The sequence below is a fragment of the Stenotrophomonas sp. STEN020 genome (assembly GCF_056760195.1).
Genome location: NZ_JBRREI010000037.1, coordinates 1 through 48,436, shown reverse-complemented (window position 1 = coordinate 48,436; position 48,436 = coordinate 1). Strand labels below are relative to the sequence as shown.

The 48,436-nt window shown below is 63.2% G+C and carries 37 protein-coding genes; 13 read left to right on the top strand and 24 right to left on the bottom strand.

The annotated features are described in order from the left end of the window. Positions 1–120 precede the first annotated feature (120 nt). Genes trpA through trpB form a run of 3 tightly spaced genes read right to left on the bottom strand, consistent with a single transcriptional unit; the run spans position 121 to position 2,790 of the window. Complete coding sequence (gene trpA / locus ACVOLZ_RS15300; protein WP_481516877.1) at positions 121–921, bottom strand: tryptophan synthase subunit alpha; 801 nt, start codon at positions 919–921, stop codon at positions 121–123. A 1-nt stretch (position 922) separates the two neighbouring features. Next, complete coding sequence (locus ACVOLZ_RS15295) at positions 923–1,570, bottom strand: hypothetical protein (protein WP_481516876.1); 648 nt, start codon at positions 1,568–1,570, stop codon at positions 923–925. A gap of 2 nt (positions 1,571–1,572) precedes the next feature. Then, the gene (gene trpB / locus ACVOLZ_RS15290; RefSeq protein WP_282266633.1) at positions 1,573–2,790 is read right to left on the bottom strand and encodes a tryptophan synthase subunit beta; all 1,218 of its coding nucleotides are present in this window, start codon (positions 2,788–2,790) and stop codon (positions 1,573–1,575) included. A 94-nt stretch (positions 2,791–2,884) separates the two neighbouring features. On the opposite strand from trpB, the gene ACVOLZ_RS15285 reads away from it, so the two are divergent. Continuing rightward, the gene (locus tag ACVOLZ_RS15285; protein ID WP_481516875.1) at positions 2,885–3,775 is read left to right on the top strand and encodes a LysR family transcriptional regulator; all 891 of its coding nucleotides are present in this window, start codon (positions 2,885–2,887) and stop codon (positions 3,773–3,775) included. A 172-nt stretch (positions 3,776–3,947) separates the two neighbouring features. Here the strand turns inward: ACVOLZ_RS15285 and ACVOLZ_RS15280 are convergent, their stop codons facing one another. From ACVOLZ_RS15280 to prmB, 14 genes are all read right to left on the bottom strand, one after another. After that, positions 3,948–5,045 (bottom strand): toxic anion resistance protein, encoded by a 1,098-nt coding sequence (locus ACVOLZ_RS15280; protein WP_481516874.1) that lies wholly within the window; start codon positions 5,043–5,045, stop codon positions 3,948–3,950. A gap of 63 nt (positions 5,046–5,108) precedes the next feature. Further along, complete coding sequence (locus ACVOLZ_RS15275; RefSeq protein ID WP_481516873.1) at positions 5,109–5,831, bottom strand: hypothetical protein; 723 nt, start codon at positions 5,829–5,831, stop codon at positions 5,109–5,111. Next, positions 5,824–11,184, bottom strand: a complete 5,361-nt coding sequence (locus ACVOLZ_RS15270) for a DNA repair ATPase (protein WP_481516872.1) — start codon at positions 11,182–11,184, stop codon at positions 5,824–5,826. The genes ACVOLZ_RS15275 and ACVOLZ_RS15270 overlap by 8 nt, the downstream gene beginning before the upstream one ends. Before the next feature lie 141 nt (positions 11,185–11,325). Continuing rightward, a complete protein-coding gene (locus tag ACVOLZ_RS15265) occupies positions 11,326–13,326 on the bottom strand; it encodes a flotillin family protein (protein WP_481516871.1) in 2,001 nt (666 codons plus the stop codon). Further along, positions 13,323–14,015, bottom strand: a complete 693-nt coding sequence (locus ACVOLZ_RS15260; RefSeq protein WP_481516870.1) for a hypothetical protein — start codon at positions 14,013–14,015, stop codon at positions 13,323–13,325. The genes ACVOLZ_RS15265 and ACVOLZ_RS15260 overlap by 4 nt, the downstream gene beginning before the upstream one ends. A 214-nt stretch (positions 14,016–14,229) precedes the next feature. Then, positions 14,230–14,889, bottom strand: a complete 660-nt coding sequence (locus tag ACVOLZ_RS15255; RefSeq protein ID WP_481516869.1) for a phosphoribosylanthranilate isomerase — start codon at positions 14,887–14,889, stop codon at positions 14,230–14,232. After that, positions 14,886–15,659 (bottom strand): tRNA pseudouridine(38-40) synthase TruA, encoded by a 774-nt coding sequence (gene truA, locus ACVOLZ_RS15250; RefSeq protein ID WP_481516868.1) that lies wholly within the window; start codon positions 15,657–15,659, stop codon positions 14,886–14,888. The genes ACVOLZ_RS15255 and truA overlap by 4 nt, the downstream gene beginning before the upstream one ends. Positions 15,660–15,704: 45 nt before the next feature. After that, positions 15,705–16,064: a VOC family protein gene (locus ACVOLZ_RS15245; RefSeq protein WP_481516867.1), complete on the bottom strand. Its 360-nt coding sequence runs from the start codon at positions 16,062–16,064 to the stop codon at positions 15,705–15,707. 12 nt (positions 16,065–16,076) lie between these two features. After that, positions 16,077–17,942 carry a type IV pilus assembly protein FimV gene (locus ACVOLZ_RS15240; RefSeq protein WP_481516866.1) on the bottom strand — a complete coding sequence of 622 codons (1,866 nt, stop codon included), beginning with the start codon at positions 17,940–17,942 and terminating at the stop codon, positions 16,077–16,079. A 117-nt stretch (positions 17,943–18,059) separates the two neighbouring features. Further along, positions 18,060–19,085: an aspartate-semialdehyde dehydrogenase gene (locus tag ACVOLZ_RS15235; RefSeq protein ID WP_481516865.1), complete on the bottom strand. Its 1,026-nt coding sequence runs from the start codon at positions 19,083–19,085 to the stop codon at positions 18,060–18,062. Between the two features lie 82 nt (positions 19,086–19,167). Further along, positions 19,168–20,220, bottom strand: a complete 1,053-nt coding sequence (locus ACVOLZ_RS15230; RefSeq protein WP_481516864.1) for a 2-hydroxyacid dehydrogenase — start codon at positions 20,218–20,220, stop codon at positions 19,168–19,170. After that, a complete protein-coding gene (gene aroC / locus ACVOLZ_RS15225; RefSeq protein WP_481516863.1) occupies positions 20,213–21,310 on the bottom strand; it encodes a chorismate synthase in 1,098 nt (365 codons plus the stop codon). Before aroC ends, ACVOLZ_RS15230 begins: the two co-directional genes overlap by 8 nt. Positions 21,311–21,585: 275 nt before the next feature. After that, positions 21,586–21,876 carry a GIY-YIG nuclease family protein gene (locus ACVOLZ_RS15220; protein ID WP_481516862.1) on the bottom strand — a complete coding sequence of 97 codons (291 nt, stop codon included), beginning with the start codon at positions 21,874–21,876 and terminating at the stop codon, positions 21,586–21,588. Positions 21,877–21,948: 72 nt separating this feature from the next. Next, entirely contained in the window at positions 21,949–22,878 is a 930-nt protein-coding gene (gene prmB, locus ACVOLZ_RS15215) for a 50S ribosomal protein L3 N(5)-glutamine methyltransferase (RefSeq protein ID WP_296246048.1), read from the bottom strand. Between the two features lie 215 nt (positions 22,879–23,093). Between prmB and ACVOLZ_RS15210 the strand changes: the two genes are divergently transcribed. Together ACVOLZ_RS15210 and asd are read left to right on the top strand one after the other, a co-directional pair. Continuing rightward, complete coding sequence (locus ACVOLZ_RS15210) at positions 23,094–23,741, top strand: SCO family protein (RefSeq protein ID WP_481516861.1); 648 nt, start codon at positions 23,094–23,096, stop codon at positions 23,739–23,741. Beyond that, complete coding sequence (asd, locus tag ACVOLZ_RS15205) at positions 23,738–24,580, top strand: archaetidylserine decarboxylase (RefSeq protein WP_481516860.1); 843 nt, start codon at positions 23,738–23,740, stop codon at positions 24,578–24,580. The genes ACVOLZ_RS15210 and asd overlap by 4 nt, the downstream gene beginning before the upstream one ends. A 166-nt stretch (positions 24,581–24,746) precedes the next feature. On the opposite strand, the gene ACVOLZ_RS15200 is transcribed toward asd, so the two are convergent. Then, complete coding sequence (locus ACVOLZ_RS15200; protein WP_481516859.1) at positions 24,747–26,321, bottom strand: transglycosylase SLT domain-containing protein; 1,575 nt, start codon at positions 26,319–26,321, stop codon at positions 24,747–24,749. A 123-nt stretch (positions 26,322–26,444) separates the two neighbouring features. Here ACVOLZ_RS15200 and ACVOLZ_RS15195 point away from each other — a divergent pair, with 123 nt between their 5' ends. Both ACVOLZ_RS15195 and ACVOLZ_RS15190 read left to right on the top strand, forming a co-directional pair. After that, on the top strand, positions 26,445–27,950 hold the full coding sequence (locus tag ACVOLZ_RS15195; RefSeq protein WP_481516858.1) for a helicase HerA-like domain-containing protein: 1,506 nt from the start codon (positions 26,445–26,447) through the stop codon (positions 27,948–27,950). 77 nt (positions 27,951–28,027) lie between these two features. Further along, complete coding sequence (locus ACVOLZ_RS15190; protein ID WP_481516857.1) at positions 28,028–29,293, top strand: tetratricopeptide repeat protein; 1,266 nt, start codon at positions 28,028–28,030, stop codon at positions 29,291–29,293. Between the two features lie 20 nt (positions 29,294–29,313). Here ACVOLZ_RS15190 and ACVOLZ_RS15185 read toward each other — a convergent pair whose 3' ends face one another. Beyond that, positions 29,314–30,762, bottom strand: coding sequence for a rhomboid family intramembrane serine protease (locus tag ACVOLZ_RS15185; RefSeq protein WP_481516856.1), 1,449 nt, complete (start codon positions 30,760–30,762; stop codon positions 29,314–29,316). 103 nt (positions 30,763–30,865) lie between these two features. Between ACVOLZ_RS15185 and greB the strand changes: the two genes are divergently transcribed. Beyond that, on the top strand, positions 30,866–31,366 hold the full coding sequence (gene greB, locus ACVOLZ_RS15180; protein WP_481516855.1) for a transcription elongation factor GreB: 501 nt from the start codon (positions 30,866–30,868) through the stop codon (positions 31,364–31,366). On the opposite strand, the gene ACVOLZ_RS15175 is transcribed toward greB, so the two are convergent. Both ACVOLZ_RS15175 and rimO read right to left on the bottom strand, forming a co-directional pair. Then, positions 31,353–32,192: a DUF3025 domain-containing protein gene (locus ACVOLZ_RS15175; protein ID WP_481516854.1), complete on the bottom strand. Its 840-nt coding sequence runs from the start codon at positions 32,190–32,192 to the stop codon at positions 31,353–31,355. The two genes, greB and ACVOLZ_RS15175, sit on opposite strands and share 14 nt — an antisense overlap. After that, on the bottom strand, positions 32,189–33,550 hold the full coding sequence (gene rimO / locus ACVOLZ_RS15170) for a 30S ribosomal protein S12 methylthiotransferase RimO (protein WP_481516853.1): 1,362 nt from the start codon (positions 33,548–33,550) through the stop codon (positions 32,189–32,191). Before rimO ends, ACVOLZ_RS15175 begins: the two co-directional genes overlap by 4 nt. 302 nt (positions 33,551–33,852) lie before the next feature. Here rimO and ACVOLZ_RS15165 point away from each other — a divergent pair, with 302 nt between their 5' ends. Genes ACVOLZ_RS15165 through ACVOLZ_RS15155 form a run of 3 tightly spaced genes read left to right on the top strand, consistent with a single transcriptional unit; the run spans position 33,853 to position 35,131 of the window. Then, the gene (locus ACVOLZ_RS15165) at positions 33,853–34,512 is read left to right on the top strand and encodes a dienelactone hydrolase family protein (protein ID WP_481516852.1); all 660 of its coding nucleotides are present in this window, start codon (positions 33,853–33,855) and stop codon (positions 34,510–34,512) included. Next, complete coding sequence (locus ACVOLZ_RS15160) at positions 34,509–34,931, top strand: HIT family protein (protein ID WP_481516851.1); 423 nt, start codon at positions 34,509–34,511, stop codon at positions 34,929–34,931. Before ACVOLZ_RS15165 ends, ACVOLZ_RS15160 begins: the two co-directional genes overlap by 4 nt. A 32-nt stretch (positions 34,932–34,963) precedes the next feature. After that, positions 34,964–35,131, top strand: a complete 168-nt coding sequence (locus ACVOLZ_RS15155) for a LiaI-LiaF-like domain-containing protein (protein ID WP_170183049.1) — start codon at positions 34,964–34,966, stop codon at positions 35,129–35,131. Between the two features lie 72 nt (positions 35,132–35,203). Here ACVOLZ_RS15155 and dcd read toward each other — a convergent pair whose 3' ends face one another. Both dcd and apbC read right to left on the bottom strand, forming a co-directional pair. After that, positions 35,204–35,776 carry a dCTP deaminase gene (gene dcd / locus ACVOLZ_RS15150; RefSeq protein WP_282266583.1) on the bottom strand — a complete coding sequence of 191 codons (573 nt, stop codon included), beginning with the start codon at positions 35,774–35,776 and terminating at the stop codon, positions 35,204–35,206. Between the two features lie 175 nt (positions 35,777–35,951). Next, positions 35,952–36,809, bottom strand: a complete 858-nt coding sequence (gene apbC, locus ACVOLZ_RS15145) for an iron-sulfur cluster carrier protein ApbC (RefSeq protein WP_481516850.1) — start codon at positions 36,807–36,809, stop codon at positions 35,952–35,954. A gap of 178 nt (positions 36,810–36,987) precedes the next feature. On the opposite strand from apbC, the gene ACVOLZ_RS15140 reads away from it, so the two are divergent. Next, the gene (locus ACVOLZ_RS15140; RefSeq protein ID WP_481516849.1) at positions 36,988–39,021 is read left to right on the top strand and encodes an alpha/beta hydrolase family protein; all 2,034 of its coding nucleotides are present in this window, start codon (positions 36,988–36,990) and stop codon (positions 39,019–39,021) included. 145 nt (positions 39,022–39,166) lie between these two features. Further along, positions 39,167–42,034, top strand: coding sequence for a TonB-dependent receptor plug domain-containing protein (locus ACVOLZ_RS15135; RefSeq protein WP_481516848.1), 2,868 nt, complete (start codon positions 39,167–39,169; stop codon positions 42,032–42,034). 80 nt (positions 42,035–42,114) lie between these two features. Here the strand turns inward: ACVOLZ_RS15135 and ACVOLZ_RS15130 are convergent, their stop codons facing one another. Continuing rightward, positions 42,115–43,716, bottom strand: coding sequence for a phytoene desaturase family protein (locus ACVOLZ_RS15130; RefSeq protein WP_481516847.1), 1,602 nt, complete (start codon positions 43,714–43,716; stop codon positions 42,115–42,117). Positions 43,717–43,885: 169 nt separating this feature from the next. On the opposite strand from ACVOLZ_RS15130, the gene ACVOLZ_RS15125 reads away from it, so the two are divergent. Together ACVOLZ_RS15125 and ACVOLZ_RS15120 are read left to right on the top strand one after the other, a co-directional pair. Then, entirely contained in the window at positions 43,886–45,985 is a 2,100-nt protein-coding gene (locus ACVOLZ_RS15125) for a M13 family metallopeptidase (protein ID WP_481516878.1), read from the top strand. 283 nt (positions 45,986–46,268) lie between these two features. Then, positions 46,269–48,278: a M13 family metallopeptidase gene (locus tag ACVOLZ_RS15120; protein WP_481516846.1), complete on the top strand. Its 2,010-nt coding sequence runs from the start codon at positions 46,269–46,271 to the stop codon at positions 48,276–48,278. Positions 48,279–48,436 lie beyond the last annotated feature (158 nt).

The following is a 48,436-nucleotide window of genomic DNA, read 5'->3' as shown; positions in this document are numbered from 1 at the left end:
GCCATGCTCGGCAAAGGGCCTTGCCGGGAAAGCCCCTTGCCGAGCAAGGCTCGGCACTACGCTGCATCTTTACCGGGAAAGCCCCTGCCGAGCATGGCTCGGCACTACAGGTGATGCCGTTCAGCGATCCAGGGCTTCGCGCAGCGGCTTGAGGAACGCTGCAGCCGCAGCCACCGGATCCGCCGTCTCAGTCATTGCTGAGACCAACGCACTACCGACCACCACGCCATCGGCATCCACCGCCATCGCCGCCGCGCTGGCCGCGTCCTTGATGCCGAAGCCCGCAACTACCGGCGCGCTGGAACGGCTGCGCAGCAGGCGCAGGCGCTCACCGGCCGCGGAACTGTCCAGGCGCTCGGAGGCACCGGTCACGCCGGCAAAGCTGACGTAATACAGATAGCCCTGCGCGGCCTGGCACAGGCTGTCCAGGCGCGCATCGCTGCTGGTCGGCGATGCCAGCAGAATCAAGGCCAGTCCAGCTTCGGCAAACGCGGCGCGCGGCTCATCGGCCTCTTCCGGCGGCAGATCGACCAGCAGAATGCCGTCCACACCAGCTGCCACAGCCTCTTCGGCATAGCGCGCATAACCGCGGATCTCAACCGGATTGAGATAACCCATCAACACCACCGGCGTGGTCGTGTCGGTCTGACGGAAGCGCGCCACGGTATCCAGCACGTATTGCCGCCCTGCCCCGCGGGCCAAGGCGCGCTCGGAGCTGCGCTGGATGGTCGGGCCATCGGCCATCGGGTCGGAGAACGGCACACCCAACTCGATCACATCGGCACCGGCCTGAACCAGTGCATGCATCACCGGCACGGTTGCCTCCAACGAGGGATCGCCAGCGGTGATGAAGGGAATCAGCGCCTTGCGGCCAGAGGCGCGCAGGCGGGCGAAACATTCGTCAATTCGGGCAACAGCCATCTCAGGCACATCCTTCAATCAGTTCGACTGCGTCGGGCTGGCCCCAATAGATAGAGGTAACCAGGCCATTCAGTGTTTCCAGGCGCAAGGCCAGCTTGGCGGCCTTGTCGGTCCAGGTGAGGTAGTCCCCGTCCGGTGAGGAATAGGCATGCGGACTGGTGACCACACCTGCTGGCAAATGTTGCTTGGCCTCGGCGACGGTCATGCCCGCCCACAGGCCGAACGGCAATGCCGCCGCACCGGCTGGCGCTGCGCTGACGCGCTGCCCAGGATCACCGGCTGCATCCACCTCGAAGCGGGCGATACGGTCAGCAATCACCATCATCGACATGCCTTCAGGCAGGCTGCCCTTGTCGTAATACTCGCAATCGCCTTCCATCACCTCGCGCATGCCAGCCGAGACGAAAGCCTTGTCGCCCGGCGCCTTGCCAAACGGCGCGCCGATGCGCAGCTCGCCCACCTGGCCAAGCTCGGCCGATGCGCTGAGGGCTGGCTTCGCAGCGGCTGCCGGTGTTACGGCGGCGGGCGTAGCGGGAACGGCCGGCGCAGCTACAGGCGCAGCGGTCGGCTCCGGCACAGGGGCGGACGGCGTACATGCAGCCACCCCCGCCGCCAGACCCAGCAACAACGGGGTACGCAGCAAGCTCACCATCACAGCACCAAGCCTTCGCGCGCGGCGATGGTGTGCACGTCCTTGTCGCCACGACCGGACAGATTGCACAGCACCAGCGCGTCCTTGGGCAGCTCGCGCGCAAGCTTGATCGCATGGGCGACCGCATGGCTGGATTCCAGCGCCGGCAGGATGCCTTCGATGCGGGTCAGACGATGGAAGGCAGCCAGCGCTTCTTCATCGGTGATGCCGACGTACTGGGCGCGGCCGGTATCGGACAGGAAGGAGTGCTCGGGGCCGACGCCGGGGTAATCCAGGCCGGCGGAGATCGAATGGGTTTCGGTGATCTGGCCGTCGTCATCGCACAGCACATAGGTGCGGTTGCCGTGCAGCACGCCGGGGCGGCCGGCCGAGATCGAGGCGGCGTGGCGGCCGGTGTGGATGCCATCGCCTGCAGCTTCCGCGCCGTAGATCTTGACCTCGCGGTCATTGAGGAAGGCATGGAACAGGCCAATCGCATTGGAGCCGCCACCGACACAGGCGGTGATCGCATCGGGCAGACGGCCGTAGTCCTCCAGCATCTGCGCACGTGCTTCGCGACCGACAATGGCGTTGAAGTCACGCACCATGCGCGGATACGGGTCCGGGCCGGCGACGGTGCCGATGATGTAGAAGGTGTCGCGCACATTGGTGACCCAGTCGCGCATCGCTTCGTTGAGCGCATCCTTGAGCGTGGCCGAGCCGCTGCTGACCGGCACCACGGTGGCACCAAGCAGCTTCATACGATAGACGTTGATCTTCTGCCGCTCGATATCGGTGGCGCCCATGTACACCACGCATTCCAGGCCCAGGCGCGCGGCGACTGTGGCCGAAGCCACGCCGTGCTGACCGGCACCGGTCTCGGCGATGATGCGGGTCTTGCCCATGCGCGCGGCCAGCAAGGCCTGGCCGATGGTGTTGTTCACCTTGTGCGCGCCGGTGTGATTCAGGTCCTCGCGCTTGAGCAGGATCTGCGCGCCGCCGACATCCTTGCTCAGGCGCTCGGCGTGGTAGATCGGGCTGGGACGGCCTACGTAGTGCTTCAGGTCCTTGTCATAGGCGGCAATAAAGGACGGATCGACCCGCGCCTGATCGTAGGCGGCCGCCAATTCCTGCAACGGCCCGACCAGCGTTTCGGCGACGAAGCTGCCACCAAAGCGGCCAAAGTGCCCACGCGCATCAGGGAAGGCGTGGAAATCGGAGATCGACGGATCAGTCATGACGTCACGGCTACACGGAACAGGCAAGCACTCTAACGCAGGGCTGATGACATAAAAATGGATAATTCGGCGATCACATGTTAGAAAAACTCACATGAAAAACAGCCAGTCCCTACCCTCGCTCAATGCCCTGCGTGCCTTCGAGGCCGCCGCACGCCTGCGCAGCGTCAGCCAGGCCGCAGCCGAGCTGCATGTCACCCATGGCGCGGTGAGCCGGCAGCTGCGGGCGCTGGAGGAAGAACTGGGATTGGTCCTGTTTGAACGCGACGGCCGCGGCATCCGCCCCAACGCCGCTGGCCATCGGCTACTGGAGGCGACTTCCGGCGCGTTCTCGCAACTGCGCGACTGCATTTCCTCGCTGCGCCGACCGCAGCGCAATGACGCCTTCGTACTCGGCTGCCCCGGCAGCCTGCTGGCGCGCTGGATGATCCCGCGCCTGCAGGACCTGCAACGCGACCTGCCTGGCCTGACCCTGCATCTGGCAGCACAGGATGGCGATTTCGCCCCGCGCCTGGACGGGCTGGATGCGGCGCTGATGCTGGGCCAGGCACCTTGGCCAAACGGCTGGCAGGTACATGCGCTGGCGCCCGAGCGGATCGGCCCGGTGTTCAGCCCCTCGATGCATGGCGCACATGTATTGGCCCGGCAGCCTGTCGATGCCGTGCGTGGTCATGCCCTGCTGCATACGCGCTCGCGCCCGCAGGCCTGGCCAACCTGGGCGGCCCGCAATGGCATCGATGCGGATGAACTGCGTTATGGCACCGGCTTGGAGCATCTGTATTACATGCTGGAAGCTGCGGTCGCCGGATTGGGCATTGCGATTGCGCCGGAGCCCTTGGTCGCCGACGACCTGGTCAATGGCCGCCTGATCGCGCCGTGGGGCTTTGTTGATACCGAAGGCTGCTGGGCGTTGTGTACAGCAGGCGACCAGCAGGACCCGCGTGTAGCTGCATTGGCGGAATGGCTACGCAAGCAGCTTTTGTAGGAGCGGCGTAAGCCGCGAAGCTGGCAATGCTTGAAAGGCCTGAGAGCTTACCCCTCCCCAACCCTCCCCTTTGCTACGCAAAAGGGAGGGGACAACGGCGCTGGCATCTGATGCACCTGTGGCTTCGCGGCTTACGCCGCTCCCACAACTGCCAACTGTGCCGCTCCTACATTCAACTTCCTTGCGTTGGCTGTGCCAACCGCTGCTGCACATCCTCGCGCAGGCGCGCCAATTCGACTTCCGCCTGCTGGCGCTGCTGCATGCCTTCGCGATGGATGCTGCGCACCTCTTCCACGGTGGCGATCAACTGCTCGTGCACATGGCGCAGGGTCGCCACATCGATCACTGCACGCTGGTTGGCCTTCGCTGTTTCCACCGAGGTCTGCCGCATCAAATCGGCATTACGGCGCATCAGCTCATTGGTGGCGTCGTCGATGGCATTGGACAGATCGACCGCGTTCTTCTGCTCGCCCAGCGACAGCTGGATGGCGAACTGGCGCTTCCACGACGGGATGGTGATATCGCGCACGGCGTTGAATTTCTCGATCAGCTGGATCGCATTGGCCTGGATCAAGCGGATCATCGGCAGCGACTGGTCGGCCGCATGCTGCATGACGGTCAAATCACCCACACGTTTGTCGAGCAGACGGATCGCGTTGTCGATCTCGCCACGACGGATACGTGATTGCGGATCTTCCAGACCAACAAGCGCATGCAACTCGTTGTTGAGCTCAGCCAGACGCTGCTTGCCGGCGGCGATGTGCAGGCCAAGACTCTGCCGCTCGTCGCGGACGATGGCGTGCATGCGATCGAACTCACCGACGCGCTGGCCCATCTGCGCCTGCTGCGTGCCGACATCGCGCAGCAGCTGTTCGATCTGCTGGTTGGTATCGCTGAACTTCTGCACCAGCTCGCCCTTGGAGGCGCGCATGCGGTCGATCAGACCGCCGATTACCGGCACCTTGGAACGCTCGTTCAAACCGTCGAGCTTCAGCGAGCGGGCAATGCGCACCACTTCACCAAGCTTTTCGCCTGATGCGTCCAGGTCGCGATTGCGCACGTGGTCCAGCAGCTGACTGGAGAACGCGGCACTCTTGCCCGCCGCCTCGCGGCCGAACACGTGCAGATTGCCCGGGCTGATGTCATCCAGCGTGCGCACGATCTGCGCGATTTGTGGACGGTCCGCTTCGCTCAAGCCCAAGGCGACCAGCATGGTGCCGTCCACATCAGCAGAGGGGCCGGCCGGCAGCGGCAACGAATCCTGGGTCATCAGCAGTTCTCCTTGAGCAAGTGGCGCGCCGCGGCGCGCGAGCAATCATGTGCAGGGTGGTTCTCAGCGCAGTCTAGCCTGCATGGCCCTCACCTCGTCCAGAATCCGTGCCTGCGCCTCGGCAGCCTGCGCCAGCTGGGCCTGCTTGTCGGCGGCATGTGCGGCCAGACTTTGCTGCCGCCAAAGCGGCAGTAGCACGTCGCGGATGCGCTGGTAGCGTTCGATCAGCTCCACACCCTGGGCATGCAGCAAACGCAGCTGTCCGCCCTCGGTACAACGCAGCTGGGCAAGCCCGCGCAGGTGCTGCAGACGACGCTGCAGCGAGGCCTGTGCCAGAGGGTCATTCGGCGCCGGAATCGCCTCACCGGCAGCCGCCCAATCCTCGATAGCCTCCACCGCCACCTGCATCCGGGCCATCTGCTGCAGATTTTGCTCCAACTCCTGCAGCAACGCCTGTACGCAGGCATCGGCACGCAGCAGGCAGACATCCAGTTGCCCCGCCAGTTGCTCAGCCCGCGCCTGCGCCTCGATATCGCGGCCCAACAAGCGGCCCAGCAATCCCACCGAACGACGGATCTGGCGTCCATCGGCCGCCGACATCGCCTGACGGATGTTGTCCATCTCCGCGACCAGCCGCTCCGCTGCCATTCCGGTCTGCGGCGTACCCAGCAACCGCTCGATCGCGACCAGCAGTTCCGCGCCGTAGCTGGCCACGGCCAGCGCATCATCGGCTTGCAGCGGCGGCTGCGGTGGCAGCGGCAACACTGGCGGCGTCACATCAGGCATCGTCCCGCGCTTCATTGCCACGACTGCCCTGCTGCCCCGGCACCACCACATTGCCGCCGTAGAAATGCCGCATCAGCGCTTCGTCCAATGCCTTCTCTTCCGGCGTGCGCGCGCGCCGCACGCGTGGTGCTGGCTTGCTGCCCGCGCCGCCGTCCTTGGACAGCCACTCCTGCAGCTGCGTGGCCAGGCCGGCCAGGGCATCGCCAATCTCGCCCTGGCGCTGCTGGGCTGCAGCCAATACCTGCAACAACGGGGTCAGATCCTGCACTGGTGCAACCGGCGCCACTGCAGCAGGCGGCGCTGCGACCACGGCCGCAGGACGCTCGGCAACCGCCTGCAACAGCGTCACGATCTGCTCCCACGGCGCTTCAACCTGTGCTGCGACCGGCGCGACCGATGCGGGCTCCTCAGCACGCAAACCCTGCAAGCCGCTCGCGATATCGGCCAGCTGCGCCACCATGCGCGCGCCGGTATCGGCATCGTCGCCACCCATCGCCTTGTCACGCATGAAGTCGCGCTTGATCTGCTCCCAGCGCGCCAACTGCGTCGCATCCAATACCTCGCGCAGCTCACCCAACTTGAGCAGGTTTTCCTCGGAACCGCTGGTAAGCAGCTGTGACTCACCCAGGTAATGATCAGTCACCAGCTGCTGCAGCTCCGCGGCATTCATCACCGGCGAAATCTTCTCCGACAACTTGTTCATGTTGCGGTAGCTGCCCTGCAGGCGGAACGGCGGCTCGACACGGTACTTGTCGGCCTGCGCGGCACTGGCGATGTATTGCTGGTTGACCCGGTACACCACCTCGCGCACCTGCATCAGCCGCTGCAGGGTGGCGACGATCTCGTTGATCTCCGCGCCGCTGTAAGCGTGGCTGAGCGCATTGGTCGACACCTCCTTGCCGCCAGCCTTGTCGACCAGCAGGTAGAGGTCGGCCAGATCGCGGGTCGCCATCGGCGCCAGCACCTGGCTGGAGGTCAGGCTGTTTTCGATATAGCTGAGTTTGAACGCCTCATCCATGCCGCCGAGCACATCGCCCAGGTTGTAGATGTCGGCACGGTTGGCCAGCATGTCCGGCACCTTGAACACTTCGCCAGACTCGGTGTACGGGTTGCCGGCCATCACCACGCAGAACTTCTTGCCACGCAGGTCGTAGGTCTTGGTGCGGCCCTTCCACACGCCTTCAATACGGCGCGTGCCATCGCACAGCGAGATGAACTTCTGCAGGAACTCCGGATGCGTGTGCTGGATGTCATCCACATACAGCATGGTGTTGTTTCCCATCTCCAGCGCCAGATTGAGCTTGTGCAGCTCCTGTCGTGAGGTGGCATCCGGTGCCTGTTCCGGATCCAGCGAACGCACTTCGTGCCCAAGGGCTGGTCCATTGATCTTCATGAAGACCAGACCAAGCCGGTTGGCCACGTATTCCATCAGCGTTGTTTTGCCGTAACCGGGCGGGCTGATCATCATCAGCAGGCCCATCAGGTCGCTGCGTTTGTTCTCGCCCACCGTGCCCATCTGCTTGGCGAGGTTGTCGCCGATGATGGGCAGGTAGACATCGTTGATCAGCTTGTTGCGAACGAACGAGCTCAATGGCCGCGCCTGGAACTCGCTCAGCCGCAGCGAGTCACGCTCGCGCGCACTGATGCGGTGACGCAAAGCTTGGTAGCGCTCGAAGCCGGGTTGGAACTGGCGGCGATGCGACTGCCAGCGCTGCAGGAAATCATCCACCGCCAATTGCAGATGGCCTTGGGCGACGCGCGGGTGTTCACCGAGCAGACCGCCAACATCGGCGATCAAGGTCACCTCGCGCACCTGGCTACGCAAAGCCCGCTCGCCGAGCAGCATTGCGGCGGCTTCCGGCACATAGCCGGCCATGGCGGCGAATTTCGGCTGGCCACACATCGCCTGCAACCATTGCAGCGCCTGCGCCCATTGCAGGACCAATCGCGTGTTCAGACGTTGCAGGCTGCGATCAAACGCGTCGGCCTGGCCAGCGGCCTGCAGCTGCTCGCGCAGACCGCTGAGCAGCTGCCGCGCATAGCCACTGAAGGAAAAAGTCGGCTCGCCATTGCCAAGCTCGGCCAGCAGATACTCGGCGGCCAACACCGGCACGCCGCTGTCGAACGGCAAGGCGTGCTCATCCTGGAATGCCGCCAATGCCAGCGCGATCTCCGCGCGCAAGGCTTCCAGTCCATCGCGCACATTGAACAGCTTGGCGATGGCGAATGCCCCTGCGGCACGTTCCAGCCACTGACTCACTTCCTCACGCTTGCCCTCACGCGCCCAGAACAACAAGGCAAGCGCGCGCGGGCCAGCGGCGTGCACCAGCGAACCGGCCGCCTGATACAGCGGTAAAACTGCCTGCAGGATCAGCGTCGCGTCGTGATCGTGGATGCCTTTCTCGTAGCCTTCGCGATAGCGCGGCGCAGCGAAATCGCGCACCCGCTTGGCCAACGCATCGGCTTGCGCGGCTTCGCGCAGCAGCAAATCGACACTCAAGCCATCGCGGCCGTTGATGGCAGCATCCAGCAGCAACCCAGCCAGATACTCGCCACGATAGAGCGCAGATGACTCCGAATCCAGCGTCACCGGCCAATAGTCGCGCAGCTCCTCCAGCTCCGGATCGACAATGGCTTCGTAGTAATCGGTGCCGGTCAGATGCACCGCCAATCCGTCGCCGCGCGGCAGGATGGTCAGATCCAGCGGCTGGGTGTTGACGCTGAAACGGTGTCGGCCGAGGCGGATGATATTGCCGCCACCTTCGAACAGATCACTACGATCACGCAGCGCCCGCACCGCTTGGTCACGCACGCCCTTGAGCCGCGATTCCACGTCATCGGCCTTGACGCTGTCCTTGTAGTCGCGCAGGCGCTCGGCCAGCTCGCGCAATTTCAGGATCAGCGGGTCACCGGCGAAGAAGGCATTCAGCTCATCAACGGTGGTGAAGCGCTCGGTACGCTTGGCCAGACCATCGAGGATGCGGTTGGCTGCGTCCAGTACCGACTGCGCCTTGCGCTGGCGCCCATCCAACAAGGTCTGCTTATGGGACTCGAAGGTATCGAGCAACTCCTCGCGTTTGTTGAGGATGTCGCCGAGGAACTGCTCGTGCTCGCCGAACTGGCTCTCCAGTTCTTCCAGCTGCACCATCAGCCGCGACAACTGCTCGTCGGCACGTTCCGGATCGGTCGCCAGCCCCAGAGCACTGGTGATGGCCTGGCTGAACAAGGAGAACTGGGCGCCGAACTGGGCTACGGCTTCGGCAGAACCCAGCGAGCGGCGGCGCTGATCTGCGCGTGCACGGGCCTGGTTGAGCTTGGCGTAGATCGAGGAAATGGCCTCGACCACACGTGTGCGTTGCGCGGCGTCATTCACCTTCAGGCTGGCCATCAGCTCGGATAGCATGTCCAGGTCGCCCGACATCACCTGCATCTGCGCGATCTGCTCGGACAGCTGCTTGGCGGTCTGCGCAACCTGCGCGGCAGCGTCCAGCTCCTGCAATCTATCGGCGAACGGCTGCAGCGCCTTGTCACTGCCCAGGAATTCACCCGCCGCCGCACCAACCCGGTCATGCGCCTCCTGCAAGGAGACGTTCATTGCATCGATGGCGGCGACGTCGACGTAACGGAAATCGCGCACGGTCAGCAGGCGGCCACGCAGCTTGCCGATATCACCCAGCGATTCGACGAACTCGCCGATCTTTGTCCAGTTCTGCGGCTGCAACCGCCCCAGCAGCGTCTTGTGCGCGGCGGTGACTTCGGCCATTGCCTGCGCCGATTGCTTGCGGATGCTCTCGACCTTTTCGTACTCATCGAGCATCGACTCGCCGGTCGCGCTGATCTCGCGCAACAGCGTTGCGGCGCCATCGCAGTTGGCGTCGTCCAGCCAATGGTGCACGTCGAACAGACGGCGTGCGTTGTGCGTAAGCAACTCATAGCGCGGCAGCGAGACCTCGCGACTGTCGATCTCACGACCAAGATCCAACAGATTGGAAATGCCGCGTACCAGCTCCGGGTTCCCAATGCGCGCCATGAAGCTGGTACCAGTCGGCGTGTGCGCGGCGAACTCATCACTGCTGAACGGGGTCTGCCAGACCTGCATCGGATGGACGCGGGTAGGCTCCTCGTTCTCGGCGTTGAACAACACCATGCGACCGTCACGCATGAAGGCGTAGCCCATGCCGAACACAGGATTCTGCAGCACACGCTGGATGCTGTTGTAGACGAACAGCGCCGACTTGCCAGCCTCGCGCTCGTAGAAGATGTACAGCATGTCCTCGCCATTTGGCGAGCGGATCGAGCGCTTGTAGCGCATACCCTGCATCGAGGCGTCGAACGCCTTGTGCTCGCCACTTTGCAGGTAATAGCCGCCGGGAAAGATGACGCCATGGTCATCGGGCAGCTGCACGCAGGCCTGCACGATGGCGTCGTTGCGCACCACCTTGCCGGTCAGCGTGTTGTAGATCAGGCCACGCCAGCTGTCCTCGCGGTAGGGCTGAATCTTCAGCAGGATCAGCGAACCGACCTTGGCGAAATCGATGGTTGCATCGTCCACCGACTGGGTACTGTCCTCAACCGGCTCGCTGTAAACGCCCTGCCCGGTCTCGGTGTTGTTCTCGACCTTGATGGTCAGGTCGCCACCGGTGGTCTCGACGAAGATCGCGTCGAGGATGTTCAGGTGCGGGAAGCGCCCCGTGATCAACATGTCGCGACCGGCACGGGCCCACTCGAAGTCGAACGGTGGCGGTAGCGCTATATCGCGCTCGCCACGTGCATCGATGTAGGTCAGCTCGCCACTGGGCGCCATTGCCCAGCGGAACACACGCACATCGGTACTGCGCTCGCCAATCTGGAACGACGCCAACAACTTGCCGTCGCGCACGATCAGCTGCAGCAGGCGCGCGTTCTTGTAATAGGCGTAAAGCTCGCCAAAATCATGGACGAAGCCGGCCTGTGCCAGGAAACTGGTCTTCAGGTCCACCGGGGTGACGTCATAACCCTCAGCGCCATCCACCAAGCGATACAGTCCGAACACGTCCTCGATACGGGTCTGTGTCTTCAGGCCGATGAAAACGTTGTAGCCGAATAGCAGCAGGTCATCGCCGACCTGGACCACGTCGCGACCCACGCAGTTGTTCTCACTGCGGATGCGGAAACGCCCGATCACTTCCATCCGGCTATCGCCGAACTCCTGCAGCCGGCGCTGGTTCAGCGCGTCCACCACCTCCCGCAGACGTGCGCCCTGATCACTCAGACGTTTACGCAGCACCTCATAGGCACCGCCCTGCGCCACCGCCTGATCGGCGATGGAGCCGCCTTCCGGCGTAGCGGCAGCGTCCAGATTTGTATCGGCCATCGGTAGTTCCCTGCTCTGACACCGGCAGACGCCGCCCTCAGGACGGAATCGCCGATGCCCTCATCCTCATGTGCCGCAAACTACAGACCTTGCGGCGCGCAACTGCCCCGCACGGTGACACCGCGCAGGGCATGCCTTCAGTCAGCCTGCGTCCGACTCCACTGCCGGCGTGTCGGCGATACGGCGTGCAGGCAATCCGCGTGCGGACATGTCCACACCGAGGAAGCGCTGCATCAGGTCCTGCACGATCGGGCTCTTGTCGGTCAGGCCCTCAATCGACTTGCCCAGCGATACTGCCTTGATCAGGTTCTCGAACATGCCGCCGTCGCCGCCGACCATGTCGATCTTGGCGTTACGCAACGCGCTGGCGATGACCTCGGCGTTCTCCTTGGTCACTTCCTTGCCGGCGTCGATGGTCGCCAAAGCCTGACGCAGACCGGTTTCCAGGGTCATGCGGAACTCTTCGTGGCCGCGTGCGGTATCGCCCAGCGAGTCGATGGCCTGGAACTTGCGGGTCAAGCCGTCGGCCTCGGCGAACAGCTTCTTCTCGATGACCGTGGCTTCGGCCACGCCCAGGGTCTCGGTAGCCGACGCCTTGGCGCGGCCCATCTGTTCTTCGCCCTGCGCACGCGCAGCCAGCTGCTCGGCCAATACCTTGGCCTCGGCGGTGCCCTGCTTCAGGTTGGCGTCGGCCATCGCATCGACCACGCGGGCTTCGGCAATACCGACCTTCTCGATCGCCAGCGCGCTGGCTTCCTTGACCTGTGCATCGGCAAGACCCGGCGCCGCGCGCTCGGCGCGCACACCATCGGCCAAGGCCTTCTTGGCTTCGGCCTGCTTGCTGGCCGCATCGAACTCGGCCTGCGCCAGCGTGGTGATCTCGACCGCGCGGTGCTTGGCAGCGGCTTCGCTGGCCTCGGCCTCCTTGACCTGCTTGAGCATGGCTTCCTGCGCCTGCGCTTCGGCTTCGAGAATGGCCACCTGCTTCAGGCGGTCGGCCTCGGACACCTGGCGCACTTCCTTGATGCGTTCTTCTTCCTGCGCCACGGTCTTGTCGATGGAGATGCGCTCGCGGGTGATGTTGGCCACATCCATCAGGCCCTGTTCCACCACCTTGTCACGCTCAACACCCTGCAGCTGCACTTCACGGTCAGTGGTGACCTGCTCCAGCTGGCGTGCGCGTGCGACACGCTCGACTTCGATGGCGACGGCACGCTGGCGGTTCTGTTCGGCCACTTCCACTTCGCGCAGCCGGTTCTGGTCGCGGATGTCGATCAGCTGCTGCGCTTCAATGCGCGCGTTCTCGGACAGCTGGCGCTGCTCCTCCTGCACCTTCAGGGTTTCCGCCTGCTCGCGGGCACGGATGGTATCCACCTCGCGCTTCTGCCGCGCTTCAGCCTCGGCCTGCTGGCGCTCAAGTGCCAGCGTGGCTTCCTTGGCTTCAACATTCTTCTTGGTGATGGCCAGGCGCTCGTTCTGTGCCAGCTCGTTGGTGATCACGTTCTGCGCGGCAGTCAGTTCGGTAATCTTGCGGATGCCTTCGGCATCGAGGATGTTGCTCGGGTCGAGCAGCGACTTGGGCGTCTGCTCCAGGTAGTCGATGGCCACGTCTTCCAGCGCGTAACCGTTCAAGTCATTGCCGATCACCGCAATGATCTCGTCGCGGAATTCCTGGCGCTTCTCGAACAGCTGGGTGAAGTCGAACTTCTTGCCCACGGTCTTCAGGGCTTCGGAGAACTTGGCGTTGAACAGGTCATCCACCGCGTTCTTGTCCGAGGCGCGGTCTGCACCGATGGCCTTGGCCACGCGCAGCACATCGGCCTGGGTTTCGTTGACGCGCAGGTAGAACGCCACGGTGATGTCGGCGCGCATGTTGTCGCGGCAGATCAGGCCTTCCTTGCCACGGCGATCGACCTGCAGGGTGATCAGGCTGATCTTCATGTGCTCGGCGCGGTACAGCACCGGAATGATCAACGCACCGGTGAAGTGCACCTTGGGCTGTGCGCTCATGTCATTGACGATCAACGCGGTGCCTTGGTCGACCTTTTTATAAAAGGCTTTGAACAGACCCGCCAAACCAAGGAAAAACACCAACAGGGCAGCCACCCCGATAATGAAAGGGGCCAGCGCAGCAGTACTCATCGGTGAATCTCCTTATCGCCTGATACTTCAGAGGGGAAAACGTCCAAGCCTGGCAGGTCGCTGTCGGCGACCACCAGGTAGTGATTCTTGTCGTGCAGGTATTCCACCAGCCTCACCCGCTGGCCACGTGCCAAACGGCTGCCGTCGCGGGTACGCACATGCAGGATCAAACCAGCGCCGCCATCGTCCATGCTCGCGTAGCCCTGCATGGCGGTGACTTCCGGCGAGGTCACCTGGGCAAGCCGGTCAAGGATGGACTCCTGGGCAACCGGCCGAAGCTTGAGCAACAGTCGACGTATTGGCCGCAGCACCCAGGCCGAAACCACCGCACCGGGAATCAAGGCGGCAATGGCCACCACCGTGCCCACACCCCAGCGCAAGGGCGCCGGCAAAGACTGCAGGAAGAAGAGTTGAACCAGATAGGTGATGGTCCAGCCGAAAAAGGCCAGCAGCAGCACCACCAGCATGGTCGGCGCACCACCGAGGCCGAGCCGCGCGAACATCGCGGCAATGCCGGTCGCGCCATGCTCACCTCCATGGGAATGAAAGTCGGCGCCGTCGCCGCTACCAATGCCACCGTCATCGACGATGCCGGTCGCGGCCAGCAACCAGTAGATGACAGAAAACGCAAACACGACGCTGTAAGGCAACGTCGGATACGACAGCGCTACTTGCAAAAACTCCGCCATGCACACTTTCCTTGTGGCGCCCAGCTGCCTTGCGGGAGCTGCCCCAGCATTGACGCTGTGACGTTACATCCCCTCCCCGCTGGCATCCGTGCTTGTCGCCGAGAACCCCATCATAAGGGAATCAGGCCGGGCATGAACTGCAGGTATTTCCCAAAGAGTGCCGCAAGTCCTGGTACCGCAATGTGAAACGCGTCAACGCGCGCAACGGGCGTATTCAGTCCTGCTCGACATGCAGGTCGGCACGGCGCACTTCTTCGACGAACTGGCGCATCTTGTAGCCGTCCTTGATCCCCGGCGAGACCTCGATGCCGCTGGAAACATCCACGCCCCAGGGCTGGGTGGCGAGAATGGCGTCATGCACGTTTTCCGGGCGAATACCCCCGGCCAGCAGGTACGGACGGTGCACGCCAGGCGGAATCTGCGACCAGTCAAACGCCACCCCGGTGCCGCCGCTGCCGCCGGCCACATGGCTGTCGAACAGAAAACCGGCCGCATGCGGGTACATCTGGTGCAGGCCCCGCGCGGTGACTTCGCTACGCCCGCCCATCGCAATCGCCTTAAGGTAAGGCATGTTGAAACTGCGACAGAACGCATCGTCCTCGTCGCCATGGAACTGCAGCAGGGTTGGCCGCACCGCGCGCAACACCTCGCGGATCTCCTCGCGATTGTTGTGCTGGAACAAGGCCACCACTTCCACCATCGGCGCGATTGCCTGACGCATCGCACGCGCCTCCGATGGTGCAACCCGGCGTGCGCTGCCCTTGGCAAAAATGAAGCCGACTGCGTCCACGCCCAGCTCACTGGCCAGACGGATGTCACCAGCGCGGGTCATGCCGCAGAATTTGATGCGGGTGCGAAACAGCGTACGGCTCACAGTGTCACCTCGTCCGGCAGCTTCCAGTGCTCAGGATACAGCGGTCCGACGAATACCAGGCCTTGTGGCGGTGCAGTCGGGCCAGCCAGATTGCGGTCACGTCCGGCCAGCAATTCCCCAATCCAGCTTTCGGGCTTTTCCCCGGCGCCCACCATCATCAGTGAGCCGACGATATTGCGCACCATGTGATGCAGGAAGGCATTGGCCTGGACCTCGACCTCAACCACTTCCCCCTGGCGATGAATGGCTATCGATTGCAGCTCACGGCGTGCATGCAAGGCCTGGCACTGCGAACTACGAAACGCGTCGAAATCATTTTCGCCGAGCAGGGCCTGTGCCGCGCGATGCATGGCATCTGCATCCAGCGGCCGCCGGTCCCAGCTCAGGATCTGCCGGTACAGTGCCGGCCGTACCTGACGATTGAGGATGCGATAGCGATAGCGGCGCGCCTTGGCCGAGAACCGTGCATGGAACTCATCCACCACCGGTACACACCAGCGCACACAGATTGAAGGCGGCAGCCGCGTGGTGGTACCCAGCACCCAGCCACGCGGGGCGCGCTCGACATCGCTGTCGAAATGCACGACCTGGCATTCACCGTGCACGCCGGCATCGGTACGGCCGGCACACACAACACTGATCGGCGCATTGGCGACCGAGGACAATGCCTCCTGCAAGGTGGCTTGCACACTCGCACAGCCGTGCTCGCCAAGCTGTTGCCAGCCCTTGAACTCGCTGCCGTCGTACTCCACGCCCAGCGCATAGCGCATCATTGAACCTCTGTTTTTGTTGGGGCCGTTGGACCCATGCGCAGCTCAGTCGCTGTCGCGTTCGGACCACACAGCCAGTTCGTTGCCGCCTGGCTCCAGGAACTGGAAGCGACGGCCGCCGGGAAAGGTGAAGGTCGGCTTGACCACGTCACCACCCTGCGCTGCGATTTCGGCAAGCAGCGGGCCCAGTTGTGCGGCATACAGCACCAGCAGCGGCGCACCCACACTGGTAGTCGCCGGTGTGCCGCGGAAGAAGCCGCCCTGCAGCTCACCATCATCAAAAGCAGTGTAATCCGGGCCGTAGTCCTCAAAACTCCAACCGAATACCTGCTCAAAAAAAACACGACTCGCCGCAGGGTCGCGCGAGGCGAATTCCACGTAATCAATCCGCCGTTCGCGCTTCATTGCAGTTCTCCGTCAGGCCATGCGGCCAAGTAGTTCCAGTGCTTCGCCGCGTGCCTGCGGATCAGCGCTGGCAGCAACTTCGTTGAGCAAGGTGCGGGCGGTCTCGGCGTCGCCCAGATCCAGGTAGGCGATGGCCAACTCCAGCCGCTCACGGCCAGCAGGTGCCGGGGTCAACGGCGCAACCGTAACCGCAGCCACGTCACCAGCCAGCCAATCGGCCTCGTCGGCCGCAGCCGGCTCCGGCTGCACTGGCGCGGGCTCGGCGATGACATCAAAGTTTCGCGAGGCCTCAAACAGCAGCACCGGCTTGTGTGCGACCGCCGGCGCAGGGGCCGGCAGCACCGGCTCCACGCGTGCGGGCGGGCTGGTTTTCAGCCATGCCGGCATCGGTTCTTCGTAGGGTTCAGGCTGTACTTCCGCAGCGATAGGCAGCGGCTGGGCATCCAGCTCGTCGTGCGGATCGAATTCGTCCACTTCCGCTGTATGCGACGACTGCTGCGCAGCAGCGGCGCCCATCACCGGCATCGCTGCGGCCAGGCCTCCCGCTGCGAAATCAGCGCGCGGGGCGGCCGGCAGCGGCTTGCGCCGACGGCCCAGCACCCAACCCAACGCCCCCAGCACCAGCAGTGCCAGGCCCAGCCAGATCCAAGCAAACGAGCCGGCGCCATCGCGCTTGGCCGCCTCACCCAACTGCTGCTGGGCAGCAGCCAGGTCCGAATCCTTCATCGCGATCAGCGATTGCTGCTGCTTCTGCAGCTTTTCGAGTTCGCCGACGCGATCGCGCAGTTCCTGCAGCTCCGCATCACGCGTTGCCAGCTCTTCCTTGGCTTGCTGCAGCTGTTCGTTGGCCAACATGTCACCCTCGCCACCGGCATCGAGTCCGGTCGTCATTCCAGCAGTCTGTTGTGCGCCGGCCACGGCCGGGGCGATCTCCAAGCGTGCACCGCTGGGGCCTGCGCCCACCGCTGCCGGCGCAGCGGCCTTGGCCGGTGCCACCGCTGCATCGGCAACCGCCGGCTGCGGGATCGGCGCGCGTGCCTGCCGCCACTGCGCGGCCTGGTCACGAACGATGGCTTGTGCTTCGGATGCATCCACCCGCGCCAGCTCTTCCTGCGCCGGGGTCCGCAGCACCGCGCCCTGCTTGAGCAGGTTGATGTTGCCGCGGATGAAGGCTTCCGGATTGGCGCGCATCAGCGCGACCATGGTCTGGTTCAAGGACGCGCCGCTCTCACGCGACAGCTCGCGGGCGATCTGCGACAGGCTCTGGCCGCGTTGCACGGTGGCAAGCTGGCCTTCGCTGCTCATCACCGGCGCCGCTGCGGCGCGAGATGCAGGCGCCGCGGCAACCGGCTGCGCCAGCGCAGGCCTTGCTACAGGCGCAGCAGGCACCGGCAGCTCGGGTAGCGGCTCGGGTTCGCGCACGATCAGATTGGACTGCGCCGCTGCCGGCGCTTCGATCACTGGTTCAGCCACCGCGGTTGCGGCTTCTGGCGCAGACACCAGCGCCGAGTATTCGCGAACCAGCCGGCCCTGGCCCCAATCGACCTCGATCAGGAAGCCCACCGACGCCACCTGCACCGGCGCGGCGCTGGTGACACGGATCACCGCACGGCCGTCACGGTCCTGCGCAAACTGGAATTGCAGTTCTCCTACCAGTCCGGTCGGCGCAGCCAGGCCAACGCGTTCGAAGGTAGCCGCAGATGCCAGCCCCGCCTTGGCGTTGTCGAGCTCACTCGCATCACTGGTAATGACCGGTATTTCAGCCAGCAAGGGCTGTCCCGGCTTGGACAGGACGCGGATATTGCCCAGCCCCAATGCCATTGCTGTGCTACTGAACAGCGCCAGGCCGAGAACCAGCACACCTTGTAATGAGCGCATCGCGCCCCCGCCCCTTGGTTTCATGGCGGCCAATATAACGGCTGACCCGCCTTTCGAACACCGCTGTACCGCCTATATGCAACGACGCCGGCATCAAGCCGGCGTCGCTGGGAGGCATCAGCCGCCGTTGGCGACCAGTTCGGCGACCTGCACGGCATTGAGTGCGGCGCCCTTGCGGATGTTGTCGGCCACCACCCACATGTTCAGGCCACGCGGGTGCGAGATGTCCTCACGGATGCGGCCGACATAGACCGGATCGGTACCCGAGGCATGGGTAACCGGGGTCGGATAGCCACCGGCCTTGCGCTCGTCCACCACCTTCACGCCCGGTGCGGCGGCCAGCAGTTCACGGGCCTGCTCGGTGGTGATCTTCTTCTTGGTCTCGATGTTGACCGCCTCGGAGTGGCCATAGAACACCGGCACGCGCACCGCGGTGGGGTTCACCAGGATGCTGTCGTCGCCGAGGATCTTGCGGGTTTCCCAGACCAGCTTCATTTCTTCCTTGGTGAAGCCGTTGTCGAGGAACTCGTCGATATGCGGGATCAGGTTGAAGGCGATCTGCATCGGGAACTTCTTCGGTTCGATTTCCTGGAAGCCAAGCAACTGCGCGGTCTGCTTGCCCAGCTCTTCCATACCGCTCTGGCCTGCGCCGGACACCGACTGGTAGGTGGCGATGTTGATGCGCTCGATGCCGTACTCGCGGTGGATCGGCGCCAGCACCGGCATCAGCTGCATGGTCGAGCAGTTCGGGTTGGCGATGATGCCGCGCGGACGGTTCTTGGCGGCTTCCGGGTTGACCTCGGACACCACCAGCGGCACGTCGTCGTCGTAACGGAAGGTCGATGAGTTATCGATCACCACCGCGCCAGCAGCAGCAAACTTGGGCGCGAATTCCTTGGAAATGCCGCCACCAGCGGAGAACAGGGCGATCTCGACGCCGGCCGGGTCGAAGGTGGCCAGGTCCTGGATGGTGATCTTGTCGCCTTCAAAGTCGACCTGCTGGCCGGCCGAACGCTCGGAGGCGAGCAGGGTCAGCTTGCTGATCGGGAAATTGCGCTCGGCCAGGATGGACAGCATGGTCTGGCCGACAGCGCCGGTGGCGCCAACAACGGCTACATGGAAACGACGGGCTTCATTGCTCATGGAGATACTCGAGATATTGGAGGGGGTAGACACACATCGAGCCAGGTTCGGGGAACCTCCAGCGCACGGCTGCCGAGGCTCCCTATCGTTTTTTGTCGTCGATTTTTTTGCCGGCCACGGCAATGCGCGCGGTGCCGTTGTTCAGCAGTTCGGTATTGATGGCATTGACCGGCTTGCCAGCATCCGGGCCGATGCCCAGACCAGCCAGCAGGTTGTCCACCGCCACCTGCACCATCGCCCGGCGCGTGGCCAGTGATGCGCTTCCGATATGCGGGGTGAGCACGATGTTGTGCAGCGCCAGCAGTTCCGGGCGCACGTTCGGCTCGTTCTCATAGACGTCCAGCGCAGCCGAGGCCAGCCGACCATTGGCCAACGCGTCGACCAAAGCCAGCTCATCGACGATGCCGCCGCGGGCGATGTTCACCAGCGTGGCGGTCGGCTTCATCTTCGCCAGCGCGGCGGCATTGATTGTGTGGTGGTTCTGCGCGGTATACGGCAGCACCAGCACCAGGTGATCAACGCTGGCCAGCAACTCATCGAAACCGACGTAGCTGGCGCCGACCGCCTGCTCCTGCTCGGCAGGCAGCTGCGAACGGTTGTGGTACAGCACCTTCATGCCAAAGCCGTGGTGACCACGGCGGGCAATGGCCTGGCCGATGCGGCCCATGCCGAGAATACCCAGCGTACTGCCGTGCAGATCAGCACCAAGCATGGTGGTGAACGACCACTGCCCCCACTTGCCGTCGCGCAGCCAGCGGTCAGATTCGACGATGCGGCGGGCGGCCGCCATCAGCAGCGAGAAGCCTAGATCAGCAGTGGTTTCGGTAAGTACGTCAGGCGTATTGCTGGCAACGATGCCGGCTGCACTGATCGCAGGGATATCGAGGTTGTTATAGCCGACGCCGACGTTGGCGATCATCTTCAACGCGGGCGCATTGGCGATTTCCGCCGCGCCGATATGCTCATTGAGGGTAAGCAGCACACCGTCCATATCGGCCAGATGCGCGCTCAAACCCACACTGTCATGCGCGGTGACGTCTGTTGTGGCAACCACGTCGCAGTACGCCGCCAGCTGCGCGACGGTATCGTCGAACAGGGGCTGCGATACCCATACGCGGGGCCGACGATCAGCCATCGAGCTGACCGGGGATGCGCGGACTCATGTCGCCAACGTCGCCACACTGGCCGCGATGGCGCATGGCCTGATCCATCAGCACCAGCGCCAGCATCGCCTCGGCGATCGGTGTGGCACGGATGCCGACGCAGGGGTCGTGGCGACCAGTGGTGATGACTTCCACCGCGTTGCCGGCCGTATCCACGGTGGCACCGGGCAGGCGCAGGCTGGAGGTCGGCTTGAGCACCATCGATGCGACGATCTGCTGGCCGGTGGAAATACCACCGAGGATGCCGCCGGCGTGGTTGGACTGGAAGCCCTGCGGGGTAATCAGGTCACGGTGTTCGGTACCTTTCTGCGCGGCGCTGGCAAAACCATCGCCGATCTCCACACCCTTGACCGCATTGATGCTCATCAGCGCAGCGGCGATATCGCCATCGAGCTTTCCGTAGATCGGCTCGCCCCAACCCGGCGGCACGCCATCGGCAACCACGGTCACGCGCGCACCGACCGAATCACCGGACTTGCGCAGCGCATCCATATAGGTCTCCAGTTCTGGCACCTGATTGGCGTCGGGCCAGAAGAAGGGATTGTCTTCGACCGCGCTCCAGTCGAAACCGGCCGGGGTGATCTCGCCGAGCTGCGACAGGTAACCGCGCACGCTGACGCCGAAACGCTGCAGCAGCCACTTCTTGGCGACCACGCCGGCGGCTACGCGCATGGTGGTTTCACGCGCAGACGAACGGCCGCCACCGCGCGGGTCACGGATGCCGTATTTCTGCCAGTAGCTGTAGTCGGCATGGCCCGGACGGAACTGCTGGGCGATGTTGCTGTAGTCCTTGCTGCGCTGATCGGTGTTGCGGATCAGCAGCGCGATCGGCGTACCAGTGGTGCGGCCCTCATAGACCCCGGACAGGATCTCGACCTCATCGGCCTCACGCCGCGCCGAAGTGTGGCGGCTCTTGCCGGTGGCACGGCGCTGCAGATCGTGGGCGAATTCTTCGGGGCTGATTTCCAGACCGGGCGGACAACCATCGATCACGCAGCCGATGGCCGGCCCGTGGGATTCACCGAAGGTAGTGACGCGGAGGAGTTGTCCGAATGTATTCAATGCCGTTGTGCTCTTGCGGTTGCTCTTGCGGTTGCTCTTGCGGTTGCTCTTGCGGTTGCTCTTGCGGTTGCTTTGATGCCGTCATTCCCGCGAAGGCGGGAATCGCTCTTGCTCTTGCTCCTGATTGTGCTCTTACCTCACGCCAGCCCAGCAAAGGCCGGGGCCAGAGCAAAGGCCAGAGCGATTCCCGCCTTCGCGGGAATGACGGCTTTAAAGGCTAGGGCACGAAGCCAAAGCAGAAGCCAAAACCAAAGCCAAAGCCAAAGCCAAAAACCCTACCCAACAATCTCTTCCCACAAATCCCGCCACTCGGGATTCACCTCTTCCACCAACCGCAACTTCCACTCCCGGTTCCACTTCTTCAGCTGCTTCTCGCGAAGAATCGCCGCTTCCATGCACCCGTGAAGCTCGTACCAGACCAGCTTGTCCACGTTGTAACGTTTGGTAAAACCATCAACCACATGCTGCCGGTGTTGCCAGGTCCGCGCCACCAGGTTGCTGGTGACGCCGATGTAGAGCGTGCCGTGTTTCTTCGATGCCAGAAGATAGACGGCGGGTTGTTTCATTCACTCTCGCTCAAGAGCCAGAGAGACCCCCGCCTTCGCGGGGATGACGAGCCAAAACAGGAGCAGAGCGCATCACGCCCGCGCAGCAGCCAACTCGGCGATGCGCGCATGGTGCGCACGCAGCTCAGCCGCTTCGACAGCGAAGATGCCCATCTGCCCGACCTTGAACTCGATCCAGGACATGTAGACCTCCGGCAGCAGCTTGATCAGGTGCTGCTCGGAATCGCCAACTTCGCAGATCAACAGGCCGTCTTCGGTCAGATGATCCGGCGCATCACGCAGTATCTTCAGCACAAGGTCCAGGCCGTCGTCGCCGGCGCGCAGCGCCAGGTCCGGCTCGTGCTGGTATTCCTTCGGCAGTGCGTCGGTCTCGTCATTGGTGACGTACGGCGGGTTGGTCACGATCAGGTCGTAGACGCGGCCCTGCAGGCCGGCAAACAGGTCGCTCTTGACCAGCTCCACGTTGTGGGCGAGCAGGCGCTCCTTGTTCTCCACTGCCAGCGACAGCGCGGCGTCATTGACGTCGCTGCCGTCCACCTGCCAGTTCGGGTAGTAGTGGCCCATCGCAATGGCAATGCAGCCCGAGCCGGTGCACAGGTCCAGCGCGCGGTTGACGTCACGACCGGCCAGCCACGGCTCGAAGCCGCTGAGGATCAGTTCGGCGATCGGCGAACGCGGCACCAGTGCGCGCGAGTCGCTCTTGAAGCTCAAACCCGCAAACCAGGCCTCACCGGTCAGGTAGGCTGCCGGCTGCCGCTCGTCGATGCGACGCTGGAACAGCGCCAGCACCTGCTGCCGCTCTTCCAACAGCACCCGCGCCGTGCCGTAGGCCGGGCCGAGGTCCGGCGGCAGGTGCAGGCTGTGCAGGGTCAGCTGGGTCGCCTCGTCCAGGGCATTGTCATAGCTGTGGCCGAAGGTCAGGCCAGCAGCATTGAAACGGCTTGCGCCGTAGCGGATCAGATCGACGATCGTTTGGAGTTCAGCGGCCGCTTCGGCAGTCATGGCAATACGGAAATACTTGAAAGGTCTGCGATTATAGGCACCTGGCCGGTATATTGATTGCCAAGTTGCAGCCGAAACTTCGGCAATGGCCCTCCAAAGGGGCGCAAACGCCCGCCAAACGGCCGGGGTGTACGCCCGCAATCCCCTACACTCCCGTATCCCGCCCGCGGCGGACCTCCCGTCCCGCCGCCGTATCCGAACGGAAGCCCGCGCACATGTTCAATCGAAATACCGGCATCATCCTGGCCATTGCCCTGGCCGCCGGCCTCGGCCTGCTGTTGGCGCAGAAGGTCTTCGGGCCGTCCAACAAGGGCACGGACGGCACCAGCAGCATCATTTTCTATGGCACCCCGCGCACCCTGCCGGAGTTCGACCTGGCCCAGTCCGACGGCACCCGCCTGATCCCGGGCGAGCTGCGCGGCCATTGGACCCTGGTGTTCCTGGGCTTCACCTCATGTCCGGACGTCTGCCCGACCACCCTGACCGAACTTGCCCAGGCCCAGAAGCAATGGGAAACCATCCCCGACAGCCTGCGCCCGCGCGTGGTGCTGGTGTCGGTGGACCCCGAGCGTGACACCCCGAACCGTCTGGGCGAGTACGCCCACGCCTTCCACAAGGACACCATCGCCGCCACCGCCGATGTGCCGTCGCTGGAACGCTTTGCCACCTCGCTGGGCATGGTGTTCCAGAAGGCGCCGGGCAAGCACTTCGAGCAGAACCCGGACGACTACAGCATGGACCACTCCGCCAGCATCGCCGTGCTCGACCCCCAGGGTCGGCTGGCCGGCCTGATGCGCCCCCCGTTCAACCCGCAGGCGATTGCCAGCGACCTGAAGAAGCTCACCGAGAAATCCGCACCATGAGTCTGGTTACAAGCCTCACCTACGTATTGCCGCACCGCCTGCTGTCCTCGATGGCCCGCTCGCTGGCCTATTCGCAGAACCCGCGCATCTCGCGCTGGCTGATCGACACGGTATCGAGCAAATTCAACGTCAATCTGGGCGAAGCGGCCAATCCCGACCCGCGCAGCTACCCCAGCTTCAACGCCTTCTTCACCCGCGCCCTGAAGCCGGGCGCACGCGTGGCCGCAGCTGATCCGCGCACGCTGACCATGCCGGCCGACGGCCGCATCAGCCAGCTCGGCCCGATCGAGGATGGCCGCATCTTCCAGGCCAAGGGCCAGTCGTTCACCGCCGCCGAGCTGCTCGGCGATGCGGCCGACGCGGTGCCGTTCAACAACGGCCTGTATGCCACGGTGTATCTGTCGCCGCGCGACTACCACCGCGTGCACATGCCCTGGACCGGCACCCTGCGCGAAACCGTGCATGTGCCGGGCCGCCTGTTCAGCGTCGGCACCGATGCGGTGGCCAATGTGCCGCGCCTGTTTGCCCGCAATGAACGCCTGGTCTGCCACTTCGACACCGATTTCGGCCCGATGGTGCAGGTAATGGTTGGCGCGCTGCTGGTCAGCGGCGTGGAGACGGTGTGGAGCGGTGAAGAAATTCCTGCCTACGGTGACCGCATCACCCGCAAGGACTGGCGTGGCAAGGGCATCACCCTAGAGCGCTTCGCCGAGATGGCACGCTTCAATTACGGCTCGACCGTGATCGTGCTGCTGCCGCCCGGCGTTGCCGACTTTGATCCCTCGCTGACGGCCGAGAGCCCGGTGCAGCTGGGCCAGGCGCTGGCAAAGCTGCGCTGACAGCCGCGCATTCGTTTGTAGGAGCGGCGTAAGCCGCGAAGCTGGGATAGCTGCAGCTATCCCAGTTTCTGCAATCTGACGATCCACCTGCTTCGCGGCTTACGCCGCTCCCACAAAAGCAGTGCGGGTACATACAAGAAGGGCGCCTCTCGGCGCCCTTTCTGCATCAACGACCGCAGCCTTCCAGCTTCAGGTTTTGCCCGGGCTTGAGTGCATAGGCGGGTGCGCGCAGGCCATTTGCACGCGCCAGCGCCGGCACTTCGCATTGGAAGCGGTTGGCAATGGCGCCCAAGGTGTCGCCCCGGGCGACCTTGTAACTGCGCGCCGCACGACGTGCGGGTGCCGCCGGGCGTGGTACCGGTGCGACAACAGGTGCCGCGGCCTGCGCTGCCTGCATTGCCTGCACATCACCTACCGCAACGCTACCGGTAACCGTCGCCGACGGCCGCTTGATGGCAGCATTCAAATCCGCCGTGATCAGCGCGCGCGCCAGATCCGCACGCGGACCGCTGACGCAGTAGCGGTTGTACAGGCCAGCAATGCGTGCGGTGGCATTGATGGTGGTACCACCCGGAATCCAACCATCCGCCTCGTAACGCGGATTGAGGTTACGCAGCGCGCGCATGTAGCCGTCACGGGTACCGGTGCTACCCAGGCAGATGGTCAGCTCGTAAATGGTGGTGGACTTGGCCAGGCGGATCGTGGCCGGCTGCGCATTGAGCTTGGGGAACTCGACGCCGTACTGCTGCGGGTGCAGGAAGATCCACGCCGCGGCGATCACCATCGGCACGTAATCCTTGGTCTCGCCCGGGAACTGGTTGTATGAGGTATCGGTCCAGAAGCTCTGGCCGCCGGTTTCGCGGTAAATACGCGCGGCACGGCCTTCACCGCCGTTATAGGCGGCCAGGGCGTACTCGATGTTCTTGTTGAGCCCGCGCATGCGCTCATTCATGTAATCGGCGCTGGCACTGGCGGCGCTGCGCGGATCAAAGCGGGTATCGAAGCCGGTGCCATCCGGGCCCAGCCCGAAACGACGGCCGGTGGCCGGCATGAACTGCATCAGGCCGGCAGCGCCGACGCGCGAGGAGGCATGCACACGGCCATTGGACTCCTTGGCCATGATGCCGAACAGCAATGCCTCGGGCAGGCCATCCTTCTCCCACTCCGGCCACATGACACCGCGCAGGTTCATGTAGTTCTCGTAGCTGGTCAGCAGCGAGGGCCGCATATCGGTAAGCCAGCGGCGGATGCCGGCCTGGATCGCCGGGTTGTACTCGACCATGTCGTCGAAGGCATGGCGGTGATCGTTGAGCAGGGCCGCCGCGCGGGCTGCCTCGGGCACATCGGCCACCAACGGCGCGATATGGTCCGGATCGGCCTCCAACGGGCCGCCGTCCTCGCTCTCAGCCTCACCGCTGCCATCTGCCCGCTGCTTGAGCAGGCGCTTGTAGGTAGCCAGCAGATTGCTGACCTGGCAGCCCTTCTGCGCGATGCAAGCGCTGATCACGTCTTCCATGTCTTCCAGCGCGGCGTCGCCCTCGGTCGTGCCCTTGGGGTCGGCATTGGCAACCAGCACCAAGGCATCGCTGTAACGCTTCTCGGCCGCCGTCATCCGCGCCTCGATGGCATCGACCTTGACCTTGTCGCGGGCGGAGATCGCCTGTGCGGCCGGAACCACGGTCAACAACGAGGTCGCCAGCAACAGCGACCAACGACGAGCAGATAACAGGGATACGGGCATCAGCAGCACTGCATGACAAAGGTGAGGCAGGGTAGCTGGCAGACAGACCCGGGGGCAACATTGCCACCGCAGCGATACAGTCGGCCGTTAGAATCCTTCCTTCATTCACCAATGAGTGCCTCCATGGACCCGATCCTGCTCGGCAAAGGCGTCACCGACGACATCGCCGTCACCCTGCTCCCGCGCTTCGGCAACCGCCACGGCCTGGTGGCCGGCGCCACCGGTACCGGCAAGACGGTGACCTTGATGACGCTGGCCGAGGGTTTCTCGCGCTTGGGTGTGCCGGTGTTCATGGCCGATGTAAAGGGCGACGTAGCCGGCCTGGCAGTTGCTGGCGAAGGCGGCGAGAAGCTGGCCCAGCGCGCCGCCGAGATCGGCGTCGACGGCTTTGCGCCGGCCGCCAGCCCGGTGGTGTTCTGGGACCTGTATGGCAAGCTCGGCCATCCGGTGCGTACCACGGTCAGCGAGATGGGCCCTACCCTGCTCGCACGCATCCTCGAACTCAACGACACCCAGTCCGGCGTGCTCGATATCGTGTTCAAGCTGGCCGACGACCGCGGTCTGCTGCTGCTGGACCTGGATGACCTGCGCGCCCTGCTCGGCCTGGTCGCCGAAGAGCGCAAGGACATCTCCACCGAATATGGCCTGGTCAGCGCGCAGTCGGTGGCGGCCATCCAGCGTTCACTACTGCGCCTGTCACAGGACGGCGGCGAAGCCTTCTTCGGCGAGCCGGCACTGGAACTGGCCGACATCATGCGGGTCAACCACGATGGTCGCGGCGTGATCGGCATCCTTGCCGCCGCCCAACTGATCCTCAAGCCGCGCCTGTACTCCACCTTCCTGCTGTGGCTGCTGTCCGAGCTGTTCGAGCAGCTGCCGGAAGTAGGCGATCTGGACAAGCCCAAGCTGGTCTTCATCTTCGACGAAGCCCACCTGTTGTTCGACGATGCACCGCCAGCACTGGTGCAGCGCATCGAACAGGTGGTGCGCTTGATCCGCTCCAAGGGCGTGGGCGTGTATTTCTGCTCGCAGTTCCCGGACGACGTGCCAGGCAACATCCTCGGCCAGCTCGGCAACCGCGTGCAGCACGCGCTGCGCGCCTTCACCCCGCGCGACCAGAAGGCGGTCAAGACGGCGGCTGAAACCTTCGTGCAGAACCCCAAGCTCGACGTGGTCGCCACGCTGTCACAGCTGGGCACCGGTGAAGCACTGGTCTCCACGCTGCAGGACAGGGGCATTCCCTCGCCGGTGCAGAAGACCTTGGTCGCGCCGCCGCGTTGCCGGATGGGCTCGATCACCGATGCCGAGCGCGCCCAGGTACGCGCCGGCAGCCCTGTCGGCACCCGCTATGACACCGCCATCAACCGCGAATCCGCGGCCGAGATGCTGGCGAAGCGCGCGGAGAAAGCAGTTGAACAGGCGCAGGCACCTGTCGCCCGCACCCGCCAACAGGACGAAGAACAGGAAGGCGGTTTCGGCCAGAGCATCAAGGACGCCATCTTCGGCACCAAGCGTCGCCAGGGCATGATCGAGACAATGGCCAAGCAGACCACCCGCACTGTCGGCACCAAGTTGGGCAATCAGATTGTGCGCGGCATTCTGGGCAGCATTTTTGGCGGCAAACGCTGAGTGCCAAACCGGGCCGGCCCATTGCCGGCCCGCTATCGCAGCAGCCACAATCAGCCCCTGACTCCCGGGGAAACGTCATGGAAGACAGCAAGCGCAGCGCAAACGCGCAACCTCCAAAAGCATTCTGGCAACGACTGCCTGCGATCACGCTCTATCCTGTGCGTGGTCCGGCACTGTATTCGCTGATCGCACTCACGCTATGCACCTTGCTGACCTGGCTGCCAGCCATTGGTTGGTTGCTTGGCATCGTCACCTGGGTGGCGATCTACCGCTACGCCTTCGAAATCCTGCGCGAAACCGCAAACGGGCGCATGACCTCGCCGGAGAACACCCTCAACAGCAGCGATGGCACCGTCATCCGGCTATTGGGGTTGATGATACTGATGGGTATCTTCGTGGTGACGGTGGCGATCTTCACCGGCCCCGTGATCGGCCTGCTGACACTCGGAGCGGTGGTCCTGCTGCAACCTGGATGCGTGATCTCGCTGGCGATGGATGGCAGCCTGCGCCACGCCGCCAATCCAGTCACTTCGATCACCATCGCCCTCCGCATCGGCTGGCCCTACCTGGCCGCCTTCCTGCTGCTGTTCGTCATCCAGGCCAGCGCATTGACCGCTGGCCAATGGCTGCACGGCTTCATGCCGCCCATCATTGGTGAGCTGGTGCTCAGTTTCTTCAGCATCTGGGGCTTGTTCAGCGCCTTCCATCTGCTCGGCTATCTGGTCTACCAATACCACGATGCGCTGGGCTTCGAACCGGAAGCTGGGCACGACGCCTTTGCACGGCATGACCCGGACCAGAAACTGCTGGATGAGGCCGAGCACTTCGTCCGCGAAGGACAGCTGGATGCCGCGCTGGACGCCCTGCGCGGCTCGGTACGCTCGCGTGCGGTCAGCCTGCCGGTGCATGAGTTGTACCAGCGCCTGCTTCGTCGCAAGGGCGCATCAGATGCTTTGCGCGAGCATGCCCGCCAGTACATCAACCGCCTGCTGATCGAGAAGCAGGAGCGCGAGGCGATGAACGTGTTGCGTGACATGCTCGAGGTCGACCCGGACTTTACCCCTGCCGAGCCGCAGCAGGCAGCGCATCTAGCCGAACGAGCGCACCTCAGCGGCCAGCTGCAACTGCAGATGGACACCTTGCGCTCGATGTTCAAGGCATGGCCGCGCGCACCGGAGGCACCGCAATGGGCCCTGCAGGCCGCCTTGTTGCTGGGCGAACGCTACAACCGCGACGCCGAAGCACTGCAACTGATCGACCAGGCGCTGCAGCGCTGCGAAGACGAGGAGCAACGCCGCAAGCTCGAGGCAGCCAAGACCGCATTGCAGGTCAGCTCAACCTGAAAGCAACTGCGACAGATCGCTTAGTCGTTCTCCAACAGGAACCGAGCCTTGCCAGCTTGTGGCGTGGCCGAAAAGCGCTGCTGCAGCAGCTCCAGCAAACGCTTTCGTTGTGCATGGGCATTGGCCTCGCCGTGTCGCAAGGCCAGCCGTAGCCAACCCTGCGCCTGCATCTCAGCGGGCAACTGAATGGCCTGTTCCCATACTGCTTCAGCCTCCTGCAGCCAGCCGGCCTTGAGGCAGCGTTCGAATGCGAGCAGGGCAAGCTCGGCGACTCCGCCATCGGCCAGCAGCTGTTTCACAATGCCTTGCTGCGCGGCAAGCGCGGCCGCATCATCCGCATCCAGCCGCAATACATCGGCAGCACGCGCCCGCATCTCGTCGCGCTTGCCGGCGTTGGCAGCCACCCGATAGCGCGCCAGCGCAATATCCAGCCGTTGTGGTTGTTCGGCGGCCAACTCGCTCAGTACGCGTTCGGCAGCCCCGTTTTCAAGACGGCCCATGTAGTGCTGAGCCTGCTCCCAACGCTGATCGTTGACCGACACTTCGGTGTCGTCAGCCATGTAGTCTTGGCGGGTCTGCCGGGTCAACACCAGCACGCCACCCAGCAGCGCACCGCAGATCAGACCACCAGCGTGCGCGTCGAAGCCAATACCAGCTTCATCATTGGTCAGCAGGTTGAACACCTCCCAGCCCAACCACAGCGGCAACAGCCAGATGGCCGGCGCGCGCACGTAGTCGAAGATCACTCCGAACCAGTAGAAGAAGCGCACCGGACGCATCCCCCAAACCACGCAGAACGCTCCCATCACCGCTGCGATCGCACCGGATGCGCCGAGCCCACCGCCGACTTCACCCCAGCGCCACAACACGCTGGCGACGCTGGAGCCCACCGCCCCCAACAGGTACAGGCCCAGAAAGCGCCAGCCGCCGAGCGCGCCTTCCAGCAGCAAGCCCAACACCACCAGGAACAGCATGTTGCCAAGCAGATGCATCACGCTGCCGTGCAGGAAGGCAGCTGACAGCAATCGCCGCGGCGACCATTCCGAACTGCGCAGGATATGGCGCAGGGTGAATACCTGATCCAGCTGCGTTTGGTACTCGCGCCGCAGCGGTGCCCAGGCGGCCCGCTGGTCTTCCGACTCAAACAAGCCGCCCTCCTCCAGCGCCTGCTGGAACGCAACATCACTCAAGGTCGCCATGCCAACGTAGCCGCCCCGCTGCTCTGCTGGAATTGATCCCAGTTCGGCCAAGGCATCACCGTGCGCAGTCAAACGCAGATGCTTCTCGTAGGCGGGCAGCTCGTATTCGGCCAACCCGGACTGCTGGTACCAGTCCTGCGCCGCCTGCACCTTCTGCTCATCATCAGCCTGCCAGGCGAAAAACACGTAGACATTGATCAGCACCAGCAACACGGTTACCAGGGGCAGCGTGCTCAGGTTGAGCGGTTTGTGCAGCGGCAGGATCAACATCGACCAGACTTCCTTGTCAGAGAACGCAAAGCTTCAGCCATGGATTGGCCTTGCGCAAGCCAGCCCGGCTACCATGCCGGCATCCACGCAATACCTGACCGCAATGAGCCGTTGGCGCCCCCCTGCAGAAAAAAGTACCGCCCTGATCACCCCCCAGGGCCATGCCCGGCTCAAGGCCGAGCTGGATGAGCTGTGGCGGCAGCGTCGACCGGAGGTGGTCAAGGCGTTGGCAGCCGCCGCCGCTGAAGGTGATCGCTCGGAGAACGCCGAATACACCTACCGCAAGAAGCAGCTGGGCGAGATCGACCGCCGCGTGCGTTACCTGAGCAAACGACTGGAAGCCCTGCGCGTTGTCGACACCACGCCGAGCGATCCGGAAGCGGTATTCTTCGGCGCGACGGTGGAGCTGGAGAACGTCGATTCCGGCCAGACCGTTGTCTACCGGATCGTCGGCCCCGATGAAACCGACGCACCGGCCGGCTGGATCAGTATCGACTCACCACTGGCGCGGGCATTGCTGAAAAAGCGCATCGACGACGAGTTCGTCGTGGAGTTGCCCAGCGGGTTGACCCGCTTCGCCATTATCGACGTCAGCTACGGCTGACGCTGAGCGGCGCCGGATAGAGGCGTCCTTCGCGTAGCGGACGGAAGTAATCGGTCGATTGATAGAAGGCCGCGTTTTGAGGCGCATGCCAGCCGGGGATGCCGGCCAGCGGTAGTGGCCGTAGCTCGGCGGGGTCCGCAAGTAAGTTGGCGTCTTCGATCGCTGCCGCCACTGCGGCAACGCAGGCCACGTCATCATCGCCAACGACGACCAAACACTTTCCAACCAGCAGCCGCTCGGGCAGCAAAGCCTGCTCCATCAGCGCATGGCCAACTAGCGCGCAGACTGCGATGTCACCTTCGCGCCATTGCGCCGGTTTGAACAGCGCCGACCAATCGTGCCGGTCCCATGCCGACAGCAGGCTCGCATCGCGAACACGCACGATCACTCCGGTTTCATCGAACTGGGTCAATGCGGCCTGCGCGCGATTGCGCTGGCTTGGCCCCATCGCTGCGATATGCCGGCACTGCTGCGCATTGAGCGCCTGCTTGATCGCAGGGTAGCGCGCCCACACCAGCGCGTTGAACAGGTCGTGCCAGTTCTGCTCGCGGGTGGCGATGCCACCCTGTGCAATGCGCTGTTCGTAGTGCAGGCCGTCGCCAAGCAGGACATCATCCTGAGCAACGAATTGCTTTCCCTGCACTGGCAACTGTGCATTGAGTACATCGGTGCCCGGCCAATCGGCAGCACGCAGCAACGCGGCAAAATCGCTGAAATCCGCGAACAGCGGATGGTCAAAAACGCACAGATCAACATGCCCGCGCAACGGCGCTACAAAACGACGCCGGCCAGTACCGGCATCGTCTGCGGCAGGTGCTGCGGTCACAGCACCTTGATATCGAACGCTGCGGCCTTGGTTTCGATCAGCGCGTCGCCGAACAGATCGTGCTCGTCGCTGTCGGTGATCTCGACGTTGACGAAGTCGCCGACGCGCAGCTTGGCTTCAACAGCATTCTGGATATGCACGAGACCATCGATTTCCGGCGCATCGGCCTTGGAGCGAGCCACGGCGATGCCGTCTTCGATTCCATCTACCAAGCACTGCTGCACGCTGCCGATCTTGGCTTCGAGCTTGGCGGCGGAAATGGCAGCCTGCTTTTCCATGAAACGGGCCAGGCGCTCCTGCTTCACTTCTTCCGGCACCGGATCCGGCAACTCGTTTGCCGTTGCACCTTCCACCGGCGAGTAGGCGAAAGCGCCAACGCGATCGAGCTGGGCGGTATCAAGGAAGTCCAGCAGCTGCTCGAACTCGGCATCGGTCTCACCTGGGAAGCCGACGATGAAGGTCGAACGCACGGTGATCTCCGGCGCGATCTCGCGCCAGCGCAGCACCCGCTCCAGGGTCTTGTCGACCGCACCCGGACGCTTCATCAGCTTGAGGATGCGCGGGCTTGCGTGCTGGAACGGAATGTCCAGGTACGGCAGGATCTTGCCCTCGGCCATCAGCGGCACCACATCGTCGACGTGCGGGTACGGATAGACGTAGTGCAGTCGGGTCCAAGCATCGAGCTCGGACAGGCCTTCGCACAGCGCCTTCATGCGCGTGGCGTATTCCTTGCCGCGCCAGGTGCCCGGCGCGTACTTGCGGTCCACGCCATAGGCCGAGGTGTCCTGCGACACCACCAGCAGCTCGCGCACACCGCCCTTGACCAGACGTTCGGCCTCACGCAGCACCTCGTCGACCGGGCGCGAGACCAGATCGCCACGCATCGAGGGAATGATGCAGAAGCTGCAACGGTGGTTGCAGCCTTCGGAAATCTTCAGGTAGGCGTAGTGACGCGGGGTCAGCTTGATGCCGTAGTCCGGCACCAGATCGACGAACGGGTCGTGCTTGGGCGGCAGTGCGGCATGCACCGCTTCCATCACCGTGGTGTAGTCCTGCGGGCCGGACACCGACAGCACGTCCGGGTAATGCTCGCGGATCATGTCGCCCTTCTTGCCCAGGCAGCCGGTGACAATGACCTTGCCGTTCTCGTTCATCGCCTCGCCGATCGCGTCCAGCGATTCGGCCACGGCCGAGTCAATGAAGCCGCAGGTATTGACCACCACCACGTCGGCCGAGTCGTAGGACGGCACGATGCTATAGCCCTCCACCCGCAGCTGGGTGAGGATGCGCTCGGAATCGACGAGGGCCTTCGGGCAGCCAAGGCTGACGAAGCCGACTTTGGGGTTCAGCTGGGACATGATCTGGAAATCCTGGGGCCGGGCCGGAATGGCAGCGAGGCCGGAAAGCCGGGCAGTATACCGGGCCGAAGGCGCGGCGCCCTGCGGCTGGCTTAATACGTGAGAGAGCTGATAATCAGTCTCATCGCGGGAATGACTGACTAGAGCCCCTCTCCCGCGAGCGGGAGAGGGGTTGGGGTGAGGGGAAGCTTCTAGCAAGCAGACCCCGCTCTAAAAGCTCCCCTCATCCGCCCCTTCGGGGCACCTTCTCCCGCAGGCGGGAGAAGGAACTCCGCCTTTCGCCCCTTACCCCGGAGCCCCTCATGTCTCAGTGGATCACCCTCCCCACCCCACTCGGCCCGGTCCGCGCCTGGCAGGCCCTACCCTCCGGCAGCCCACGCGCCGGCCTGGTGGTCATACAGGAAATCTTCGGCGCCAATGCGCATATCCGCCATGTGGCCGAACAGTACGCCGCCGAGGGCTACGCGGTGCTGGCGCCATCCTTCTTCGACCTGATCGAGCCGGACCTGCAGCTGGACTATGACGCTGCGGGCGTCAGCCGCGGCAAAGCGCTGGTGGATGAGCTCGGCGTGGAGCGCGCCGTGGCCGTGGTCGAAGCCGCCGCTGCCACGTTGGCGCCATACGGCAAGGTCGGCACGGTCGGCTATTGCTGGGGCGGCAGCATCGCCCTGTTGGCCGCGCAACGGCTGGGCCTGCCCTCGTCCAGTTACTACGGCGCGCGCAATGTGCCGTTCCTGGATACAGCGTTCAAAGCCCCGGCGATCTTCCACTTTGGCGACCAGGACGCTTCGATCCCGGCCGCCGCCGTTGCAGCGCACCGTGAAAAGCAACCCGACTTGCCTGTATATGTCTATCCAGCCGACCACGCCTTCAACCGCGAGGTCGGCATGCACTACCACCCAGCCAGCGCCGACCTGGCGCGCGAACGCACCTTGGCCTTCTTCAGCGAGAACCTGCGATGACCGAAGTTGTGACGTCCGATTTCATACTTGATACCCGCCTTGCCGCCGACAGCGTATTGATCGCCGATGGCCCCCTGTCGCAGATCCGCCTGATGAACGACGACCGCTTCCCGTGGGTCGTGCTGGTGCCGCGCGTACCCAACGCCAGCGAGTGGATCGATCTGGACGGCGCCCAACAGCGCCTGCTGCTGGCCGAGATCAACCAGATCTCCCAGCACCTCAAGCACAAGCCGAATGTCAGCAAGATCAACATCGGCGCCCTCGGCAACATTGTGCGCCAGCTGCATGTGCACCTGATCGGCCGCAACGAGAACGACGCCGCATGGCCGGGCCCGGTCTGGGGCAGCGGCAAGGCACAGCGCTTCGACCCGGAGGTACTGGCCCAACGTGTCGAAATCTGGCGCCAGCGGCTACGATAAGCCCCTTCCCCCTTTACGGACTCCGCAAGCCGATGCGCTCCAATCTGATCGCCGCCCTGATCCTGATCATCGTTGGCCTGTTCTTCCTGGCCAAGAACCTCGGCTGGATCAACGGCAACATCGGCACCATGCTCGCCACCTGGTGGCCCGCCATCCTGGTCGCCGTCGGTATCGGCATGCTGTTCGGACGCGGCAAATAAGCCGCTTCGACAGGTTATGAATAATGAAAAAGGCGCCTGACGGCGCCTTTTTCATTTCAGCCCAAACCGCACTCAGGTGCGCGGCAGGGTAACGCCGGTCTGGCCCTGGTACTTGCCGCCACGGTCCTTGTACGAGGTCTCGCAGATGTCGTCCTTGTCGGCCTGGAAGAACAGCATCTGCGCCACACCTTCGTTGGCATAGATGCGTGCCGGCAACGGCGTGGTGTTGGAGAACTCCAGGGTCACGTGGCCTTCCCACTCCGGTTCCAGCGGAGTGACGTTGACGATGATGCCGCAGCGCGCATAGGTGCTCTTGCCCAGGCACACCACCAGCGTGTCGCGCGGGATGCGGAAGAACTCCACCGTGCGTGCCAGCGCGAACGAATTCGGCGGGATGATGCATTCATCGGCCTCAATGTCGACAAAGCTCTTCGGGTCGAAGTGCTTGGGGTCGACGATGGTCGAGTTGATGTTGGTGAACACCTTGAACTCACGCGAGCAACGCACGTCGTAGCCATAGCTGGAGGTGCCGTAGCTGACGATGCGCTGGCCATCCACCTGCTTGACCTGACCGGCTTCGTACGGCGCGATCATGCCGTGCTGCTCGGACATTTGGCGGATCCAACGGTCGCTCTTGATGCTCATTCAATGATCCTGTTCACGTTGTGCCGCAGCATGCCTGCGGCCGGGGGTGGTCGATTCTAGCCTAGAGCCGACCAGGAGCCGGCAAGCAATCGCCTGCCAGCAACTTCTGCACACTCTCTATGTATGTGGAAGGCCCGCAGAACGGACCTTCGCTGTTGCCAATCGGGCGGCAGCCTCAGATCAGCGAGGACAGGATCGGAATACTGGCGCGCGGACGCTTGGCCAATTCCTCAGCCAAGCGCTGCGCCGCCGCCATATACGCCTTGGCCGCCGCCGACTCGGGCTGCGCAACCACGATCGGCGCCCCCGCATCGCCCTGCTCGCGGATGCCAATATCCAGCGGCAGTGAGCCCAGCAACGGCACCCCGTACTGCTCAGCCATGCGCTGGCCACCGCCCTCGCCGAACAGATGCTCGACGTGGCCACAGTTGCTACAGGTATGCACGGCCATGTTTTCGATGATGCCGAGCACCGGAACCTCGACCTTTTCGAACATATTCAATGCCTTGCGCGCATCCAGCGTGGCGATGTCCTGCGGCGTGGTGACGATCACCGCCCCAGCCACCGGGATCTTCTGCGACAGCGTCAACTGGATATCACCAGTGCCCGGCGGCAGATCGATCAGCAGGAAATCCAGGTCGCCCCACAGCGTGTCGTTGAACAGCTGGGTCAGCGCGGAAGTGGCCATCGGTCCACGCCAGATCATCGGGGAGTCGGGCTCGATCAGGAAACCGATCGACATCGCCTCGACCCCGAACGCCCGCAGCGGCTCGATGGACTTGTTGTCCGGGCTCTCCGGCCGGCCGCTCAGGCCCAACATGGCCGGCACGCTGGGGCCGTAGATATCGGCATCCAGTACCCCAACCTTGGCGCCCAGCGCTTTCAGCGCCAAGGCCAGATTCACCGCCGTGGTGGACTTGCCCACCCCGCCCTTGCCCGAACCGACCGCAATGACATTGCGGATACGCGGATGGGGGGAAAGCCCTTTTTGCACACGGTGGGTGGCTGGACGGGACTGATCGTAAAGCTGCATGACGTGAAGGATTCAAAAGAGTTGGCCGAGATAGTGCCACACCCAACTTTCGCTGCAAAAACAATGTGCCAACACGTAAAGACAAACCGCAGCATTGACGAAAATACAGGGTTCATTCATCTTCAGCATAAATGTGCCACGACTCGGCACATACGCCATAGCCAAGGACGTCACATCGATGAAACCACTCAAGTGCGCCAAGTTTGCCCTCGCAGCCAGCATCGCGCTGGCTGCAACAACCGCTCAAGCTGCCCCAACCCCCTTGCCAACGGAGAGCTTCGCGAAGATACCCGCAATTCAGTCTGTGACGATGAGCGCCGATGGTAAGAGGCTCGTCGCCATCATCGCCGCGCCAGGCAGCAACAATGGCGATACCGCACTGGCCAACTGGGACATGGACAAGCTCGGCAGTGGCCCCACCTCAATCACCCCTTCGGGTGATCGAATGAAATTCATTGCCGCCAGCGCACTCAAGGCAGGAAAGACGCTGGTCATTGGCCGCCAGGAATTCACCGGACAGCTATCAGGCTGTGGCGAGGGCAATTCCACTGGCGCCACAAAGACCTTCCTGACAAAGGCCTATCTGACGGACCCAAGCCAAGCAAAGTTCGATGAAGCTTTCGCCGACAACACCCGCAAGCTCGGGGTCAGCGAGCAGACACAGCGCTGCTTGGAATTGGCCGGCTCTGCATCACTGGTTCACTCGCTCCCGCTTGATCCTGACAAAGTCATCATCTCGCAGATGAATGAGCTGACTTTGTCGGCAAACTACTATCTGTTCAATCTGGTCACAGGAAAGACCGAACTACTGTTCCGCGGCGGAACCCGTGCTGCACCAGGCCTCTTTCATCCCCGGAACGGCGAACTTCTGACCCGAAGCCAGATCGAGCCCCTGGGATCGAACGACTACGAGCAGCAGATCCTAATCAAGAACAAGGGCAACGGGCAGTTCGACAAGCACGACGCCCTTACAACCAAGCTCAGCGACCGCTACACCATGGAAGTAGCCGGAATCGATGACACCACGGGCAAGCTTTACATTCTGACTGACAAGTTCTCTGACCAGGTTCAGGCGTGGCAATACGACCCTGCGACCAAGACCTTTGACAAGGAGCCGCTGGCAGCCCACCCGCAGTATCCGATCGGCAGCCTGATCCTCGGCACGCGCCCAAGCAATTTCAATCAGGTTCTCGGTTTTTACGTAGACGGTCCGCGCCGCGAGGCCATTTACGTCGACCCACAGATGAAGGCACTGAGCGACAGCCTGAAGCAGGCCTACCCAGGACAGTACGTCGCCATTACCGGCTATAACGACGACCTGTCCAGAGTGCTCTACACCACCAGCAGCGCAAGCAAACCGACCTCCTACTTTGTCCTCACCGACAAGAAGAACGTCACCCAACTGGGTAGCGAACGCCCCTGGATGGACAGCAATCAGATCGGCGAACAGCGCTGGATCACCTACACAGCGCGCGACGGCCGCAAGATCCCAGCGATTCTTGACCTGCCAGCAGGCTGGAAGGAAGGCGATACCGCACTGCCCGCACTCGTGCACCCGCACGGCGGTCCATGGGCACGTGACTACACAGGCTGGGACGCATCCGGCTGGGTCCCATACTTCACATCCCGCGGCTACGCGGTAGTTCGCCCGCAGTACCGCGGCAGCACCGGTTTCGGCCGCGACCATTGGATTGCAGGCGACAAGCAGTGGGGCCTGACCATGCAGGACGACAACGATGATGCCGCCGCCTGGCTTGTTTCCCAGGGAATTGCGGCAAAGGACCGCATTGCCATCTTTGGGTACTCATATGGCGGTTTTGCCGCCGCAGCAGCCACAGTTCGCAACCCCTCACCGTTCCAGTGCGCCATTGCAGGCGCCCCGGTGACCGACCTGGCTCGCCTGGGCGTTTCGTGGAGCGAAAACCGCCTCCAACGCATCCTCCAGGGACAGACCGTCAAGGGCATGGACCCCATGCAGCATACCGCCAACGCCAACATCCCAGTCCTGCTCTACGTGGGTGATCGCGACGTCCGCACCCCTGCATTCCATGCCCGCGGCTTCTACAACGCAGTCCAAGGCAAGGTTGCAGCCAAGTTCGAACTGATCCCGGACATGCCCCACAGCATGCCGTGGTACCCCCGACACTACCAGGCGACGCTCCCGCTGATGGAAAGCTTCCTGCGCAGTGACTGTGGCCCGAACGGACTTTGACCCCCCGCTCAGCCCTTCGCCCCGCGAAGGGCTGAACAGGCCTACAACAAAAATAGTTACAAATGTTTGATATTCACCTTGCATTTACATTATTTGCTACCTAGACTCGGTTAACCGAAACATAACAAGACGGGGAAAAAGCAGTATGCGCAAAGAAAACGGACACACTTCGCCAATTCGCCTGCCTCTGACACTTGCAGTTCTGGCCTGCCTCCAGGCGGCTCCCGCCTTCGCACAAGAAGCGGTCGCCTCGGAGGGTGAAAAGTCAAGCCAGCAGCAGACGAAGGCCGGGGCAACTGACCTTGACAAGGTAACCGTCACCGGATCTCTGCTCCGCCGCGCTGACTACGACACGATTTCCCCCGTCTTTACCATCGACACCGAAACCAACACGGCACAGGGCCAGGTCAACGTTGGTGAATTCCTGCAGAAATCCGCCATCGGCGCAGCCGAAACACAGATCACCCACCAGTTTGGTGGTTTCGTGGTTGATGGCGGTACTGGCGTACAGACCTTCTCGCTGCGTGGACTTGGCGCCAATCGCACCTTGGTACTGCTCGACGGCCAGCGTCCTGGCCCGGCAGGCACCCGCGGCGCAGTGGGCGCGTTCGACCTGAACGTCATCCCGACTGCCATCCTTCAGCGTGCTGAGATTGTGAAAGACGGCTCGTCTTCGATCTACGGCTCCGACGCTGTCGCTGGCGTGGTCAACCTGATCACCAAGAAGAATTTCGAGCGTCCTGAACTGACCGTCACCTCCCGCATCCCGCAGCACGGTGGCGGTGAAGTTTTTGCTGCCTCGCTGGCCAACGGCTGGAACTTCGAAAAGGGCAGCGTCGTCGCTGCCGTCGAGTGGTACCGCCACAACGAACTGACCCGCGGTGAGCGAGACTTCCTCAACTGCTCGGAAGATCTGGTCAAGGATGCGGACGGCAACCGTATCGACCGCACGGATGCCTCGATCTACGGCCCGCGCCCGTTCTGTCTCAACATGCAACACAACTACATCGCGGAATACGGCACCGCGAAGGTCTGGGTGCCTACGAAAGACGGCAGCACAAACGGTCCGTTTGCTGGCTATGCTCCAAGACAGGACAAGACCTACGCAAACGGAAGCACCCAGGCCTATACGCAAATCCCATCCAACTTCAATCGTTGGGGTGAAGCCCATATCATCAACCGCCAGGAGCGTAAGTCCGCTTACGTGGCCGCTGATTTCGGCTTCGATTCGTTCAACTGGAAGAGCCAGTTCCTCTACAACCAGCGTGACACTGAAAACTTCAGTTGGCGTCAGTTCTTCCCCATCCTGGAAGCACCGGGCACCGTGAACGGAATGGCCCAGCCCGTCATGCCGTTCAAATCCATCACCCAGGTCCAGGTGGACTATTACTATCTGGCCAACAAGCTCGATGGTCTGTTTGCCGGTACAGACTCCTGGGGCTGGGAAGTCAATGCGAACTACAGCCGCTCTAGCGGTACCTATCGCAACCTGGGGATTGACACTCGCCTGACTGGCGACCTCGGCTATGACAATAGTGGTACTCCCGCCGCGAATTTCTTTGACCCGGGCTATCTGAGTGGCGCCAAGGTTGATGAGCTCGTTGACATCCTCGGCATCTGGCACACAGGCAAGACCACCTATGACCAGGCCACCGTCAATGCCGTTTTCAGCGGTGAATTGTTCGACATGCCAGCAGGTGCTGTGGGATTGGCTGCCGGCCTGGAGTACCGCTATTACAAGATTGACGATCAACCGAGCCAGGTCTCGCGCGATGGGTTCATCTGGGGTTCTTCCAGCGCCGATGTCACCAAGGGCGATGACAAGGTCAAGGAAGCCTTTGTGGAACTTGAGGTGCCGCTGCTCAAGGGCATTACAGGCATCGAATCGCTGACCGCCAATGCTTCCGGCCGTATATTCCAGTACGACTCGGTCGACGGATCGGACAGCGTGTGGAAGGTCGGCCTTAGCTGGCAGATCAATTCCGCATTCCGCGTTCGCGGCACCTTGGGCACCTCATATCGCGCCCCGGGCTTGTATGAGCTGTACCTTGGCAACCAGACCGGGTTCCTGCCACAGACGTCGATCGACCCTTGCATCCGCTGGGGCGAAAAGAGCAATGACCAATTGGCGGCAAACTGCGGCTCCTTGGGTATTGCTCCCGACTACCCAGGCAATGGCTCCAGCGCAACGGTCTATACCAGTGGTGGTGCAGGCCTACTGAAGCCGGAAACCTCGCGCGCCAAGAGCGTCGGCTTGGTCTTCACGCCATCGTTTGCAAATCTGAATGTGGCAATTGACTACTTCGACTATGAAGTCAATGACCAGATTGCCTCACTGGATGCGAGTGACATCGTCGGTGGCTGCTACGGCTCCACGTCGTTCCCGAACAGGTTCTGCGACCTGATGACCCGCAACCCTTCCACTGATCCGAATGAACCTTTCCGGATTACCGAAGTGCATGCGCAGTACATCAACATCAATAAGCAGCGCACCCGTGGCTGGGACATGACGGCAAACTGGGAACACGAGTTCGGTTTCGGCAAGTTCACCGTGGATACCCAGGTCACCTACACACTGGAAGACGTGATGCAGTTGTTCGACAGCGCGGAGGCCAGCGGCCTGAGCAATTCGGACCAGCTGGGCTTCATTGGCCGTCCGGATCTGGTCGCCAATCTGGGGCTGACCTTCAAGCGTGGTGACTGGAGCTTCAACTGGCTGACCTCGTACATCGGTGAAACCAAGAACAAGGACCTGTCGGAAAAGTTCACCTATCTCGGCCGTCCGAACTCCTACCGCGACATCACTGCTGACGCTCGCTACTACCACACTGCTTCGATGACGTATGACCAGTCGGATTGGCAGATTCTGGTTGGCGTCGCCAACGTCTTCGATGCCAAGCCGGCATCGATCTCGACCGGCGCCGGTACGCGTTACGGCAATGTGCCTGCCTTCGCAACGCAGTACGACTACTACGGCCGCACCCCGTTCGTGCGTCTGAAGTACAAGTTCTGATCTTCAACTGGTAGCACGTTCTATGAGGAGGCGACTTAGGTCGCCTCCTTTTTTAGCGGCGCGCTGCTTGCGCTGCAGCTCTACAGGTCATCCAAGATTCGCTTCGCTGCATTGTGCCCAGGCGCGCCGGTAACGCCGCCGCCCGGATGCGTACCCGAGCCACATAGATACAGCCCCGGCAACGCCCCCTTGTACCCCGACTGCCCCAACATTGGCCGCGCACTGAACAACTGGTTCAAGCTCAGCGCACCGTGGAAGATATCGCCACCGATCAGGCCGAAGGCCCGCTCAAGATCCAACGGACTCATGATCTGCCTGCCCAGTACTGAAGCAGCAAACCCCGGCGCATGCCTATCGACAGTAGCGATCATCAGATCCGCGACGTCTTCACGATGATCGTCCCAGCTTCTTCCATCCGAAAGCTGCGGTGCAACGTGCTGGCAGAACAAGCTCGCAACATGCTGCCCGGGCGGTGCCAGTGAATCATCCAAGGTGCTGGGGATCAGCATCTCGACGATGGGTTCGCGTGACCAGCCGTATTGGCGTGCATCCAGATAGGCGCGATCCATGTAGTCCAGACTTGGCGCGATGATGATGCCTGCCGTCAGGTGGTCGCCCTGCCCTGGCAAGACACTGAACTCAGGCAATTTCGACAAAGCCACATTCATGCGGAAAGTTCCGGAGCCGCAACGCCAATTGGCCATGCGTTCCAACGTAGCCGCCGGCACATCGGCAGGATCAAACAGGCGCTCGTAGAGCAGCTTCGGATTGACGTTGGCAACGATGGCCTTGCCATGCAGCACTTCGCCATCAGCAAGCACGACACCTACCGCACGCCCCTCCTCGACCAGCACCTTGCTTACTGCAGCATCAGTACGAATTTCAACACCGGCCTCAACCGCCGATCGCGCCATCGCCTGGGTGATCGCACCCATGCCACCGATCGCATGCCCCCAGGCACCTTTGACGCCGTTGCTTTCACCAAACACGTGATGCAGCAACACGTAAGCGGTGCCGGGTGCATAGGGGCTGGCGTAGTTGCCGACGATGCCATCGAAGCCGAACAAGGCCTTGATCGGCGCACTCTCAAACCAACGATCCAGATATTCGGCAGCGGAGATGGTGAACAGGTCCATCAACTCCTGTTGCAAAGCTGGATTCAAGCGCTGCAGCTGCCGGCCGAGTTGCCCGGCCTTCCACAGTTCTGGCAAGGCACGCAGCCAACCAATACCGCTGATATTGGGCGGCGCCTGCAGCGCCTGCGCACGCAGCACATCAGCAAAAATCTCCAGCCGCTGCTCGTACTCAGGCAAGCGTGCCGCGTCGTGTGCGGAGAAACGTGCAACCTGTTCTGCAGTGCGCCCGGCCCCGGCCAACAGATACTCACCGTCGCCCAGCGGCAGGAAGTTGTTGAGCTTGCGTGAGACCACCCGCAGCCCATGCCGCTCCAGCTCCAGCTCGGCAATCACCTTGGGCTGCAGCAGCGACACCGTATAAGAGGCCACGGAATTGCGGAACCCGGGATGGAACTCCTCGGTGACCGCGGCGCCTCCCACCACCGCACGCCGCTCCAGTACCACTACGCGCTTGCCGGCTTTGGCCAGATAGGCCGCACACACCAGGCCGTTATGGCCGCCGCCGATCAGGATCGCGTCCCACTGCTTGCTCGAGGTCTTGGTCATTGCTGCTGTATAGCATTGGCCACTCGCCGCCGCCCATAGGAATACGCCTGCAGCGACCCATGACCTTCTACACCCCTTCCTCATCGGTTTCAGGCGTATCTTCCTGCTTCGGCCCCGGACTCCGTGGCCCCACTCATGCTTTGAAACCGGCCCGGAGGCCTTTCCCGTGATCGTTCGCAAACCCCAGATTCTCCTGCTGTCGCTGGCCGTCGCCGCTGCGCTGACCGGCTGCCCCAAGCAGGAAGACAAAGCCCCGGCAGCAGCTCCCGCCGCTGCTCCTGCCGCCGCCAACGAGCTGAAGCTGGACGAGTCCAAGCTGCCGGCCTACAACGCCTTCAGCGCCGCCGACCTCGACGCCAGCAAGGACGCTTGTACCGACTTCAACGGCTACGTGAACGAGAAGTGGCTCAACGCCAACGAGATTCCGGCTGACCGCACCAGCTGGGGCGCCTTCACCATCCTCGACGAGCGCTCGGTTGCCGTGCAGCACCAGCTGGCCGAGCAGGCTGCGGCGATGAAGAACGCCACCGGCATCGAGAAGATCGTCGGCGATTTCTGGGCTGCCGGCATGGACGAAGCCAAGATCAACAGCCTGGGCATCACCCCGCTGAAGGCTGACCTCGCTGCGATTGATGGCCTGCAGGACACCGCCGCGCTGGCCGACTACCTGCGCAGCACCGCTGCCAAGGGCGAGAACTTCCTGTTCGGCTTCGGCCCGGAAGCGGACTTCAAGAATTCGACCATGAACATGGCCTATGCCAGCCAGGGTGGTCTGGGCCTGCCGGACACCACGTACTACACCGACGCCAGCAAGGCCGACAAGCTCAACGCCTACAAGGCCCACGTGGCCAAAGTGCTGGAGCTGAGCGGCATTGCCGCTGCCGACGCCGCCAAGCAGGCCGAAGAAGTGGTCAAGTTCGAGACCCGCCTGGCCAAGGCCTCCAAGTCCAGCGTCGAGCTGTCGCGTGACGTTTCGCTGTACTACAACCCGGTCAGCGTGGCCGATGCCGACAAGCTGACCCCGAACTTCAGCTGGACCGCTTTCTTCCAGGCGCAGGGCATTGCCGCACCGGAGAAGTTCTCGCTGGCCATGCCGGCCTTCCACCAGGAAGTGAGCAAGATGCTTGCCGACACCGCCCCGGCCACGTGGCGAGCCTACCTGCGCTTCCACACCGTGGACGGCGCCGCACCGTACCTGAGCAATGAGTTCGTGCAGGAGAACTACGCGTTCTACGGCAAGGAACTGAACGGCCAGAAGGAAATCAAGCCGCGCTGGAAGCAGGTCCTGGGCACCATTGAAAACGATGCTGGCGATGCTTTCGGCCAGATGTACGTGAAGGTCGCCTTCTCGCCCGAGTCCAAGGCCAAGATGGAAGAACTGGTCAAGAACCTGGCCAGCGCGCTGAAGGACCGCATCCAGAACCTGACCTGGATGAGCGACGAAACCAAGGCCAAGGCCATCGCCAAGTGGGAAACCTTCACCCCGAAGATCGGCTACCCGGACAAGTGGCGTGACTGGAGCGGCCTGAGCACCACCCACGATGACTACCTGGGCAACGTACGCGCTGCCAACGCTTTCAACTACAAGTGGGCACTGGGCAAGATCGGCCAGCCGGTCGACAAGACCGAGTGGGGCATGACCCCGCAGACGGTCAACGCCTACTACAACCCGCTGCAGAACGAGATCGTGTTCCCGGCCGCCATCCTGCAGCCGCCGTTCTTCGACGTGAACGCCGACGACGCGCTGAACTACGGTGGTATCGGTGCGGTCATCGGCCACGAAATGACCCACGGTTACGACGACCAGGGCAGCCGTTTCGGCCCGACCGGCAACTTCGAGAACTGGTGGACCCCGGCTGACGCCAAGGGCTTTGAAGGCCTGACCGGCAAGCTTGTCAAGCAGTTCAACGAGTACAAGGTGGGCGACCAGCAGGTCAACGGCACGCTGACCCTGGGCGAGAACATCGCCGATCTGGGCGGTCTGGCCACGGCCTATGACGCCCTGCAGAAGGCTTCGGCCGGCAAGGAAGATGCAAAGGTTGACGGCTTCAGCCGCGACCAGCGCTTCTTCTTCAACTGGGCCACCGTGTGGCGCACCAAGTACACCGCCGAGAACGCCAAGGTCCGCCTGGCCACCGACTCGCACGCCCCGGCACAGTTCCGTGCCATGGGTGCGCCGTCGAACCTGCCGACCTTTGCTGCTGCGTTCCAGTGCAAGGCCGGCTCGCCGATGGTCCGTGCTGGCGACAAGCAGGTAGTGATCTGGTAATTGCTGCCCTGCAGTGAGACCAGAAGAAGGCCCGGCATCGCCGGGCCTTCTTCGTTTTTTTGTAGGAGCGGCGTAAGCCGCGATGCCGACCGCCCCCAAAGCGCCAGGAGCCAACGCAATCCAATCAATGCCAGCCGCATCACCTGCAGTGGCTTCGCGGCTGACGCGGCTCCCACAACCACCGGCTTTGATGCAGTGCCCAATTCCGTGCCCTGCCCCGGCACCATTCCCCCGCCAGCTTGTTAAACTCCGCCCACTTTGTCCTTCTGCGGATATGCACCACATGCCCAACGTTCGCCCACTTACCCTGGCCCTGGCCTTCTCCCTGGTGACCGTCCTGTCCACCAACGATGCACAGGCCGCCCGCAAGAAGCCTGCGGCACGGGCACCGGCAGTGAGCGCGGCCTGTACGGATTTCTACGAAACCACCAACGGCAACTGGCTCAAGGCCAATCCGGTGCCGCAGACCGGCGCGGTCAGCGCCCTCGGCACGCTGGCGGACAACACCCGCACCCAGCAGCGCCAGCTGCTTGAGCGCTCGATGACCGCCCCGCAGGGCAATGTGCAGAAGCTGCTCGGTGACTTCTGGGCCAGCGGCCTGGATGAAGCCGCCGTCGAAGCCGATGGTTCCAAGCCGATCGCGCCGCTGCTGACCCGCATCAATGCCATCAAGAAGGCCAAGGACATCCCGGCCTCGATCGCCGCGCTGCATCAGGTTGGCATCCCGGTAGCGTTCAACTTCGCCCCGGACGTGGACCTGAAGGCGCTGGACCGCCACATCGGTTACTTCATGCAGGGCGGCACCGGCCTGCCGGACCCGGCCTTCTACACCCGTACCGATGCCGACACCGTCGCATTGATGGGCCGCTACCGCGGCTATGTGAAGCAGATCCTGGCGCTGACCGGCACCCCGGCCGCGCAGCTTGATGCCGAATCGGCGTTGGTCATCCAGCTGGAAACCGAACTGGCGCGCAGCGCGCACTCGGTCGCCGACATCAACAATCCGTTCAACAACTACGCGCCGGTCTCCACCAAGGACCTCAACAGCCGCTACCGCAACCTGCAGCTGGATGCGTTCCTGAAGGCCCAGGGCGTGAACGACGACCTGGTGTCGCTGGCCGACCCGGCGCTGTTCCAGCAGCTCAACGGCATGGTCAGCCGCCTGCCAGCCAACCAATGGAAGGCCTACCTGCGCTGGCGCGTGGGCGACTCGATGGCGCCGTACCTGTCCAAAGCCTACCGCGACGCCGAGTTTGAATTCCGTGGCCGCGTGCTGCGTGGCCAGACCATCGCCCCGTCGCGTCCCGACGCCGTGCTCGACGCCATCAACGTAGCCGCCGGCCCGATGCTGGGTCATGAGTACGCGGCTACCTATCTCAATCGTGATACCCGCCGCCAGGCCGGTGTGATGGTCGACCAGATCCGCGAAGCACAGATTGCCGCGGTCAAGCGCAGCAGCTGGCTCAGCGCCGAGGCCAAGACCGAAGCCGAAGCCAAGCTGGCTGCGATGAAGATCGAGATCGGCACCCCGCTACGCGATCTGGACTACACCGTGCAGCCGATGGGCCGTGGCAGCTTCGGCGGCAACATCCTGATCGCTTCCACCTGGCGCCACGCCCAGGAAATGAAGCGCATCGGCAAGGGCAACGCCGACCGTCGCTGGGACGTGCTGCCGCAGCAGCCGTCGATCGCTTACGACATCGCCCAGAACCGCTTGATCGTTACTGCCGCCGCACTGCAGGGCCCGATCTTTGCCGGCAACGCCAGCACCGCTGAGAAGTTTGGCGCCTTCGGTGGCTTGGTCGCGCATGAAGTCAGCCGCGCCATCGACGTCAAAGGCGCCATGATCGACGCCAAGGGCGAGCTGCGCAGCTGGTGGACGCCGGCCGACAAGAGCGCCTGGACCCTGCTAGGCAACCGTGTCGCCGCGCAGTACAGCGCCTACCCGTTCCCGGGCGTCAAGGATGCCAAGGTCAACGGCGAGCTGACCCGCGACGAGAACATGGCTGATCTGTCGGGCATGGAAATCGCGCTGGAGGCTTTCAATGCCGCCCAAGCCGATGCCAAGCCGGCTGACAAGCAGGACTTCTTCAAGGGCTGGACCAGCCTGTGGGCGCAGCAGCTGTCGCCGAACGAAGCCGTACAGCGTCTGAGCACCGATGTGCGCGCACCGGGCCGCTGGCGCAGCAATGCACCGCTGTCCAACCTGCCGGAGTTTGGTGCCAGCTTCAGCTGCAAGCCTGGTCAGCCGATGCAGCGCACCGACGCCGAGCAGATCAAGATCTGGCGTTGATGCGGGATTGAAGAAAGCAAAAAGGCGCGGATTCCGCGCCTTTTTGCGTTTTTGCTGTTGTAGTGCCGAGCCATGCTCGGCAGAGGCTTTACCAGCATAAAGCTGCCCTCACCCCAACCCCTCTCCCGCAAGCGGGAGAGGGGCTCAAACGGTAGAGC

What these genes read in the sequence shown, in the direction of transcription:
- trpA (WP_481516877.1), bottom strand. Translation starts at nt 921, where the DNA reads ATGGCTGTTGCCCGAATTGACGAATGTTTCGCCCGCCTGCGCGCCTCT.
- trpB (WP_282266633.1), bottom strand. Translation starts at nt 2,790, where the DNA reads ATGACTGATCCGTCGATCTCCGATTTCCACGCCTTCCCTGATGCGCGT.
- ACVOLZ_RS15285 (WP_481516875.1), top strand. Translation starts at nt 2,885, where the DNA reads ATGAAAAACAGCCAGTCCCTACCCTCGCTCAATGCCCTGCGTGCCTTC.
- ACVOLZ_RS15280 (WP_481516874.1), bottom strand. Translation starts at nt 5,045, where the DNA reads ATGACCCAGGATTCGTTGCCGCTGCCGGCCGGCCCCTCTGCTGATGTG.
- ACVOLZ_RS15275 (WP_481516873.1), bottom strand. Translation starts at nt 5,831, where the DNA reads ATGCCTGATGTGACGCCGCCAGTGTTGCCGCTGCCACCGCAGCCGCCG.
- ACVOLZ_RS15270 (WP_481516872.1), bottom strand. Translation starts at nt 11,184, where the DNA reads ATGGCCGATACAAATCTGGACGCTGCCGCTACGCCGGAAGGCGGCTCC.
- ACVOLZ_RS15265 (WP_481516871.1), bottom strand. Translation starts at nt 13,326, where the DNA reads ATGAGTACTGCTGCGCTGGCCCCTTTCATTATCGGGGTGGCTGCCCTG.
- ACVOLZ_RS15260 (WP_481516870.1), bottom strand. Translation starts at nt 14,015, where the DNA reads ATGGCGGAGTTTTTGCAAGTAGCGCTGTCGTATCCGACGTTGCCTTAC.
- truA (WP_481516868.1), bottom strand. Translation starts at nt 15,659, where the DNA reads ATGCGCTATGCGCTGGGCGTGGAGTACGACGGCAGCGAGTTCAAGGGC.
- ACVOLZ_RS15245 (WP_481516867.1), bottom strand. Translation starts at nt 16,064, where the DNA reads ATGAAGCGCGAACGGCGGATTGATTACGTGGAATTCGCCTCGCGCGAC.
- ACVOLZ_RS15240 (WP_481516866.1), bottom strand. Translation starts at nt 17,942, where the DNA reads ATGCGCTCATTACAAGGTGTGCTGGTTCTCGGCCTGGCGCTGTTCAGT.
- ACVOLZ_RS15235 (WP_481516865.1), bottom strand. Translation starts at nt 19,085, where the DNA reads ATGAGCAATGAAGCCCGTCGTTTCCATGTAGCCGTTGTTGGCGCCACC.
- ACVOLZ_RS15230 (WP_481516864.1), bottom strand. Translation starts at nt 20,220, where the DNA reads ATGGCTGATCGTCGGCCCCGCGTATGGGTATCGCAGCCCCTGTTCGAC.
- ACVOLZ_RS15220 (WP_481516862.1), bottom strand. Translation starts at nt 21,876, where the DNA reads ATGAAACAACCCGCCGTCTATCTTCTGGCATCGAAGAAACACGGCACG.
- prmB (WP_296246048.1), bottom strand. Translation starts at nt 22,878, where the DNA reads ATGACTGCCGAAGCGGCCGCTGAACTCCAAACGATCGTCGATCTGATC.
- ACVOLZ_RS15210 (WP_481516861.1), top strand. Translation starts at nt 23,094, where the DNA reads ATGTTCAATCGAAATACCGGCATCATCCTGGCCATTGCCCTGGCCGCC.
- asd (WP_481516860.1), top strand. Translation starts at nt 23,738, where the DNA reads ATGAGTCTGGTTACAAGCCTCACCTACGTATTGCCGCACCGCCTGCTG.
- ACVOLZ_RS15200 (WP_481516859.1), bottom strand. Translation starts at nt 26,321, where the DNA reads ATGCCCGTATCCCTGTTATCTGCTCGTCGTTGGTCGCTGTTGCTGGCG.
- ACVOLZ_RS15195 (WP_481516858.1), top strand. Translation starts at nt 26,445, where the DNA reads ATGGACCCGATCCTGCTCGGCAAAGGCGTCACCGACGACATCGCCGTC.
- ACVOLZ_RS15190 (WP_481516857.1), top strand. Translation starts at nt 28,028, where the DNA reads ATGGAAGACAGCAAGCGCAGCGCAAACGCGCAACCTCCAAAAGCATTC.
- ACVOLZ_RS15185 (WP_481516856.1), bottom strand. Translation starts at nt 30,762, where the DNA reads ATGTTGATCCTGCCGCTGCACAAACCGCTCAACCTGAGCACGCTGCCC.
- greB (WP_481516855.1), top strand. Translation starts at nt 30,866, where the DNA reads ATGAGCCGTTGGCGCCCCCCTGCAGAAAAAAGTACCGCCCTGATCACC.
- rimO (WP_481516853.1), bottom strand. Translation starts at nt 33,550, where the DNA reads ATGTCCCAGCTGAACCCCAAAGTCGGCTTCGTCAGCCTTGGCTGCCCG.
- ACVOLZ_RS15165 (WP_481516852.1), top strand. Translation starts at nt 33,853, where the DNA reads ATGTCTCAGTGGATCACCCTCCCCACCCCACTCGGCCCGGTCCGCGCC.
- ACVOLZ_RS15160 (WP_481516851.1), top strand. Translation starts at nt 34,509, where the DNA reads ATGACCGAAGTTGTGACGTCCGATTTCATACTTGATACCCGCCTTGCC.
- ACVOLZ_RS15155 (WP_170183049.1), top strand. Translation starts at nt 34,964, where the DNA reads ATGCGCTCCAATCTGATCGCCGCCCTGATCCTGATCATCGTTGGCCTG.
- dcd (WP_282266583.1), bottom strand. Translation starts at nt 35,776, where the DNA reads ATGAGCATCAAGAGCGACCGTTGGATCCGCCAAATGTCCGAGCAGCAC.
- apbC (WP_481516850.1), bottom strand. Translation starts at nt 36,809, where the DNA reads ATGCAGCTTTACGATCAGTCCCGTCCAGCCACCCACCGTGTGCAAAAA.
- ACVOLZ_RS15140 (WP_481516849.1), top strand. Translation starts at nt 36,988, where the DNA reads ATGAAACCACTCAAGTGCGCCAAGTTTGCCCTCGCAGCCAGCATCGCG.
- ACVOLZ_RS15135 (WP_481516848.1), top strand. Translation starts at nt 39,167, where the DNA reads ATGCGCAAAGAAAACGGACACACTTCGCCAATTCGCCTGCCTCTGACA.
- ACVOLZ_RS15130 (WP_481516847.1), bottom strand. Translation starts at nt 43,716, where the DNA reads ATGACCAAGACCTCGAGCAAGCAGTGGGACGCGATCCTGATCGGCGGC.
- ACVOLZ_RS15120 (WP_481516846.1), top strand. Translation starts at nt 46,269, where the DNA reads ATGCCCAACGTTCGCCCACTTACCCTGGCCCTGGCCTTCTCCCTGGTG.